This is a genomic window from Wolbachia endosymbiont (group A) of Colletes cunicularius, assembly GCF_964264715.1.
GTDB lineage: Bacteria > Pseudomonadota > Alphaproteobacteria > Rickettsiales > Anaplasmataceae > Wolbachia.
On the sequence record NZ_OZ183471.1, the window covers coordinates 917,305 to 972,468 of the forward strand.

Annotated in this window: 70 protein-coding genes, 1 tRNA gene and 9 pseudogenes (2 of these 80 cut by a window edge); 39 read left to right on the plus strand and 41 right to left on the minus strand. The window is 35.1% G+C overall.

The window, feature by feature from the left end:
* Nucleotides 1-17, plus strand: partial view of a hypothetical protein gene (locus ACFELZ_RS05335; protein WP_375315856.1) — the end only. It extends 1,021 nt beyond the left edge of the window; 17 of the gene's 1,038 nt are visible here — the last part of the coding sequence; its start codon lies beyond the left edge, outside the window; it ends in the stop codon at nucleotides 15-17.
* A 257-nt stretch (nucleotides 18-274) separates the two neighbouring features.
* Here ACFELZ_RS05335 and ACFELZ_RS05340 read toward each other — a convergent pair.
* Nucleotides 275-1,073: pseudogene (locus ACFELZ_RS05340) on the minus strand (IS982 family transposase).
* An 81-nt stretch (nucleotides 1,074-1,154) separates the two neighbouring features.
* On the opposite strand from ACFELZ_RS05340, the pseudogene ACFELZ_RS05345 reads away from it, so the two are divergent.
* The 8 genes and pseudogenes from ACFELZ_RS05345 to ACFELZ_RS05380 form a co-directional block, all read left to right on the plus strand.
* Nucleotides 1,155-1,334 (plus strand): annotated as a pseudogene (locus tag ACFELZ_RS05345) (transposase); the annotation flags it as partial.
* 551 nt (nucleotides 1,335-1,885) lie between these two features.
* Nucleotides 1,886-2,791: a DMT family transporter gene (locus tag ACFELZ_RS05350; RefSeq protein WP_375315857.1), complete on the plus strand. Its 906-nt coding sequence runs from the start codon at nucleotides 1,886-1,888 to the stop codon at nucleotides 2,789-2,791.
* Between the two features lie 47 nt (nucleotides 2,792-2,838).
* Nucleotides 2,839-4,146, plus strand: a complete 1,308-nt coding sequence (locus tag ACFELZ_RS05355; RefSeq protein ID WP_375315858.1) for a UDP-glucose dehydrogenase family protein — start codon at nucleotides 2,839-2,841, stop codon at nucleotides 4,144-4,146.
* Nucleotides 4,147-4,249: 103 nt separating this feature from the next.
* On the plus strand, nucleotides 4,250-4,447 hold the full coding sequence (locus ACFELZ_RS05360; protein WP_375315797.1) for a transposase: 198 nt from the start codon (nucleotides 4,250-4,252) through the stop codon (nucleotides 4,445-4,447).
* A gap of 3 nt (nucleotides 4,448-4,450) precedes the next feature.
* Nucleotides 4,451-4,615: a hypothetical protein gene (locus tag ACFELZ_RS05365; RefSeq protein WP_375315781.1), complete on the plus strand. Its 165-nt coding sequence runs from the start codon at nucleotides 4,451-4,453 to the stop codon at nucleotides 4,613-4,615.
* Nucleotides 4,616-4,632: 17 nt separating this feature from the next.
* Nucleotides 4,633-5,016: a transposase gene (locus tag ACFELZ_RS05370; RefSeq protein WP_375316621.1), complete on the plus strand. Its 384-nt coding sequence runs from the start codon at nucleotides 4,633-4,635 to the stop codon at nucleotides 5,014-5,016.
* Between the two features lie 46 nt (nucleotides 5,017-5,062).
* Nucleotides 5,063-5,563, plus strand: a complete 501-nt coding sequence (locus ACFELZ_RS05375; RefSeq protein WP_375315859.1) for a hypothetical protein — start codon at nucleotides 5,063-5,065, stop codon at nucleotides 5,561-5,563.
* 18 nt (nucleotides 5,564-5,581) lie between these two features.
* Nucleotides 5,582-6,820: pseudogene (locus tag ACFELZ_RS05380) on the plus strand (IS256 family transposase).
* Nucleotides 6,821-6,944: 124 nt separating this feature from the next.
* Here ACFELZ_RS05380 and ACFELZ_RS05385 read toward each other — a convergent pair.
* Nucleotides 6,945-7,298 (minus strand): Fic/DOC family N-terminal domain-containing protein, encoded by a 354-nt coding sequence (locus tag ACFELZ_RS05385; protein ID WP_375315860.1) that lies wholly within the window; start codon nucleotides 7,296-7,298, stop codon nucleotides 6,945-6,947.
* A 268-nt stretch (nucleotides 7,299-7,566) separates the two neighbouring features.
* Between ACFELZ_RS05385 and ACFELZ_RS05390 the strand changes: the two genes are divergently transcribed.
* Nucleotides 7,567-8,253: a TerC family protein gene (locus ACFELZ_RS05390; protein ID WP_375315861.1), complete on the plus strand. Its 687-nt coding sequence runs from the start codon at nucleotides 7,567-7,569 to the stop codon at nucleotides 8,251-8,253.
* A 130-nt stretch (nucleotides 8,254-8,383) separates the two neighbouring features.
* Here the strand turns inward: ACFELZ_RS05390 and ACFELZ_RS05395 are convergent, their stop codons facing one another.
* From ACFELZ_RS05395 to ACFELZ_RS05405, 3 genes are read right to left on the minus strand one after another with little or no spacing between them, the layout of a single operon-like run.
* Entirely contained in the window at nucleotides 8,384-8,842 is a 459-nt protein-coding gene (locus tag ACFELZ_RS05395) for a transposase (protein WP_375316627.1), read from the minus strand.
* Entirely contained in the window at nucleotides 8,785-8,949 is a 165-nt protein-coding gene (locus tag ACFELZ_RS05400; protein ID WP_375315781.1) for a hypothetical protein, read from the minus strand. Before ACFELZ_RS05400 ends, ACFELZ_RS05395 begins: the two co-directional genes overlap by 58 nt.
* Before the next feature lie 3 nt (nucleotides 8,950-8,952).
* Nucleotides 8,953-9,150 (minus strand): transposase, encoded by a 198-nt coding sequence (locus ACFELZ_RS05405; protein WP_375315805.1) that lies wholly within the window; start codon nucleotides 9,148-9,150, stop codon nucleotides 8,953-8,955.
* Between the two features lie 160 nt (nucleotides 9,151-9,310).
* Between ACFELZ_RS05405 and ACFELZ_RS05410 the strand changes: the two are divergent.
* Together ACFELZ_RS05410 and ACFELZ_RS05415 are read left to right on the plus strand one after the other, a co-directional pair.
* A pseudogene (locus ACFELZ_RS05410) lies at nucleotides 9,311-9,526 on the plus strand (IS66 family transposase); the annotation flags it as partial.
* Between the two features lie 149 nt (nucleotides 9,527-9,675).
* Entirely contained in the window at nucleotides 9,676-11,004 is a 1,329-nt protein-coding gene (locus ACFELZ_RS05415) for an IS4 family transposase (protein ID WP_375315862.1), read from the plus strand.
* On the opposite strand, the gene ACFELZ_RS05420 is transcribed toward ACFELZ_RS05415, so the two are convergent.
* The 5 genes from ACFELZ_RS05420 to prfB all read right to left on the minus strand — a co-directional run bounded on the left by ACFELZ_RS05420 (nucleotide 10,981) and on the right by prfB (nucleotide 13,700).
* Nucleotides 10,981-11,382 (minus strand): transposase, encoded by a 402-nt coding sequence (locus tag ACFELZ_RS05420; protein WP_375316673.1) that lies wholly within the window; start codon nucleotides 11,380-11,382, stop codon nucleotides 10,981-10,983. The two genes, ACFELZ_RS05415 and ACFELZ_RS05420, sit on opposite strands and share 24 nt — an antisense overlap.
* Entirely contained in the window at nucleotides 11,325-11,489 is a 165-nt protein-coding gene (locus tag ACFELZ_RS05425) for a hypothetical protein (protein ID WP_375315781.1), read from the minus strand. The genes ACFELZ_RS05420 and ACFELZ_RS05425 overlap by 58 nt, the downstream gene beginning before the upstream one ends.
* Nucleotides 11,490-11,492: 3 nt before the next feature.
* Entirely contained in the window at nucleotides 11,493-11,690 is a 198-nt protein-coding gene (locus ACFELZ_RS05430) for a transposase (protein ID WP_375315805.1), read from the minus strand.
* A gap of 37 nt (nucleotides 11,691-11,727) precedes the next feature.
* Nucleotides 11,728-12,525 (minus strand): ankyrin repeat domain-containing protein, encoded by a 798-nt coding sequence (locus ACFELZ_RS05435; protein WP_375315863.1) that lies wholly within the window; start codon nucleotides 12,523-12,525, stop codon nucleotides 11,728-11,730.
* A gap of 70 nt (nucleotides 12,526-12,595) precedes the next feature.
* Nucleotides 12,596-13,700 (minus strand): peptide chain release factor 2 gene (prfB, locus tag ACFELZ_RS05440; RefSeq protein WP_375315864.1). Its coding sequence is split into 2 segments (ribosomal slippage): nucleotides 12,596-13,624 and nucleotides 13,626-13,700, totalling 1,104 coding nucleotides; the frame shifts between segments, so codons are not numbered across the junction.
* A gap of 154 nt (nucleotides 13,701-13,854) precedes the next feature.
* Here prfB and mgtE point away from each other — a divergent pair.
* Nucleotides 13,855-15,225 carry a magnesium transporter gene (mgtE, locus tag ACFELZ_RS05445; RefSeq protein ID WP_375315865.1) on the plus strand — a complete coding sequence of 457 codons (1,371 nt, stop codon included), beginning with the start codon at nucleotides 13,855-13,857 and terminating at the stop codon, nucleotides 15,223-15,225.
* Nucleotides 15,226-15,252: 27 nt separating this feature from the next.
* On the opposite strand, the gene ACFELZ_RS05450 is transcribed toward mgtE, so the two are convergent.
* The gene (locus ACFELZ_RS05450) at nucleotides 15,253-16,713 is read right to left on the minus strand and encodes a TrkH family potassium uptake protein (RefSeq protein ID WP_375315866.1); all 1,461 of its coding nucleotides are present in this window, start codon (nucleotides 16,711-16,713) and stop codon (nucleotides 15,253-15,255) included.
* A gap of 146 nt (nucleotides 16,714-16,859) precedes the next feature.
* Between ACFELZ_RS05450 and ACFELZ_RS05455 the strand changes: the two genes are divergently transcribed.
* A complete protein-coding gene (locus ACFELZ_RS05455) occupies nucleotides 16,860-17,051 on the plus strand; it encodes a hypothetical protein (protein WP_375315867.1) in 192 nt (63 codons plus the stop codon).
* Here ACFELZ_RS05455 and ACFELZ_RS05460 read toward each other — a convergent pair.
* Genes ACFELZ_RS05460 through ACFELZ_RS05475 form a run of 4 tightly spaced genes read right to left on the minus strand, consistent with a single transcriptional unit; the run spans nucleotide 17,026 to nucleotide 18,709 of the window.
* Complete coding sequence (locus ACFELZ_RS05460) at nucleotides 17,026-17,481, minus strand: transposase (RefSeq protein ID WP_375316674.1); 456 nt, start codon at nucleotides 17,479-17,481, stop codon at nucleotides 17,026-17,028. The genes ACFELZ_RS05455 and ACFELZ_RS05460 overlap by 26 nt on opposite strands.
* Complete coding sequence (locus ACFELZ_RS05465; RefSeq protein ID WP_375315781.1) at nucleotides 17,424-17,588, minus strand: hypothetical protein; 165 nt, start codon at nucleotides 17,586-17,588, stop codon at nucleotides 17,424-17,426. The genes ACFELZ_RS05460 and ACFELZ_RS05465 overlap by 58 nt, the downstream gene beginning before the upstream one ends.
* A 3-nt stretch (nucleotides 17,589-17,591) precedes the next feature.
* The gene (locus tag ACFELZ_RS05470; protein WP_375315805.1) at nucleotides 17,592-17,789 is read right to left on the minus strand and encodes a transposase; all 198 of its coding nucleotides are present in this window, start codon (nucleotides 17,787-17,789) and stop codon (nucleotides 17,592-17,594) included.
* Nucleotides 17,790-17,848: 59 nt separating this feature from the next.
* Nucleotides 17,849-18,709, minus strand: coding sequence for an IS982 family transposase (locus ACFELZ_RS05475; protein ID WP_375315868.1), 861 nt, complete (start codon nucleotides 18,707-18,709; stop codon nucleotides 17,849-17,851).
* A gap of 48 nt (nucleotides 18,710-18,757) precedes the next feature.
* Here ACFELZ_RS05475 and ACFELZ_RS05480 point away from each other — a divergent pair, with 48 nt between their 5' ends.
* Complete coding sequence (locus tag ACFELZ_RS05480; RefSeq protein ID WP_375315869.1) at nucleotides 18,758-19,507, plus strand: hypothetical protein; 750 nt, start codon at nucleotides 18,758-18,760, stop codon at nucleotides 19,505-19,507.
* 63 nt (nucleotides 19,508-19,570) lie between these two features.
* Here the strand turns inward: ACFELZ_RS05480 and ACFELZ_RS05485 are convergent, their stop codons facing one another.
* A complete protein-coding gene (locus ACFELZ_RS05485) occupies nucleotides 19,571-20,587 on the minus strand; it encodes a substrate-binding domain-containing protein (protein WP_375315870.1) in 1,017 nt (338 codons plus the stop codon).
* A gap of 141 nt (nucleotides 20,588-20,728) precedes the next feature.
* Here ACFELZ_RS05485 and dcd point away from each other — a divergent pair, with 141 nt between their 5' ends.
* Nucleotides 20,729-21,286 (plus strand): dCTP deaminase, encoded by a 558-nt coding sequence (gene dcd / locus ACFELZ_RS05490; RefSeq protein ID WP_064125494.1) that lies wholly within the window; start codon nucleotides 20,729-20,731, stop codon nucleotides 21,284-21,286.
* Nucleotides 21,287-21,441: 155 nt separating this feature from the next.
* Here the strand turns inward: dcd and ACFELZ_RS05495 are convergent, their stop codons facing one another.
* The 3 genes from ACFELZ_RS05495 to ACFELZ_RS05505 form a co-directional block, all read right to left on the minus strand.
* On the minus strand, nucleotides 21,442-21,567 hold the full coding sequence (locus ACFELZ_RS05495) for a hypothetical protein (RefSeq protein ID WP_375315871.1): 126 nt from the start codon (nucleotides 21,565-21,567) through the stop codon (nucleotides 21,442-21,444).
* Between the two features lie 199 nt (nucleotides 21,568-21,766).
* Nucleotides 21,767-22,627, minus strand: coding sequence for an IS982 family transposase (locus tag ACFELZ_RS05500; protein WP_375315786.1), 861 nt, complete (start codon nucleotides 22,625-22,627; stop codon nucleotides 21,767-21,769).
* Between the two features lie 35 nt (nucleotides 22,628-22,662).
* The gene (locus ACFELZ_RS05505; protein ID WP_375315872.1) at nucleotides 22,663-23,112 is read right to left on the minus strand and encodes a hypothetical protein; all 450 of its coding nucleotides are present in this window, start codon (nucleotides 23,110-23,112) and stop codon (nucleotides 22,663-22,665) included.
* A 412-nt stretch (nucleotides 23,113-23,524) separates the two neighbouring features.
* On the opposite strand from ACFELZ_RS05505, the gene ACFELZ_RS05510 reads away from it, so the two are divergent.
* A complete protein-coding gene (locus ACFELZ_RS05510) occupies nucleotides 23,525-23,956 on the plus strand; it encodes a hypothetical protein (RefSeq protein ID WP_375315873.1) in 432 nt (143 codons plus the stop codon).
* Here the strand turns inward: ACFELZ_RS05510 and ACFELZ_RS05515 are convergent.
* From ACFELZ_RS05515 to ACFELZ_RS05530, 4 genes and pseudogenes are all read right to left on the minus strand, one after another.
* On the minus strand, nucleotides 23,947-24,405 hold the full coding sequence (locus ACFELZ_RS05515; protein ID WP_375316627.1) for a transposase: 459 nt from the start codon (nucleotides 24,403-24,405) through the stop codon (nucleotides 23,947-23,949). The two genes, ACFELZ_RS05510 and ACFELZ_RS05515, sit on opposite strands and share 10 nt — an antisense overlap.
* A complete protein-coding gene (locus ACFELZ_RS05520) occupies nucleotides 24,348-24,512 on the minus strand; it encodes a hypothetical protein (protein ID WP_375315781.1) in 165 nt (54 codons plus the stop codon). Before ACFELZ_RS05520 ends, ACFELZ_RS05515 begins: the two co-directional genes overlap by 58 nt.
* Before the next feature lie 3 nt (nucleotides 24,513-24,515).
* Entirely contained in the window at nucleotides 24,516-24,713 is a 198-nt protein-coding gene (locus ACFELZ_RS05525) for a transposase (protein ID WP_375315805.1), read from the minus strand.
* 61 nt (nucleotides 24,714-24,774) lie between these two features.
* Nucleotides 24,775-25,428 (minus strand): annotated as a pseudogene (locus ACFELZ_RS05530) (IS110 family transposase); the annotation flags it as partial.
* A 67-nt stretch (nucleotides 25,429-25,495) separates the two neighbouring features.
* On the opposite strand from ACFELZ_RS05530, the gene ACFELZ_RS05535 reads away from it, so the two are divergent.
* The 5 genes and pseudogenes from ACFELZ_RS05535 to ACFELZ_RS05555 all read left to right on the plus strand — a co-directional run bounded on the left by ACFELZ_RS05535 (nucleotide 25,496) and on the right by ACFELZ_RS05555 (nucleotide 29,759).
* Nucleotides 25,496-25,858, plus strand: coding sequence for a helix-turn-helix domain-containing protein (locus ACFELZ_RS05535; protein ID WP_375315796.1), 363 nt, complete (start codon nucleotides 25,496-25,498; stop codon nucleotides 25,856-25,858).
* A 149-nt stretch (nucleotides 25,859-26,007) separates the two neighbouring features.
* Nucleotides 26,008-26,862: pseudogene (locus tag ACFELZ_RS05540) on the plus strand (IS982 family transposase); the annotation flags it as partial.
* A gap of 549 nt (nucleotides 26,863-27,411) precedes the next feature.
* Nucleotides 27,412-28,587, plus strand: a complete 1,176-nt coding sequence (locus tag ACFELZ_RS05545; RefSeq protein ID WP_375316675.1) for a multidrug effflux MFS transporter — start codon at nucleotides 27,412-27,414, stop codon at nucleotides 28,585-28,587.
* Nucleotides 28,588-28,644: 57 nt separating this feature from the next.
* A complete protein-coding gene (locus ACFELZ_RS05550) occupies nucleotides 28,645-29,514 on the plus strand; it encodes a hypothetical protein (RefSeq protein ID WP_375315874.1) in 870 nt (289 codons plus the stop codon).
* Nucleotides 29,472-29,759 (plus strand): ankyrin repeat domain-containing protein, encoded by a 288-nt coding sequence (locus tag ACFELZ_RS05555; protein ID WP_375315875.1) that lies wholly within the window; start codon nucleotides 29,472-29,474, stop codon nucleotides 29,757-29,759. Before ACFELZ_RS05550 ends, ACFELZ_RS05555 begins: the two co-directional genes overlap by 43 nt.
* Here ACFELZ_RS05555 and ACFELZ_RS05560 read toward each other — a convergent pair.
* The 3 genes from ACFELZ_RS05560 to ACFELZ_RS05570 are packed head-to-tail and all read right to left on the minus strand — an operon-like array spanning nucleotide 29,750 to nucleotide 30,393.
* Entirely contained in the window at nucleotides 29,750-30,208 is a 459-nt protein-coding gene (locus ACFELZ_RS05560; protein ID WP_375316627.1) for a transposase, read from the minus strand. The genes ACFELZ_RS05555 and ACFELZ_RS05560 overlap by 10 nt on opposite strands.
* Nucleotides 30,151-30,315, minus strand: a complete 165-nt coding sequence (locus ACFELZ_RS05565; protein WP_375315781.1) for a hypothetical protein — start codon at nucleotides 30,313-30,315, stop codon at nucleotides 30,151-30,153. The genes ACFELZ_RS05560 and ACFELZ_RS05565 overlap by 58 nt, the downstream gene beginning before the upstream one ends.
* Nucleotides 30,316-30,318: 3 nt before the next feature.
* Complete coding sequence (locus tag ACFELZ_RS05570) at nucleotides 30,319-30,393, minus strand: transposase (RefSeq protein WP_375316676.1); 75 nt, start codon at nucleotides 30,391-30,393, stop codon at nucleotides 30,319-30,321.
* Between the two features lie 119 nt (nucleotides 30,394-30,512).
* Here ACFELZ_RS05570 and ACFELZ_RS05575 point away from each other — a divergent pair.
* The 4 genes and pseudogenes from ACFELZ_RS05575 to ACFELZ_RS05590 form a co-directional block, all read left to right on the plus strand.
* A pseudogene (locus tag ACFELZ_RS05575) lies at nucleotides 30,513-30,932 on the plus strand (transposase); the annotation flags it as partial.
* A 62-nt stretch (nucleotides 30,933-30,994) separates the two neighbouring features.
* Nucleotides 30,995-31,192 (plus strand): transposase, encoded by a 198-nt coding sequence (locus tag ACFELZ_RS05580; RefSeq protein WP_375315805.1) that lies wholly within the window; start codon nucleotides 30,995-30,997, stop codon nucleotides 31,190-31,192.
* Nucleotides 31,193-31,195: 3 nt separating this feature from the next.
* Entirely contained in the window at nucleotides 31,196-31,360 is a 165-nt protein-coding gene (locus ACFELZ_RS05585; protein WP_375315781.1) for a hypothetical protein, read from the plus strand.
* A gap of 17 nt (nucleotides 31,361-31,377) precedes the next feature.
* Entirely contained in the window at nucleotides 31,378-31,761 is a 384-nt protein-coding gene (locus tag ACFELZ_RS05590) for a transposase (protein WP_375316665.1), read from the plus strand.
* A gap of 516 nt (nucleotides 31,762-32,277) precedes the next feature.
* Here the strand turns inward: ACFELZ_RS05590 and tkt are convergent.
* Nucleotides 32,278-34,272: a transketolase gene (tkt, locus tag ACFELZ_RS05595; RefSeq protein WP_375315876.1), complete on the minus strand. Its 1,995-nt coding sequence runs from the start codon at nucleotides 34,270-34,272 to the stop codon at nucleotides 32,278-32,280.
* A 105-nt stretch (nucleotides 34,273-34,377) separates the two neighbouring features.
* Between tkt and rpsD the strand changes: the two genes are divergently transcribed.
* The 8 genes from rpsD (at nucleotide 34,378) to ACFELZ_RS05635 (ending at nucleotide 39,210) form a co-directional block, all read left to right on the plus strand.
* Complete coding sequence (rpsD, locus tag ACFELZ_RS05600) at nucleotides 34,378-34,992, plus strand: 30S ribosomal protein S4 (protein WP_375316677.1); 615 nt, start codon at nucleotides 34,378-34,380, stop codon at nucleotides 34,990-34,992.
* Nucleotides 34,993-35,002: 10 nt separating this feature from the next.
* Nucleotides 35,003-35,089, plus strand: a tRNA-Leu gene (locus ACFELZ_RS05605).
* A 30-nt stretch (nucleotides 35,090-35,119) separates the two neighbouring features.
* Nucleotides 35,120-35,320 (plus strand): Fe-S cluster assembly protein IscX, encoded by a 201-nt coding sequence (gene iscX, locus ACFELZ_RS05610; RefSeq protein WP_064125440.1) that lies wholly within the window; start codon nucleotides 35,120-35,122, stop codon nucleotides 35,318-35,320.
* 467 nt (nucleotides 35,321-35,787) lie between these two features.
* A complete protein-coding gene (locus ACFELZ_RS05615; protein ID WP_182182927.1) occupies nucleotides 35,788-36,129 on the plus strand; it encodes a DUF721 domain-containing protein in 342 nt (113 codons plus the stop codon).
* A 37-nt stretch (nucleotides 36,130-36,166) separates the two neighbouring features.
* Nucleotides 36,167-36,481 carry a 50S ribosomal protein L28 gene (rpmB, locus tag ACFELZ_RS05620; protein ID WP_006279619.1) on the plus strand — a complete coding sequence of 105 codons (315 nt, stop codon included), beginning with the start codon at nucleotides 36,167-36,169 and terminating at the stop codon, nucleotides 36,479-36,481.
* Nucleotides 36,474-37,352 (plus strand): lipoyl synthase, encoded by an 879-nt coding sequence (gene lipA / locus ACFELZ_RS05625; protein ID WP_375315877.1) that lies wholly within the window; start codon nucleotides 36,474-36,476, stop codon nucleotides 37,350-37,352. The genes rpmB and lipA overlap by 8 nt, the downstream gene beginning before the upstream one ends.
* A gap of 38 nt (nucleotides 37,353-37,390) precedes the next feature.
* Nucleotides 37,391-38,107 carry a bifunctional demethylmenaquinone methyltransferase/2-methoxy-6-polyprenyl-1,4-benzoquinol methylase UbiE gene (gene ubiE / locus ACFELZ_RS05630; RefSeq protein WP_375315878.1) on the plus strand — a complete coding sequence of 239 codons (717 nt, stop codon included), beginning with the start codon at nucleotides 37,391-37,393 and terminating at the stop codon, nucleotides 38,105-38,107.
* On the plus strand, nucleotides 38,104-39,210 hold the full coding sequence (locus tag ACFELZ_RS05635; protein WP_264732371.1) for an FtsW/RodA/SpoVE family cell cycle protein: 1,107 nt from the start codon (nucleotides 38,104-38,106) through the stop codon (nucleotides 39,208-39,210). Before ubiE ends, ACFELZ_RS05635 begins: the two co-directional genes overlap by 4 nt.
* Nucleotides 39,211-39,716: 506 nt before the next feature.
* Here the strand turns inward: ACFELZ_RS05635 and ACFELZ_RS05640 are convergent.
* The 9 genes from ACFELZ_RS05640 to ACFELZ_RS05680 form a co-directional block, all read right to left on the minus strand.
* The gene (locus ACFELZ_RS05640; protein ID WP_375315879.1) at nucleotides 39,717-40,601 is read right to left on the minus strand and encodes an IS982 family transposase; all 885 of its coding nucleotides are present in this window, start codon (nucleotides 40,599-40,601) and stop codon (nucleotides 39,717-39,719) included.
* Between the two features lie 35 nt (nucleotides 40,602-40,636).
* Nucleotides 40,637-40,942, minus strand: coding sequence for a transposase (locus ACFELZ_RS05645; protein ID WP_375315880.1), 306 nt, complete (start codon nucleotides 40,940-40,942; stop codon nucleotides 40,637-40,639).
* A 12-nt stretch (nucleotides 40,943-40,954) separates the two neighbouring features.
* Nucleotides 40,955-41,209 carry an IS630 transposase-related protein gene (locus ACFELZ_RS05650; protein ID WP_375315881.1) on the minus strand — a complete coding sequence of 85 codons (255 nt, stop codon included), beginning with the start codon at nucleotides 41,207-41,209 and terminating at the stop codon, nucleotides 40,955-40,957.
* 21 nt (nucleotides 41,210-41,230) lie between these two features.
* A complete protein-coding gene (locus ACFELZ_RS05655) occupies nucleotides 41,231-41,935 on the minus strand; it encodes an ankyrin repeat domain-containing protein (RefSeq protein WP_375315882.1) in 705 nt (234 codons plus the stop codon).
* Nucleotides 41,936-41,977: 42 nt separating this feature from the next.
* Complete coding sequence (locus ACFELZ_RS05660) at nucleotides 41,978-42,121, minus strand: hypothetical protein (RefSeq protein WP_375315883.1); 144 nt, start codon at nucleotides 42,119-42,121, stop codon at nucleotides 41,978-41,980.
* 54 nt (nucleotides 42,122-42,175) lie between these two features.
* The gene (gene argS / locus ACFELZ_RS05665; RefSeq protein WP_375315884.1) at nucleotides 42,176-43,882 is read right to left on the minus strand and encodes an arginine--tRNA ligase; all 1,707 of its coding nucleotides are present in this window, start codon (nucleotides 43,880-43,882) and stop codon (nucleotides 42,176-42,178) included.
* A 401-nt stretch (nucleotides 43,883-44,283) separates the two neighbouring features.
* Nucleotides 44,284-44,739 carry a hypothetical protein gene (locus tag ACFELZ_RS05670; RefSeq protein WP_375315885.1) on the minus strand — a complete coding sequence of 152 codons (456 nt, stop codon included), beginning with the start codon at nucleotides 44,737-44,739 and terminating at the stop codon, nucleotides 44,284-44,286.
* Nucleotides 44,702-45,271, minus strand: a complete 570-nt coding sequence (locus tag ACFELZ_RS05675) for an IS630 family transposase (protein ID WP_375316618.1) — start codon at nucleotides 45,269-45,271, stop codon at nucleotides 44,702-44,704. Before ACFELZ_RS05675 ends, ACFELZ_RS05670 begins: the two co-directional genes overlap by 38 nt.
* Nucleotides 45,231-45,545, minus strand: a complete 315-nt coding sequence (locus ACFELZ_RS05680; protein WP_375315886.1) for an IS630 transposase-related protein — start codon at nucleotides 45,543-45,545, stop codon at nucleotides 45,231-45,233. The genes ACFELZ_RS05675 and ACFELZ_RS05680 overlap by 41 nt, the downstream gene beginning before the upstream one ends.
* Nucleotides 45,546-45,721: 176 nt before the next feature.
* Here ACFELZ_RS05680 and ACFELZ_RS05685 point away from each other — a divergent pair, with 176 nt between their 5' ends.
* Nucleotides 45,722-46,582, plus strand: coding sequence for an IS982 family transposase (locus ACFELZ_RS05685; protein ID WP_375315786.1), 861 nt, complete (start codon nucleotides 45,722-45,724; stop codon nucleotides 46,580-46,582).
* Here the strand turns inward: ACFELZ_RS05685 and ACFELZ_RS05690 are convergent.
* The gene (locus ACFELZ_RS05690) at nucleotides 46,554-47,156 is read right to left on the minus strand and encodes a hypothetical protein (protein WP_375315887.1); all 603 of its coding nucleotides are present in this window, start codon (nucleotides 47,154-47,156) and stop codon (nucleotides 46,554-46,556) included. The genes ACFELZ_RS05685 and ACFELZ_RS05690 overlap by 29 nt on opposite strands.
* Before the next feature lie 234 nt (nucleotides 47,157-47,390).
* On the opposite strand from ACFELZ_RS05690, the gene ACFELZ_RS05695 reads away from it, so the two are divergent.
* Entirely contained in the window at nucleotides 47,391-47,615 is a 225-nt protein-coding gene (locus ACFELZ_RS05695) for a hypothetical protein (RefSeq protein ID WP_375315888.1), read from the plus strand.
* Nucleotides 47,616-47,638: 23 nt separating this feature from the next.
* Nucleotides 47,639-48,877 (plus strand): annotated as a pseudogene (locus ACFELZ_RS05700) (IS256 family transposase).
* Here the strand turns inward: ACFELZ_RS05700 and ACFELZ_RS05705 are convergent.
* The 4 genes and pseudogenes from ACFELZ_RS05705 to ACFELZ_RS05720 form a co-directional block, all read right to left on the minus strand.
* On the minus strand, nucleotides 48,874-49,221 hold the full coding sequence (locus tag ACFELZ_RS05705) for a transposase (protein ID WP_375316678.1): 348 nt from the start codon (nucleotides 49,219-49,221) through the stop codon (nucleotides 48,874-48,876). The pseudogene ACFELZ_RS05700 and the gene ACFELZ_RS05705 sit on opposite strands and share 4 nt — an antisense overlap.
* Nucleotides 49,164-49,328, minus strand: coding sequence for a hypothetical protein (locus ACFELZ_RS05710; protein WP_375315781.1), 165 nt, complete (start codon nucleotides 49,326-49,328; stop codon nucleotides 49,164-49,166). Before ACFELZ_RS05710 ends, ACFELZ_RS05705 begins: the two co-directional genes overlap by 58 nt.
* 3 nt (nucleotides 49,329-49,331) lie before the next feature.
* Nucleotides 49,332-49,529, minus strand: coding sequence for a transposase (locus ACFELZ_RS05715; protein WP_375315805.1), 198 nt, complete (start codon nucleotides 49,527-49,529; stop codon nucleotides 49,332-49,334).
* A gap of 55 nt (nucleotides 49,530-49,584) precedes the next feature.
* Nucleotides 49,585-50,277 (minus strand): annotated as a pseudogene (locus ACFELZ_RS05720) (IS4 family transposase); the annotation flags it as partial.
* Between the two features lie 859 nt (nucleotides 50,278-51,136).
* Here ACFELZ_RS05720 and ACFELZ_RS05725 point away from each other — a divergent pair.
* A complete protein-coding gene (locus tag ACFELZ_RS05725; RefSeq protein ID WP_375315889.1) occupies nucleotides 51,137-52,450 on the plus strand; it encodes an ankyrin repeat domain-containing protein in 1,314 nt (437 codons plus the stop codon).
* Between the two features lie 77 nt (nucleotides 52,451-52,527).
* Nucleotides 52,528-55,164 carry the 5' portion of a 2-oxoglutarate dehydrogenase E1 component gene (locus ACFELZ_RS05730; RefSeq protein WP_375315890.1) on the plus strand. The gene runs 9 nt beyond the window's last position, so 2,637 of the gene's 2,646 nt are visible here — the first part of the coding sequence; the start codon lies at nucleotides 52,528-52,530; its stop codon lies beyond the right edge, outside the window.

Consider the following 55,164-nt stretch of genomic DNA (forward strand, 5'->3'; position numbering starts at 1 on the left):
CATCACCTATAAGGTGATGGGTTAAAAACTAATCAATTTGAAATTGATCATTGTCGTGAATTGGTTCACCTTCCTGTATCGATATATATGCTTGTATCACCTCATCTGTGATAGTACCAGAACTGACAGCTAAATATCCTTGCCCATAAATGCCTTCCCCAAAACTGCTTAGAACCTGTTCATAATCCCAAGAGAAGAATAAACTAGGAGATGATGTACATAAATGAGATATATGAGAAATGTATACCCAAGTGATATAAACGCGAATTCTGGATTAAGGAAGGAAGAAAGTATAGGAAATAGAAGGCTTTGTGGATTTGATGGAATAGGAAATGAGAGTAGAAAAGATATGAACCAAAAAATTAACAGGGGATCTATGGCGAGTGTGTTCAATTTCTAGTCTATTTTTTAGGTAACCAAAAACAGTCTCCTTTTTTCACGTTGGTAACAAGTTTCAAACCTCGGTCAAACAGCTTCTGAAAAAGCTCTTTTGCAATATAACCTTTGTCACCAAACAAAAGACCGATTAATTTTTCCGTCAGATTTGGCACAGGTATCCTATCATCAACATTGCCTTTTGTTAGCGTAAGTGCATGAATTTCAACATTTTCATTGATTACCATATGTAATTTGAAACCAAAAAACCAGCCGTAAGTGCTCTTGCTTAATTTTGCAATTCCAGCAAAAACTTTGTTTTTGGATATTCTTTTTGCATGACAAACTGCAATGGGAGTTGTGTCTATATATGAAATTCCAGTGTTTTCTGACTGTCCACAAAGCCAATGCAACAACATTGCTAAATGCCACAAAACCCTAGGCTTTAGAGCAACAAACCTGGTATATGAAGGTAACTTTGGAAACTCTGATTTGTAGAGCAACGTTAGGTAATGTAGATAGAAAGTTTTACACGGAGATTGTTGATATAGCAGGATTATTGTCATGATTTCGGAGTGCTCAATTTCCGTTGTTCTTGTGGGGTTTTTACCATTTGGCAGTAGTTTATCTGCAAAATTTTTCTCTATATCTCTGCAAAAATCATCGACCAAACAAAACAGTTTTGTTATATCTTCCATGGGTAACCTCATCTATTTTTTTATCACTGCTGAGTTTACCCTGTTTTCTTGCCTCTTCTATTCTCCTTTAATCCAGAATTCACGTTGAGAAAAAGGTCTATCATTGAGACTGTTTTTGGTTACCTAAAAAATAGACTAGAAATTGAACACACTCGCCATAGATCCCCTGTTAATTTTTTGGTTCATATCTTTTCTACTCTCATTTCCTATTCCATCAAATCCAAAAAGCCTTCTATTTCCTACACTTTCTTCCTTCCTTAATCCAGAATTCGCGTTCTAAGCAAGAAAATTTTCAAGAAAATACAATAAAAAGCTTTACCAGACAAATTTTTTGGTTTCTTAGCAGGTTTAATATCGAAGAAACACAAGAGCTGAACGCCCCTGACAGCCCATCTGCAATTGAAATAGAACTATGTTTTGATAGTAAACCTGGCAAAGGAAGTTCTGTACAAAAAAATTTTCTCAACCAATCGTGGCAAGTATTATCAGTGCAGTATTGTATCGTATAGCATAGAAATGCCTGTAGTGGAAACAGCTGGATTTGCTTATGTGGATTTGCACTGTATAATTCGTCCAAGCTAAGTACTAAGCTTGAAAAAGTTGAAGTGACCTTACCTTGAACCTTACTATTACTCACAAATATAAACATTCGTTACATAGCTCTTAATATGTCTACAGAGACGAAATTTCCTGAATTATTTATACTTAACCCTCAAGATCACATTCTGGGACCATACATCAGAAAACTTTTATATTATTAGTTTTGTAGTAAAATTATATGAGTACATCGTATCTATTAAATCAGAAGCTTTATGGATTACAGACTGAGAGCTTATTTGTTTGGGGTTATCTGGTTTATACTTAGCTTATTTAGTAGTGTAGCTAATGATACTATATCAAAATATCTAAGTTTACATCTTCAGAGTTTTGAAATAATTTTTTTCCGCTTTCTGTTTACCACTATTACCCTTGTACCTTTTATGTTTTACTATGGAATAGAAGCTTTTAAAACAAGTCAAATATCTATTCAAATAACTAGAGGTGCATTGTTGTTTTGTGGAATGGTCTTATGGACCTATGGATTGAGTATTTTCCCAATAGTAACTGCAACGATTATAAGTTTTTCTATACCATTATTTGTTATACTTCTTGCAATCCATTTGCTAAACGAAAATATAATTTGGCAAAGATGGATAGTAACTATTATTGGTTTTGTTGGTATTGTTATTACTACCAAAGCTCATAGTGAAGACTTTAATCCTCAAATTCTTATTTTTATTGTATCTGCGTTAATCTTTGCTATATTAGACATACTTAATAAGAAACTTGTGATAAAAGAGTCAGTAATAAGTATGTTATTTTATTCAGCTCTAACGACAACTATTTTTTCTACTCCACCTTTGTTATTTTATTGGCATATGCCTTCCTTGTTAGAATTAATATTACTGCTGATTTTAGGAATTAATTCAAATCTAATTTTGCTCTTTATGTTAAAAGCTTTTACTCTTACTGATGCTACTGCACTTGCACCTTATAGATACATAGAGCTAATAATTTCTGCAATAGTAACATGCGTTATATTTAATGAATTACCTGATAAAAGTGCTTTATATGGTACTTTGATATTAATACCGTCAACCTTATTTATAGTTTATTCGGAAGGTAAGGCAATTAAGAAAAATAATGTAACAACAAAAGTTTATGACTCTAATTGTTAATGGTGTTTATTTTAGATGCTAAGCTACATTTTTAAGGTGATAGTAAAATGCACATAACTGTTATAGGAGTAGGGTATGTAGGCTTAATATCTGGTACAATGTTATCGGAACAGGGCCATAAAGTTGATTGCATTGACATAAATACTAAGAAGATTGAACTTTTGAAATCAGGGAAAATTCCTCTATATGAACCTGGATTAGCAGATTATTTAGAGAATAATCTAAAGTTACAAAGGATAAGATTTTTCGATTCGTATTCTCAAATAAATCCCAATACAGAAGTAGTATTTGTAACTGTAGATACTCCATCAGACTCCATAGGAAATGCAAATTTAAAGAATGTATATAATGCAGTAAGTGAAGTTTCTGAGAGAGTTAATCAAGATTGCTTAATAGTGATAAAGTCAACTGTTCCTCCTGGTACTGCAGAAAATATACATAATTATTTATCTAATAAGGGCTATAACTTTGATTTGGGGATTAATCCAGAGTTCCTCAAGCAAGGCTCTGCAGTATCAGATTTTTTGTACCCAGATAGGATAATAATAGGAGTAAAAACTAAGCTAGCTAGAGCAAAACTAGAAGTTATATATAGATCATTTATAGATAAGAATATTCCGTTAATAGTCACTGATACAGTTACTGCTGAAATGATTAAATATGCTTCTAATGCTTTTCTAGCAACAAAGGTTGCTTTTATCAATGAGATGGCAGGTTTATGTGAGCTATTAGGAGCAGACATTGACCTTTTAGCTAACAGTATGGGAATGGACCATAGAATAGGTAAGGAATTTCTAAAGGCTGGTCCAGGATTTGGAGGATCATGTTTTCCTAAAGATTTGTCAGCTTTAATAAGGCTTGCTGAAGATCACAATGTCAAGCTACAAATTTTAAATTCAGTTAAGGAATCTAACTATAATCATATAACAAACATTGCTAAAAAGGTAGAATATGTATTAAATGGAGTCCAAAATAAAAAAATAGCGATATGGGGGCTAACTTTTAAGTCTGGTACTGATGATGTGAGAAATAGCCCAGCTATAGACGTTGCAAAATTGCTAGTGAAGAACAAGGCTAAAATTACTGCATATGACCCAGTAGGGATGGATAATGCTAGGCAAGTTCTAAAGGATATAGAGTACGCGGACAATGCTATAGGGGCTGCAAGGGACGCGGAAGCCTTGTTATTGTTAACGGAGTGGAAAGAATTTAAAAGCCAAGATTTTGCAAGTTTAAAGAGTATTATGGCTGCACCTAATGTTTTTGATTTCCGTAATTTATTAGATAGCGAGCTGTTGCTAAGATATGGTTACAATGTTTATTCTCTAGGCAAAAAATCTATCTGTAAAGTTTAGTATTAAGAAATTTTTTCCACATCAACTTTACTCAGTTTTTTGAGAGCCTGTCTTCAAACTAAGTAGAAAGGAGTTAAGAAGTGTGTTATAAGATATATTTTAAATGTACCCAAGCGATATAAGTGACAAAGAATGGAAGATAATAGAGCTATATTTTGAACCTAAAAAGACCGGCAGACCAAGAAAACATAGTATTAGAACAATTATTAACGCAATTCGCTATGTGATGAGGACAGGATGTCAATGGAGACAACTGCCTAAAGATTTTCCACCATGGAAAACAGTGTATAGTTGTAATTAGCGATTGAAAAAAAGTGGAATATGGCAAGAGATTCATGATTTTCTAGTTAAAAAAGTAAGAGAGATAATTGGTAAGAATGAAACTCCATCAGTGGGAATAATAGATAGCCAATCAGTAAAAACTACTCAAAAAGGGGATCCAGAGGATATGATGCTGGCAAGAAAGTAAAGGGTAGAAAGCGCCACATCGTTGTAGATACTGTAGGTCTTGTAATTGCTGCTGAAGTACAAAGTGCAAGCATTCAGGATCTTGATGGTGCACTAAATCTTTTTGTTCAAGCCAAATGCAAAGCTCCAACATTACATAAGTTTTTTGCTGATCAAGGATACACAGGTAAATTGCAAAACCTCTGCTTATTGGAAACTGGATGTTTATTGACGATTACCAAGAAAATAGTTGATACAGGATTTCAGGTTATTCCCAAACGTTGGATTGTTGAGAGAACCTTTGCTTGGCTCTCCAATTTTAGACGTATGAGTAAGGATTATGAGCATTCTCCTCTCACTTCAAAAAATAACATCTTCTTTAATATGATCACTATTATGCTTCACAAATTAGCTCATTCTTGAGTTTGAAGACAGGCTCTCAGACAAGGGAAAAGTTAAAGATGAAGAAATGCAAAAAATAATTAACCAGACTAAAAAAGCTCTGAAGAATATACATTCATACATCATGCAGGATGAGACGTTTATTCTTAATAAGGAGTGTTATTTATTGTATAGGATGTATAATCGCATACCGTTAAGTACATTAAGTAATGATGAAAAGAATGTATCTGGAGTAGTAAAAGTATCGTCCATAGATGGAATGTCTGCTTTGTTTGAGTTAAGTCTCTTAGCTTACCAGGAAGAAGGATTTTTGATGGTGGCAAGAAATAGATACTTAAATGACGCAAAAGCATCTGTAGCATCGCTTCGCAAGAAATTATTAAGTATAAAAGGCGCAGAGTATAGCGATATTAAGCTATTAAGCGCTGAAATAGAAGGTACACGAAAAATTTTTGATGGCAATTATAACAAATACGTAGAAGAATATTATAAAGAATGGGTAAATCGCTTACAGGGGAATGTTCAAAAAAGTGTGTCAAACCGAAAAAAAAGTAATAAATTGATATAAAAAAATGGAGGTTTGACAATGAGTCAGAAAGTAGTAAACAGAACTAACGGATTGGTAGATTATAAAGAGTTGGAAACAAATATCCTGTCGTCTATACGAGAAGGAAGACCGTTGACAGGAAGGGAGGGAGCATTAACACCATTTATAAAAAAGCTGCTGGAGGCAAGTTTGGAAGGTGAAATAGAAAACCACTTATTAGCTGAAAGTGAAGAGAATAATCGAAGAAATGGGAGAAATGGAAAGACTTTACGGACAAGTGCCGGTTCATTTGAACTTTTGACGCCAAGGGATAGAGAAGGAAGTTTTGAGCCGCAAATAGTCAAAAAAAGGCAAACAAGCTTACATCCAGAGCTTGAAACGAAGATTTTGAGCACATTTGCCAGTGGTATGAGCTATAGAGATATAGCGTCACACGTTGAGGAAATTTATGATCACAAAATATCGGCGGCAGAGATATAAAGTATTACCGACAAATTACTGCCTATAATCAATGAATGGCGTAGTCGTCCACTGCAATCAGTATACCCGATAGTATTTATGGATGGGATGTTCTTTAAGGTCAAAGAGAATGGACATTGCGTAAGTAAATGTATGTACAATATATTGGGCATAGACCAAAATGGCAGAAAAGAAGTCCTGGGCTTTTATTTGGCTGAAAGTGAAGGAGCTAACTTTTGGTTGGGAGTGCTAAATGACCTCAAAGAAAGAGGAGTAGAAGATATTCTGATTGCATGTGTAGATGGGCTAAAAAGCTTTCCTGCAGCTATAAATAGTGCGTTTCCTAAAGCAGAAGTACAGCTATGTATAGTGCATCAGATAAGAAATTCACTAAAATATGTATCCAGCAAAGATGTGAAAGTTTTCATGAATGATTTGAAAAAAATATATCGTGCTACAAGTAAAGAAATTGCTGAAAATTACTTACTTGAGCTGGAAGAAAAATGGGGAGAAAAGTATCCTTTAGTTATAAAATCGTGGCAGAACAATTGGGAAAATTTATCTGGTTATTTCAAGTATTCTAGCCCAGTTAGAAGGCTAATTTACACCACAAATCCAATTGAGGGGCTGCACAGACAGATCAGAAAATTCACTAAAACCAAGGGCTCATTTACCAGCACAAATGCCTTGTATAAACAGGTATATTGTGCTATAAAGAAGGTAGAGCAAAAATGGACTATGGCTCTGCCTAATTGGGCTTTAACTATGTCTCAACTTGATATTTTCTTTCCAGATAGATTGAAAATTGAGTTGAACTAAAAATGCGGTTTGACACACTTTTTTGAACATTCCCGAGTTTGAAGACAGGCTCTTACACCTTGCATAAGTTTTCCGTGAATTTCTTTAACCAACTGAAGCGACAGTGGAAAAGATTGTAAACGTTTTAGTCCATAATCGAGCGCTGATATATAATTGCGTACTTCTTGTAATCATCGGGATTGCGATCTACATTAGCACCTGCTTCTTGAGCCAAAATTTCACCAAGAGTTGCTTGAGTTCCCTCGATTCTACTTGAAAGAACTGCTTCACGTGCTATAAAGGGTCGTATGAGAAGATGAGGGTTAGGCAATTTAGCTCCTTCCCTGGATAACATACCCAAAATATGATCTGCTCTGGAAAGACTATTAACTAAATAATTGTCCCATTCAAATTTTGGTGGCAAGGGGTTAGGTATAAATGCCTGATAACCAGCGAATGCTCTAACAACTTTGCCTGATGGTGATCCTTTAATATACATTCATTCAACCTAGCACACTATTTTTATAGTATATATTATTTTCAAATAAAGTCAAAAATGAAAATAAAGCTTTATCTTATTTGCGTGTATGAAAATAAGAAACTCTCTTATTATTGATTTTACTCAAAAACGAAAATAGAAGAAGCTGCTGAACTTTATATTAGCAGTTATCCTGTTTTTCTGGAGAGCTGCTATAAAACTTCTGAGTGAAGTCACTTAATTTTTACACATCTATTGTAGAGTAAGAAGAGCTGAATTTGGGACAAAAATGCTAGCTGATGCTTGGACTTTACTGACACTTACACTACTTGAAACTATACTTAGTGTAGACAATTTAATCTTTATTTCTCTAGCAATAGATAAGGTACCAAATGTGCTGAGAGAAAGAGTGCGCCTTATGGGCCTTGGATTAGCGCTATTAATGCGTTTTGTAATACTATTTTTTACATCATCTATATTGTCAATGCAAAAACCTATATTTCACACTGCATCGCTAAATATTTCAGCAAGGGATTTACTTATGATTGCAGGGGGATTATTCCTTATTGTTAAAAGCTCTATGGAGTTACGAGATGACATCTTCGTATGTAAGAAAAATAAAAAGAAAGCAAACGTTAAATCAAAATTTTTTTTAGTTGTGCTACAAATTATATTAATAGATTTAGTTTTTTCAGTTGATTCGATATTAACTGCTATAGCACTAACTTATAACATGATAATAATTGCCACAGCGTTTACATTTTCCATGCTAGCAATGCTGTTTTTATCAAGTTATACCGCCCAGTTAATCAAATCTAATCCAGGTTTAAAAGTAATTGCTATCTTATTTGTTTTACTTGTCGGTGTGTACCTCATACTTCATGGATTTCATATAGAATTACCAAAAGGATATTTGTATTCTTCATTTATGTTTGCACTGCTTGTGGAAGTTATAAGCAAAATAAAGAAACCGTAGTGTGTAGATATAGCCTCACTCAAGCGAGATTTTCCTGTGGATTTAGGTAATAAGAGGAAGTAGTAATGTTTTTTCGGGGTGAAAGTAACCTCTTGCATACATATTAAAATCTTAGAGCCTGTCTTCAAACTCAAGAATGAGCTAATTTGTGAAGCATAATAGTGATCATATTAAAGAAGATGTTGTTTTTTGAAGTGAGAGGAGAATGCTCATAATCCTTACTCATACGTCTAAAATTGGAGAGCCAAGCAAAGGTTCTCTCAACAATCCAACGTTTGGGAATAACCTGAAATCCTGTATCAACTATTTTCTTGGTAATCGTCAATAAACATCCAGTTTCCAATAAGCAGAGGTTTTGCAATTTACCTGTGTATCCTTGATCAGCAAAAAACTTATGTAATGTTGGAGCTTTGCATTTGGCTTGAACAAAAAGATTTAGTGCACCATCAAGATCCTGAATGCTTGCACTTTGTACTTCAGCAGCAATTACAAGACCTACAGTATCTACAACGATGTGGCGCTTTCTACCCTTTACTTTCTTGCCAGCATCATATCCTCTGGATCCCCTTTTTGAGTAGTTTTTACTGATTGGCTATCTATTATTCCCACTGATGGAGTTTCATTCTTACCAATTATCTCTCTTACTTTTTTAACTAGAAAATCATGAATCTCTTGCCATATTCCACTTTTTTTCAATCGCTAATTACAACTATACACTGTTTTCCATGGTGGAAAATCTTTAGGCAGTTGTCTCCATTGACATCCTGTTCTCATCATATAGCGGATTGCGTTAATAATTGTTCTAATACTATGTTTTCTTGGTCTGCCGGTCTTTTTAGGTTCAAAATATAGCTCTATTATCTTCCATTCTTTGTCACTTATATCGCTTGGGTACATTTAAAATATATCTTATAACACACTTCTTAACTCCTTTCTACTTAGTTTGAAGACAGGCTCTCAGGTCCTCACTATATGGCTTTGCCATCATTCTACCTTAATTAAAGCAGTATTATACCTTTTTACACTCCTTTGAGGAAACCTTATTTCGGTTAGCTATAAAGGTAAACTTGGCTGGTGCTGGGTGTTTGCTAATAATGAAGCAAGCCTTATTAAATTAGAAGACACAAGAGGAGTTAAGTTTCTAGAGAGTAGTACATTTTCTAGTTATAAGAATTTGGTTGTTGCCGATAGGTATGCGGTTTACAACTACTTCAGTGACGAAAAAAGACAGATTTGTTGGGCACACTTGCTAAGGGATTTCGAAAGGCTATCTACCCACTTTAAATGGTGCTATATTGGGCCTTAACTTGACGCGTATGGTTAAATAAACCATACGCGTCAAGTTAAGAAAATAAAGGTATGAAGAAGATAGGATAAGAAGATATAAGTTCTCTCGGATATATTTTAGTGAGAGAACTAATGATGAATAAAATAACTTGCTTATCAAATTACCTAAACAAATTTTTCAATGAAAGAGCAAATGAAGTATCAATTGAAACAGGATTTATAAAAAGGAAGAGAAAATTGAGTGGTTCATCATTCATAAAAGCTATAATTTTGGGTAATATAGGAGTTGCAAACTGCAGCATAGATACAATGTGCCAATTATTAAACGAAGCATCTGTAATAATAACAAAACAGAGTCTAGATTTGAGGTTTACTGAAGAGGCAGTGGAATTTATGAAAAGGATGTATAATGAATCTATGGCTTTATTTAAAAATACCCTGCAAATTGATTGTAGAATCTTGCAGCAATTTAAAAGCGTTAAGTTATTGGATAGTAGCTATATTAGCCTGCCTAACAGTATGGAGAATATGTATAAAGGATATGGTACCAGCTACAGCGGCTATGAAAGTAATACCAAGTCCGGGATAAAGTTGCAATTAGTTTTCGACTACTTAAATCAGACATTTGATCAATTAAATATAACGGAGGGAATAAGGTCAGATCAAGGGTATAGGAAACATTTGAGTAATATATCAAGTAACGATTTGCTAATATCTGATCTTGGTTATTTTGTGCCAAGTTCTTTTAAACAGATTAAGGAAATAGGAGCTTATTTTATTAGTCGTTATAAATCTGATACCAATATATATGATATAGAAACAAATCAAAAAATGGAGTTACTGGAATGTTTAGAGGGTAAGCTATTTTTAGAAACTGAGGTATTATTGGGAAAAGAAGCAAAGATTAGAGTAAGAATTATATGTCAAAAGCTAACTGAAGAACAGTCTATAGCCAGGAGAAGGAAGGCTAATAGATTAGCAAAATCACATGGATATACATCTTCCAAAAGGAATCAAAAGTTATTGAATTGGTCAATATTTATAACTAATGTTCCAAAAAGTAAAATTAGTGCTGAACAAGTATTAACAATTTACCGAGTAAGATGGCAAATTGAATTATTATTTAAATTATATAAGAGCCATATAGGACTTGATAAACTAAAAGGAAAACCATATAGGGTATTATGTGAATTATATGCTAAATTGTGTGCAATTCTTATATTTCATGGAATAGTTGGTTGTACAGAACTAAAAAAGGGCACAGAACTTAGTTTAACAAAGGCATTTATTGAGCTTAAAAGGCGAGTTAGAGAGCTATTCTTAACATTAAATTGTGTAGTCAGTAAAGTACAAATTTTCCTCAAAAAACTCATCTCAACCTGGTCAAAATTCTCCTTAAAAGACAAATATAGAAAAACAAGAATATCAACTTTGAGTGCACTAAATTTGCTCATTTTTCCTTAATTTGACGCGTATGCTTTTTTGAATATTCCCGAGCCAAGCAAAGGTTCTCTCAACAATCCAACGTTTGGGAATAACCTGAAATCCTGTATCAACTATTTTCTTGGTAATCGTCAATAAACATCCAGTTTCCAATAAGCAGAGGTTTTGCAATTTACCTGTGTATCCTTGATCAGCAAAAAACTTATGTAATGTTGGAGCTTTGCATTTGGCTTGAACAAAAAGATTTAGTGCACCATCAAGATCCTGAATGCTTGCACTTTGTACTTCAGCAGCAATTACAAGACCTACAGTATCTACAACGATGTGGCGCTTTCTACCCTTTACTTTCTTGCCAGCATCATATCCTCTGGATCCCCTTTTTGAGTAGTTTTTACTGATTGGCTATCTATTATTCCCACTGATGGAGTTTCATTCTTACCAATTATCTCTCTTACTTTTTTAACTAGAAAATCATGAATCTCTTGCCATATTCCACTTTTTTTCAATCGCTAATTACAACTATACACTGTTTTCCATGGTGGAAAATCTTTAGGCAGTTGTCTCCATTGACATCCTGTTCTCATCATATAGCGGATTGCGTTAATAATTGTTCTAATACTATGTTTTCTTGGTCTACCGGTCTTTTTAGGTTCAAAATATAGCTCTATTATCTTCCATTCTTTGTCACTTATATCGCTTGGGTACATTTAAAATATATCTTATAACACACTTCTTAACTCCTTTCTACTTAGTTTGAAGACAGGCTCTTAGAACTTTTATTCCCTCTCTACAGCCAAATTGAACAGCCGTGTGCAAAGGAGTCTTTCCATTTTCATCTTCTACATTAACGTCTGCTCCTACTTCTAATAGATTATTTACCACACCAATATGGCTCTTTTCAACAGCCAAATGTAAAGGAGTATGTTTATCTTTATCTATTGCATTAATGTCAATGTCTTTTGCTCTCAATAGAGCACTTATTGCCCCTTCATTGCAAAATTGAGCAGCACAATGTAAAGGGGTCTCATCATCTTGATTTTTTACATTAACATCAATGTCTTTTGCTTTTAACAGAGCATCTATTGCTTTCTCACTGCCATAGTGAGCAGCTATATGCAAAGGAGTACATTTTCTGCAACTTTCTGCACTGACATTTATTTTTTCTGCCTTCAGTAGAATATCTATTACTTTTTCGCTGTTAAACCGAGCAGCCCAGTGCAAAGGAGTCCATGCAGATGGTTCATCTATTGCATTAATATCAACTCCCTCTACTCCCAGTAGAGCTTCCGTTATATTTTCTAGGTTATTACGAGCAGCTAAATGTAATAATGTACACTTATCCTTCTCCCGAAGAAATGGATTATCGGGCTTATCAACAGCGTGAAACAGGTGATTTACATTAAAACTAGCCTCATCCCACTCTTTATATTCATCTAAATATCGTGACAATTTCTCTCTAATTTTCTCAATTATATTGTCCTTACTTAAATTCCCTTCTTCATTAACTGTACTTAATATTTCTTTCCATTGCTCATATTCCATCGCCATAACTTTACTCCTACTTTAACAATATTTTAATTATCATATATTACGACAAAAAAGTCAACCCTACCTAATTTTGATTAGTAAGCACACTAACTATGAAACAGTCTATATTACCATCAAAAACAGAATTTATATTACCCACTTCATGTCCAGTTCTTAAATCCTTCACCATTTGATACGGATGCATAACGTACGATCTGATCTGATTACCCCAGCCTATATCACATTTTTTACCATATTCTTCAGCCATCTTTTGTTCTTTCTTTTCCAGTTCAATTTGGTATAAACGTCCTTTAAGTAATTTTAACGCCTCATCTTTATTTCTGTGTTGAGAACGACCATTTTGGCATTGAACTACAACACCAGTTGGAATATGCGTAATGCGTACCGCACTTTCAGTCTTGTTCACGTGCTGACCACCTGCTCCGGAAGCATGGTAGGTGTCGATTTTTAGATCCCTTTCATCCACAGCAATATCAATTGAATCTTCTATCACTGGAGTTACTCCTACACTTGCAAAACTGGTATGACGTTTACCATTTGCATCAAACGGCGATATTCTAACCAGCCTGTGAATTCCACTTTCACTTTTTGCCCACCCGTAAGCTTTTTCTCCAACGATTTTTATCATTGCAGACTTTATACCAACCGACTCTCCTTCTAATTTTTCTACAACTTCAACTTTAAAGTTGTGATAAATTTCTGCCCATCTTGTATACATGCGCATCAGCATTTCAGCCCAATCATTGCTCTCTGTTCCACCAGCTCCTGAGTGGATTTCTAAAAAGCAGTTATTGTTATCTGCTTCACCAGTAAATAAGGATTCTGTCTCTTTAAGTTTGATTAATTTCTCTAGCTTAGCTAACTCACTTTCAACTTCAGAGAAAAATTCTTCATCATTCTCATCAATAGCAGACTTCATTAAGCTAATGGCATCATTGTAATCGCTTTCCAGCTTTAAAAACAACTCTACGTCATTCTTAATTTTAGAACGTTCTTTTAAAATTTCTTGTGCTTTTTGGTTATCTTGCCACAGATTATCATTCGACGCTTGGGAGTCCAGCTCTTCAAGACGCAACTTTAATTTTTCTATGTCAAAGACACCTCCTGATAAGAGAAATACTTTTATTTAAGCCTTGAAAGTATTCGAAAATTTCTGAATAAGTTTTCATTATACTTTAGATTTTAATATATTTACTATTACTAACAATAACAGCAAACAAAATAGAAATTTAACCATATGATAGTTAATTCAAAATAATTTCATTATACTTTAATGTTTAAGGAAATCAAGTGTGTATATTTATTAAAAAACAAGGTAAAGTAATGAATATTAAAATAAGTTCTCATTATGGTTTAGACAAAAAGGCTATTGATGACTTAATAGAGTCACTTGATAACGAGGAGCTAGAAAATGTTCGTAATATTGTAAAAACGATAGATAGCGTTCAGTTAGCTTATTTTTTATCTACTTCAATCAGTGATCACAGGGAGAAATTAGTTAATATCCTCGATCAACATTTGTTAAGTGATGCCCTAGTGCATGTAGTGCCAGATTTACAAAGAGAGATCATAGAAACATTGGGAATAGAAAATACAGCAAAGTTACTAATGCTCCTTGATGTAGAAGATATAGTAACCATAGTGAAAGATTTGGATAGAAAGTCTATAGAAAACATACTTAACTACTTACCCAATGCAACTCAAAAATTAGTAGAGGAATTGTTATCATACCCAGAAGAAAGTGCAGGAAGGTTGATACATAAAAATATGGTTATAGCTCCATATTATTGGACGATAAATCAGCTAATGGAATTCTTGCGCAACTATAAAAAAATACCAGAAAGATTTCACCAGATATTCATTATCAACTCAAAATTAGAGCCTATAGGCAGTGTTAATTTAAATAAGGTAATATCTCACTCAGGAGACACAATAATAAAAGAGATAATGGATCATGACATAAAAATCATTAAAACTGGAGTAGACCAAGAGGAAGTAGCAAGAATATTTAAAGATTACTCTCTATTATCGGCTCCGGTAGTAAATAAGAATGGTAAAATTATTGGTGTGATCTTAATTGAAGATGTGATAAAAGTTGTTCAACAAGAAACAGAAGAGGATGTACTCAAAATAAGCGGTGTATCTTCTAAAGCTGATATAAATGCCCCTATACATAAAACTATAATTAAAAGGCTACCTTGGTTACTGTTTAACCTCTTAGCTGCAACAATGTGTTCCATAGTAGTTGGCTTTTTCGATGATGTAATAAAAAGTTTTATAGTACTGCCAATAATCATGCCGATAATTGCATCAATGAGCGGAAATGCAGGATCCCAAACAGTAACGCTAACCATCCGGGCAATCGCAACAAAATATCTAACTGAGCAAAATGCAAAAAGAGTACTGATGAAAGAATTTTTAATAGGTCTTATAAACGGGGTAATTTTATCTACCATTTCACTCGTAGTATTAGCAATAAGATTTCACGATTTCAAAGTGGAGATGATTTTTGTGGTCTCCATGATTATGATGTCAATTATTGCAACGTTCATCGGAACTTTCATTCCTATAATGCTTCACCGTTTAAAGTCTGACCCTGCCGTTTCTTCTTCAATCCTAACATCGGCAACAACTGATATTCTCTCAGCTCTTATATTTCTTGGTTTAGCTACGATCTTTTTATTAAACAGTTGACAATATCAAGTTTCACAACTTTACCAACTATTTCTTTCTATTAAATAAGAATAAATTACCTATACAAAAATAGATTGGCAATATTTCAAGTCTACCAAGCAGCATCAAAAACGACAAAAATAATTTTACTTCATTACTGAAAGAAGAATAGTTACCTGAAGGGCCTATTAAATTACTAAATCCCGGGCCAGAATTTGTAAGCGTTGCAGAGACTGAGCTGATGCTAGTTATAAAGTCTGCATTGCTTAAGTAAGACATCACTATTGATGAAATGGTAAACGTTAACATGAAAATTGCAAAAAATATAAAGACAGAGTGAACTTCATCATTCTCCAGGGTTTTTCCATTGAATTTTACTCTATCGTCTGCATTAAGGTTTAATAAAAGGCGAAAGTGATTTTCTATAGACCTTAGAAAAATGATCAAACGAAAGATTTTAATGCCACCACTTGAAGAACCACTACATCCACCAACAAAGGTTAGAAAAAAAGCTAAGACTGAAATGAAGCTCCAATCTATATGATCACAGATTGCATAACCAGTTGACGTAATCAAGGAGTTGATGGTAAATGTGCTGCATCTAAATGATAATGACATTCCTAAATCAACATTTTTATACAACCAAAAACAAGCAAATAAAGATGAAACAATAGCTATCTTAACAAAGTAAGAGACCTGTTCATCATAGCAAATGTCTAACCGTCTTATAATTTTTAAATAGCTAAGAAAAGGTAGAGAACCCAAAATCATAAAAATGATCGTTATGACTTCTAACATAGGGTTATTATAGTGCCCTATAGAATCATTATAGTTAGCAAATCCACCAGTTGATACAGCGGACATTCCGTGACATATTGCATCAAACAGTGGCATACCAGCTAGATAATAGGAAAATACGCATAATAAAATTAGGCTATAATATATTGCTGTAACGTGAATCACTACGCTTCGCGTATTCGGCAACTTCCTTTTGGTGGCATCTGAATATTCAGAGTAAAGTAAATTATTTAGGCTGAGAATCTTAAGCATAGGAAAAACTGCAATTCCTAAAGTGATTACGCCAAAACCACCTATGCCATGTAGCATTGTCCTCCACAGCAGTATTCCTGGAGATTGTTTTTCAATATCATCAAATATAGTTGCCCCTGTGGTTGTAAAGCCAGATATCGCTTCAAATAATGCATCAACATAGCTCAGATTATCAAAATAGAAAGGAATAGCTGCAAACAAAGACAAGGCAATCCAGGTGCAGCTAGTAATCGCAAAAATTGCCGGCATGCCATGTAATCTACTTAATTTACCGAACAAAATAAAAGTTACGCCAGATGTGCAGGTAATTATGAATCCAGCGAGAAAATTTTTCCATTCGTAGCTGAGACATTTATTAGTAATAGCAGGAATAAGCATTGCTAAGCTAAATAACAATAGGAATATTCCCACAATAAATACAATTGAACGTAAAGTTTGTAAACGTTGATGATTTTTCATAGAGTTATTTCCTCGCTATACAAAGCCATAAAAGCTATTCTAACGTCAAGCATTTTGTTGGCCTTTATTAACAGTTATTAACAATATACTTGACTTACCCGTAAATATGTGTGACAATTAAATTGTTTATAAATTAGAGGTAAGATATGGTTGAATTAACTGATGCACAAGAAGAAATTCTAGGTTCATTAAGACAGGCAGTCTGTGATGACAAATCTCAAAAAGTCCAGGACATATTCAACAATAATGAACATAATGATATACAAGCAGTTTTGAGCCACGAGGGGACTTTGACTAGTGACAAAGGTACCATTAATGAGCTAATTTGTGAAGCATAATAGTGATCATATTAAAGAAGATGTTGTTTTTTGAAGTGAGAAGAGAATGCTCATAATCCTTACTCATACGTCTAAAATTGGAGAGCCAAGCAAAGGTTCTCTCAACAATCCAACGTTTGGGAATAACCTGAAATCCTGTATCAACTATTTTCTTGGTAATCGTCAATAAACATCCAGTTTCCAATAAGCAGAGGTTTTGCAATTTACCTGTGTATCCTTGATCAGCAAAAAACTTATGTAATGTTGGAGCTTTGCATTTGGCTTGAACAAAAAGATTTAGTGCACCATCACGATCCTGAATGCTTGCACTTTGTACTTCAGCAGCAATTACAAGACCTACAGTATCTACAACGATGTGGCGCTTTCTACCCTTTACTTTCTTGCCAGCATCATATCCTCTGGATCCCCTTTTTGAGTAGTTTTTACTGATTGGCTATCTATTATTCCCACTGATGGAGTTTCATTCTTACCAATTATCTCTCTTACTTTTTTAACTAGAAAATCATGAATCTCTTGCCATATTCCACTTTTTTTCAATCGCTAATTACAACTATACACTGTTTTCCATGGTGGAAAATCTTTAGGCAGTTGTCTCCATTGACATCCTGTTCTCATCATATAGCGGATTGCGTTAATAATTGTTCTAATACTATGTTTTCTTGGTCTGCCGGTCTTTTTAGGTTCAAAATATAGCTCTATTATCTTCCATTCTTTGTCACTTATATCGCTTGGGTACATTTAAAATATATCTTATAACACACTTCTTAACTCCTTTCTACTTAGTTTGAAGACAGGCTCTAAGGAAGGAAGAAAGTATAGGGAATAGAAGGCTTTGTGGATTTGATGGAATAGGAAATGAGAGTAGAAAAGATATGAACCAAAAAATTAACAGGGGATCTATGGCGAGTGTGTTCAATTTCTAGTCTATTTTTTAGGTAACCAAAAACAGTCTCAATGATAGACCTTTTTCTCAGTAAAATCTTCTCATTTAACGAAATCAATGTATTTTTCATACCTTTTTTCACCTTGGTAACAAGTTTCAAACCTCGGTCAAACAGCTTCTGAAAAAGCTCTTTTGCAATATAACCTTTGTCACCAAACAAAAGACCGATTAATTTTTCCGTCAGATTTGGCACAGGTATCCTATCATCAACATTGCCTTTTGTTAGCGTAAGTGCATGAATTTCAACATTTTCATTGATTACCATATGTAATTTGAAACCAAAAAACCAGCCGTAAGTGCTCTTGCTTAATTTTGCAATTCCAGCAAAAACTTTGTTTTTGGATATTCTTTTTGCATGACAAACTGCAATGGGAGTTGTGTCTATATATGAAATTCCAGTGTTTTCTGACTGTCCACAAAGCCAATGCAACAACATTGCTAAATGCCACAAAACCCTAGGCTTTAGAGCAACAAACCTGGTATATGAAGGTAACTTTGGAAACTCTGATTTGTAGAGCAACGTTAGGTAATGTAGATAGAAAGTTTTACACGGAGATTGTTGATATAGCAGGATTATTGTCATGATTTCGGAGTGCTCAATTTCCGTTGTTCTTGTGGGGTTTTTACCATTTGGCAGTAGTTTATCTGCAAAATTTTTCTCTATATCTCTGCAAAAATCATCGACCAAACAAAACAGTTTTGTTATATCTTCCATGGGTAACCTCATCTATTTTTTTATCACTGCTGAGTTTACCCTGTTTTCTTGCCTTTTCTATTCTCCTTTAATCCAGAATTCACGTTAATGGGTCTTGGTTCCAACTTACAAGAAGCAATAATAAGTCTTGATGTTAATCAAGTTAAAGCAGCATTAGAGAATTGTGGTGAAGATGCAGCAAGGGTTTTAGAGCGAGAGGTATATTGGAATAATGGAAGAGTAGATGCCTTTTTAGTTTATCCTCTGAAAGTTAAATATAGTAAAGAATTGAACCAAGAAGATGTGGAAAAGATAAAAGAGATCACTAAACTTCTTTGGGATAAAGCTTCCCCTGATGTTCGTGACTTCTGGCTTGAAAGTTGCATAACTAATGAAGAAGGTCAAGGTACAGGAGATAACTATATAATAGATTCTCTTGAAGAGCAACAAGAAGTGCATGCTGGTATGGCTGGTGAGGGATGGCTTGAAGACTTTATTCAAGAAGTTAAGGATTATAGACGGCAAAGAGACATAAAACTTAATGACCATATTCTTGAGGAAGAAGATAAACAAGCGCTTGAGCTAGCAAAGCAAGAAAGTTTGCTTACTGCTTCTATCTGGAGTAAACACAAAGGGAAGATTGCTCTAGGTGTTACTGGACTATGCGTAGCTGGTGCTGTTGCAGCCTATGTGCTAGCGTATCCTGCAGTTGCACTGGCTTTAGCAGTTTTGGCAGCAGTTATATTAATGGGTGCTGGTATTGCTAAGGTTTTAGAAGATCCAAGTGTAGAAAGAACGTTTACAGAAGTACAACGTTAATAATGTCATCCCAGCGCGCCGCGCTGGGACGCTAGAACAAAGAATATAAAAGAAGTGTTGCCGTCACGTTATATCATAAACCTTTGCTGAAGCTTTCTTTATGTCTTCACTTGAAAGTGGAATTAGACCAAGCCTAGATAGATACCCATCTTCAATGCCGATCGAATCTATAATTTCTTTTATGAATTCTCTTAATCCATCAACAGTATCCAGGTGTTCTTTCTTTATATAAAGGTATAGAGGTCTTGCTAATATATATTTTCCCGATGATATATTTTCGTAAGTTGGCTCAATTCCTGCAATTGTGCTCCCTTGTATTTTATCTTGATTCCTCATTAAAAAGTTAAAACTAAATATCCCTAAAGCGTTCTTGTTACTTTTCAATTTTTGTATTATTATGTTTTCATTAATTCCAACTTCTATATACCTTCCGTCATCCCTTATATTACCACATGCTTTCTTTCTTTCTTCCTGATCTTTATAATTCTCTTTGAAAATTCTCGAGTTCATGCATGAATATTGATTGAACATAATAGAATTAACCAAAGTTTCGTATGTGCCTGTATTTTGATGTGGACCATAAATTTCAATTTCTGTTTTTGGTAAGGCTTGATTTACATCAGACCAAAACTTCTTATTATTTTTTACTAATTTATCATTTTCTTGAGAATATGCAGATAAAGTTTCAAATAAGTCCTTCTTTGTGAAATCAAATCTATGGCTTTGATTTGAATTTGCAATGACAATTCCATCATAGCCAATGATGATCTCTATCACTTCATTAATTTTATTCCTTTTACATAGTTCTCTTTCTACTTCCTTCATAGGGCGAGATGAAGTGGTGATGTCTGGCGTGTCTTCCCCTATTCCTGAGCAAAACATTTTGAACCCTGATCCACTTCCTATCGATTCCACAACTGGAGTCTTAAAAGAGAATACACGATTGAACTCCTCGGCTACAAATGAGATAAAAGGAAAAACGGTTGAAGATCCAACAATTCTGATGTATTTCCTGGCATCAGCATTTGACAGCGGCGTGAATAATACGAATACAAAAATCAGGAAAAAGTTTCTAAGCATTATTTTTAGTTAAGAACATAAATCTAATTATTGTAATAAAAAATCAAACTGAAAAGCTTTAATTGCATGACAAAAGCTACAGTTTACATTTAAATTTTATTTTATATTATTGTAAGTATTACACAACTTTAAGGGGCAATTATGGCAGTTATGCCAGATAAATGGATAAGAGAAAAAGCTGAAAATTTTGGAATGATAGAGCCTTTTGTGGATCACAAAAGCAGCAAAGGTGTTATATCTTTCGGACTATCGTCTTATGGGTATGATGCAAGAGTGGATAATAAATTTAAAATTTTTACTAACGTTAATTCAGCCATCGTGGACCCTAAAAATTTCTCTGAGAATAGTTTCATAGATAAGGAAACAGACGTATGCATAATTCCACCAAATAGCTTTGTGCTTGCAAGCACAGTGGAATATTTTCGTATACCAAGAAATGTACTGGTCATTTGTGTTGGTAAATCAACTTACGCAAGGTGTGGAATTATAGTAAACGTTACTCCCTTAGAACCTGGATGGGAAGGTCATGTCACACTCGAATTCTCAAACACCACTCCACTTCCTGCAAAAATTTACGCTAATGAAGGCGCATGCCAATTCGTATTTTTAAGCGGCGAAAGTGAGTGTGAAAAATCATATGATGATATGAAAGGAAAATATATGAATCAGCATGGTATCACTTTGCCGCTGGTAAAGTGATTACTTTAGGTAAAGCAAGATTGTGCTATTGTACTGAAGATTACTAAGATGAGTTTTAACTAATTTGTCGGATTCTTGATCACCTAAAACTGCACGTGCAGAGTGGTCTTTAAATGACTCGACATAGTTTAAAAAGAATTCTGTAGAAGGATTACTTAAAGCTTCTGCAACTTCTTTTTTTTTTCTTTATCATTGGGAAGCTGATTAAATAGTTCTTCTCCCTTTTTTTGCAGCTCATTTACAAATTCCTGCTTTATAGTATTCTTATCTGCTTTTTGCAAGAAGGAAAACTCTTCAAAAATGTACAAGGAAGAGACAATACTGTTAAAGGTGCCAGTAAAACATGCACTTGAACTACGACCACCATGCACTCCGTATTCTGTTTGCGATTCTACTAAATGTCTAACCAGTTGATATTTTCTCTGTGATATGCGGGTATTAATAGCTATATTATTTGCTCTAGTTTACGCGAATTCTGGATTAAGGAAGGAAGAAAGTATAGGAAATAGAAGGTTTTGTGGATTTGATGGAATAGGAAATGAGAGTAGAAAAGATATGAACCAAAAAATTAACAGGGGATCTATGGCGAGTGTGTTCAATTTCTAGTCTATTTTTTAGGTAACCAAAAACAGTCTCAATGATAGACCTTTTTCTCAGTAAAATCTTCTCATTTAACGAAATCAATGTATTTTTCATACCTTTTTTCACCTTGGTAACAAGTTTCAAACCTCGGTCAAACAGCTTCTGAAAAAGCTCTTTTGCAATATAACCTTTGTCACCAAACAAAAGACCGATTAATTTTTCCGTCAGATTTGGCACAGGTATCCTATCATCAACATTGCCTTTTGTTAGCGTAAGTGCATGAATTTCAACATTTTCATTGATTACCATATGTAATTTGAAACCAAAAAACCAGCCGTAAGTGCTCTTGCTTAATTTTGCAATTCCAGCAAAAACTTTGTTTTTGGATATTCTTTTTGCATGACAAACTGCAATGGGAGTTGTGTCTATATATGAAATTCCAGTGTTTTCTGACTGTCCACAAAGCCAATGCAACAACATTGCTAAATGCCACAAAACCCTAGGCTTTAGAGCAACAAACCTGGTATATGAAGGTAACTTTGGAAACTCTGATTTGTAGAGCAACGTTAGGTAATGTAGATAGAAAGTTTTACACGGAGATTGTTGATATAGCAGGATTATTGTCATGATTTCGGAGTGCTCAATTTCCGTTGTTCTTGTGGGGTTTTTACCATTTGGCAGTAGTTTATCTGCAAAATTTTTCTCTATATCTCTGCAAAAATCATCGACCAAACAAAACAGTTTTGTTATATCTTCCATGGGTAACCTCATCTATTTTTTTATCACTGCTGAGTTTACCCTGTTTTCTTGCCTTTTCTATTCTCCTTTAATCCAGAATTCACGTTAGTTTGATCGTTGCAAGCCTTCCAAACTAAATTTAAAACTTGCTTCAATGTTAACCCGCTTCCACTATGTGTACCAGGGTTATTTTTTATACGCTTCAAGCACTCAAGTGCATGTTTTTTCTCATCTTCTGTAAGTTGATCTTTATCTGCAGCTTTTTGTGTGCCATTTGCTATGCACTCTAACTGATCAATAAATCCTTCTATTTCCTCTATAAACTTATCATCAACATCAGGCTCGCCATAGTTTCCTTTTAGCTTTTGAACGTTAATATTAATTGCATCATTTACATTAGTATCATGCGTTGTTTGTGGGATACGTGCTGCCTCCATAAATGCTTCAGTTCTTTGCTCTAACCATTCCGGCATTTTGCCTCCTGCAAAAAGATATAGCTTACTCAATACCTCGTCGATTAAGAAAAACACCAGGAGAGAAATAGCAAATATTCTATAAAGTACTACATATAAACCTATGATTAGCCACCTTACAGGAGCTAGCAGAATTTCTTTTGTTTGACGGTCTTTGTATGTTGTCTGGTGTATTTACTACTGCTGGCATAATTAGTTTAAGTTAGTATCAATATTTTTAATATACTATATTTTTTCTTATTTTGTCAACTCAAATTTCTACTTCCGCACTTTTTCATTGTTGCTTACAATAATTATAGCTACATCATGTGCTTTTCTTAATTAAAAACTTCAACTATTCATTGTAAGCTGTTGAATTTATTATCATAGCATCTGTCATCCCAGTGCTCAGACACTTGGATCTTTCTCAACAATTTCAAAAAAATCTATCAAAAGGAGGATTATCATGTCCACAATAATTTTATCATCAATTTTTGGTCAAGCAGGCAGCATTTTTGGTCCAATTGGCCGGATTATCGGCTCAGAACTCGGTGCTCTTCTTGGTGCGCAGCTTGATGGTGCGATGTTTAGCCTTGATGCTGAGCAGAAAGTAACGCATGGTGCGAGACTAAAAAATCTGCAAGTTCAAACCTCAACCTATGGAAGGACGATACCAATTATCTATGGCACTGCTCGCATTGCAGGGAACATTATTTGTTCACAGCCAATAAAAGAAGAGGCGATAACCACCAAAAGCAAAATTGGAAGAGGTATGAATGTTGAGTATAATTACTATGCAACGCTTGCAATTGCAATCTGCAAGGGGAAAGTAGAAAAATTAAACAGAATCTGGGCAGATACAACATCACTTAGAGCCTGTCTTCAAACTCAAGAATGAGCTAATTTGTGAAGCATAATAGTGATCATATTAAAGAAGATGTTATTTTTTGAAGTGAGAGGAGAATGCTCATAATCCTTACTCATACGTCTAAAATTGGAGAGCCAAGCAAAGGTTCTCTCAACAATCCAACGTTTGGGAATAACCTGAAATCCTGTATCAACTATTTTCTTGGTAATCGTCAATAAACATCCAGTTTCCAATAAGCAGAGGTTTTGCAATTTACCTGTGTATCCTTGATCAGCAAAAAACTTATGTAATGTTGGAGCTTTGCATTTGGCTTGAACAAAAAGATTTAGTGCACCATCAAGATCCTGAATGCTTGCACTTTGTACTTCAGCAGCAATTACAAGACCTACAGTATCTACAACGATGTGGCGCTTTCTACCCTTTACTTTCTTGCCAGCATCATATCCTCTGGATCCCCTTTTTGAGTAGTTTTTACTGATTGGCTATCTATTATTCCCACTGATGGAGTTTCATTCTTACCAATTATCTCTCTTACTTTTTTAACTAGAAAATCATGAATCTCTTGCCATATTCCACTTTTTTTCAATCGCTAATTACAACTATACACTGTTTTCCATGGTGGAAAATCTTTAGGCAGTTGTCTCCATTGACATCCTGTTCTCATCATATAGCGGATTGCGTTAATAATTGTTCTAATACTATGTTTTCTTGGTCTACCGGTCTTTTTAGGTTCAAAATATAGCTCTATTATCTTCCATTCTTTGTCACTTATATCGCTTGGGTACATTTAAAATATATCTTATAACACACTTCTTAACTCCTTTCTACTTAGTTTGAAGACAGGCTCTAAAATCATTAATATCACCAATTGTTGCAACGAAGACAGCTGCAGAAATTGCACCAATGCCTTTAATGCTGATGAGATTATTAAATCCAGGAAGCTGTTTAGCAAAAGCTATAATTTCCTTTTCAAGTTTTTTGAGACTTTCTCGAATGACTTCCAGATTACTGCTAATCACTTCAATCTCAACCTTTTCCAAGTAACTCCAATCATGTTTACCAAGAGAGCGTTCAAGTCCCGCTTTGGTTGTCAGTACTTCCTTTTTAATCTTTATTCCGTGGTAATTAAAAAGGCCATGCGTTTTATTGATTAAAGATACCCTTGACTTTACTAACTGATCTCTTGTTTTTAGAAGAGAAGCTAATTGTTGGCATTTTCTGCTTTTAAGTTTTGCTTCAGGCAACATATCTTTACTAAGAAAAAAAGCAATAGCTCTTGCATCATGCTTATCTGTTTTGTTTACAGAACGACGAATACCTTCAAACTGCAAGGGAGCAACTATTACAACGCGCTTAACGTAAGGTGACACTTCATCATAGAAGAAACAGCTATTACCTGTTGCCTCAAAAGCTACTTCATCTGTTTCTCGAAGATCTTTAATAAAATTATCTAAATCCTGTAAGCGAAGTTTTTTAATATACTCTGGTTTTTCCTGTTCTATAGCTAACCGAAATAAGGTTTCCTCAAAGGAGTGTAAAAAGGTATAATACTGCTTTAATTAAGGTAGAATGATGGCAAAGCCATATAGTGAGGACCTGAGGGAACGAGTTTTAAAAGTGGTTGACGAGAAAAAAATGACTATGGAAGAAGTAAGCAAGATGTTCAAAATTGATAGAAAAACTATATACTGGTGGAGGAAAAGAAGAGAAGAAACAGGAAGTATAAAACCGTCTTCAGGCTACCAAAAGGGACATAGTCATAAAATTAAATACTTAGATGGCTTTGTCAAATTTCTGGATGAAAACCGAGATATTACGGTTGAAAAAATAATTGAAAAATTTGGCAACATGTGCAAAGGCACAGTCTACAATTATCTTAAAAAAGTAAACTATACATATAAAAAAAACTTTTCTTTATCAGGAAAGGAATGAAGAGAAACGCAAGGAGTTCATAAAAAAAATAGAAGGAATAGAAAAAGAAAACTTGATATTCATAACGTGAATTCTGGATTAAAGGAGAATAGAAAAGGCAAGAAAACAGGGTAAACTCAGCAGTGATAAAAAAATAGATGAGGTTACCCATGGAAGATATAACAAAACTGTTTTGTTTGGTCGATGATTTTTGCAGAGATATAGAGAAAAATTTTGCAGATAAACTACTGCCAAATGGTAAAAACCCCACAAGAACAACGGAAATTGAGCACTCCGAAATCATGACAATAATCCTGCTATATCAACAATCTCCGTGTAAAACTTTCTATCTACATTACCTAACGTTGCTCTACAAATCAGAGTTTCCAAAGTTACCTTCATATACCAGGTTTGTTGCTCTAAAGCCTAGGGTTTTGTGGCATTTAGCAATGTTGTTGCATTGGCTTTGTGGACAGTCAGAAAACACTGGAATTTCATATATAGACACAACTCCCATTGCAGTTTGTCATGCAAAAAGAATATCCAAAAACAAAGTTTTTGCTGGAATTGCAAAATTAAGCAAGAGCACTTACGGCTGGTTTTTTGGTTTCAAATTACATATGGTAATCAATGAAAATGTTGAAATTCATGCACTTACGCTAACAAAAGGCAATGTTGATGATAGGATACCTGTGCCAAATCTGACGGAAAAATTAATCGGTCTTTTGTTTGGTGACAAAGGTTATATTGCAAAAGAGCTTTTTCAGAAGCTGTTTGACCGAGGTTTGAAACTTGTTACCAAGGTGAAAAAAGGTATGAAAAATACATTGATTTCGTTAAATGAGAAGATTTTACTGAGAAAAAGGTCTATCATTGAGACTGTTTTTGGTTACCTAAAAAATAGACTAGAAATTGAACACACTCGCCATAGATCCCCTGTTAATTTTTTGGTTCATATCTTTTCTACTCTCATTTCCTATTCCATCAAATCCACAAAGCCTTCTATTTCCTATACTTTCTTCCTCCTTAATCCAGAATTCGCGTTTGTAATAGTATTACGTTTTGGTAAGCTGTTAGGAATTATCGATTCAAATTCAGCATTAATCGGAAAAGAGATAGTGAAATTCCAGAGTGCTGAACTTATAGATAAAAATAAATATAAGCTTAGCAACCTAATTAGAGGGCAAGAGGGCACCAAAGAGTATCAGCACACCGCAGGTGAAAAATTTGTTCTACTTGATGATTCAATAATATCTTTCGAAGTGCAAAGGGGGAAAAAGTTTTTCCTTAAAGCGGTCACTTACGGTGATTCATTGGATAACACGGAAGCAAAGGTCCTGAACAATTGATGCTCAGTATTTAAACTTAAACCTGAATAATTGAAGATAAGACATTGAAATTCAGGCTTTTCATGATTTTAGCTTAAGATTCCAGTGTCCGCTACTCGAATGACATCGTTTACTATGTAACATTGTACTTATACTAATGAAAAAAATATATTATAATCAAGTATATTTAATCCAGTAAATCATTAAGTGAAAACAGCTCTTTCGCAAAATATCATCTCTCTTATTATGATATTGTCTGTAGCAATTGTCGATATGGCAACTGATTTGTACTCAGTTGCACTACCAAGCATTGCCAATTATTTTAAAGTAGAAGGCAGTATAGTGCAGCTTACAATTAGCTTGAATCTAGTTGGATTTGCGGTATCTGGATTAATTTATGGTCCATTATCGGACCATTATGGTAGGCGTCCAATGATGCTGATTGGTATGACAATTTTTACTTTGGCAAGTGTCATGTGTTATATAGCCGACAGTATTGCGCTCTTGATACTAATTCGCTTCATACAAGGGACAGGGGCTGGTGTTGCAGGTGTTGTTGGGTATGCAGCAATAAGGGATATGTACTCGGGTAGTGAATACTCGAGAGTAATTTCAAAGTTAAATATGGTAGTGGCACTCTCACCTGGAATAGCTCCAGTGGTGGGCAGTTATATAATTTCACATGGGTATAGTTGGAAATTTTTGTTTTTTATTATATCACTTGTGGCAATTGCTATGCTTATTTTTATTTACTTTAAGTTACAAGAAACACTCACTGTGAATAAAAATGAAACCAGTATAACTACTAATATCTGTAAGCAATACATATCAATATTTATAAATTATCGTTTCCTTGGGTTTTCAGCCATTCATGGATTAACTTTCATGTGGCTTTGGGCATATGTTGCTAACTACCCGTTCATATTTGAATCAATGGGCATTGAAGTACAGTATTTTGGCTACCTCATATCGATCATAGTCATATTTTACATAGTTGGAACTTTAATTAATAGAAGGTATGTACCAAAAGTAGGGGTGAGCAAAATGCTAATAATAGGTTTGGTGTTACCGATAATATCCGATAGTTTATTGGTATATTTTTATTTCGCGGACAAGTTAAATATATTAATTCTTCAAGTTGCCTGGATTCCAGCCAATATTGGGCTTGCATTAGTAATCAGCAATAACGTAACTTCTGCTTTAGAAACGATCAAAGGTATAGGGCTTGGTAGTGCAGTCCTCTCATTCTGCAATATGATGTTTGGGGCTATTGGAATATATATAGTAGGAAAATTTTTTCGCTATGGCATTTTACCAAATTTACTATTAACAATAATATGCTCTACAATTGCGATTCTTATGTACAGCCTGCTCAAATATACTGAAAAACACGGGCATTATTTGCGTGATCCAGGAACATAAAGGTCATAGATTATTAACGGCTTTGCCGTGATAATATAATTTTACAGGAGGTGTGGGATGAGTGATAATTTAATTGTAAGTATTACAGAAAAAGAAATACCCTATGATAAAAGTAAATATTTTTCTGATAGCCAAATATTAAACCATGATTACCAAGATAAACTAACTAACATTTTTATAAACTCTCATTGCTATCTAAATGGGGGTGAAAGAACGAGATTAGCTAACAATATTGATCAGGTTAGAAAAATCTTCTCGGAACACACTGACAATAATATCAGTAGTGTGTGGATCGGTGTTTTTGATATTGGAAAGCTTGATATTGACAAGTTCAAAAAAAGAGAAATAAAATCCAGTAAAGAGACGTACTGGAAGAACAGTATTCATGTAAGATTTGGAGACGTTCAAGATAAAGTATTAGTTTACTCATGGCTTGATATCAATCAGTTTAACCAAGATAAATGGAATAATCTCTTATCACAACTTGAGGGAGATTATAAAATAAATTTCATAGGAACTGGACCACTTACATTTAAATATAAAGACTTTAATTATCGTGTATACCCTCCACTCTTTGGCTCTTCGGATGATGAGAAATCTTTCCTTAACAACACTGAAGTTTTTAGCTTTTCACAAACAGAAATAAGTCAGATTATAGAAGATATCAAAGAATCTCATCAATCAATAGAAAAGAAAATTATTGATCATTACCAATCATTAGGAAAAGATTTTGCTGAAAATAACAAAGGTTATATAGAGATAAAGGCTGATATCGGTGAAAACAATGTAAAGAATTTTACTGATGTATCCTACACTAACAGATCCGACGATATTTACAATGAACCGATAAAAGAAGCATTTGTTAAAGATGATGTAGGGGGAATTTGTTACATTCATATGTTTATGAGAACAAAGAAGCTGTTATGAAATATATGTTTAACTTGCACATTTATAATGATGATAGTATTAATGCAGTAAACGCAAATGGCAAGACTCCTTTACATTTAGCTGCAAAATATGGCAGAGGAGCTATGGTGGAAATGCTATTAAATAAAGAGGCGAAGGTTGATATAGCAGATAATCGTGGTAGGACTCCTTTACATTTGGCTGCTCAAAATAACAACAAAGAAATAGTAGACGTTCTAAGAGCCTATCTTCAAACTCAAGAATGAGCTAATTTGTGAAGCATAATAGTGATCATATTAAAGAAGATGTTATTTTTTGAAGTGAGAGGAGAATGCTCATAATCCTTACTCATACGTCTAAAATTGGAGAGCCAAGCAAAGGTTCTCTCAACAATCCAACGTTTGGGAATAACCTGAAATCCTGTATCAACTATTTTCTTGGTAATCGTCAATAAACATCCAGTTTCCAATAAGCAGAGGTTTTGCAATTTACCTGTGTATCCTTGATCAGCAAAAAACTTATGTAATGTTGGAGCTTTGCATTTGGCTTGAACAAAAAGATTTAGTGCACCATCAAGATCCTGAATGCTTGCACTTTGTACTTCAGCAGCAATTACAAGACCTACAGTATCTACAACGATGTGGCGCTTTCTACCCTTTACTTTCTTGCCAGCATCATATCCTCTGGATCCCCTTTTTGAGTAGTTTTTACTGATTGGCTATCTATTATTCCCACTGATGGAGTTTCATTCTTACCAATTATCTCTCTTACTTTTTTAACTAGAAAATCATGAATCTCTTGCCATATTCCACTTTTTTTCAATCGCTAATTACAACTATACACTGTTTTCCATGGTGGAAAATCTTTAGGCAGTTGTCTCCATTGACATCCTGTTCTCATCACATAGCGGATTGCGTTAATAATTGTTCTAATAACGTGAATTCTGGATTAAAGGAGAATAGAAAAGGCAAGAAAACAGGGTAAACTCAGCAGTGATAAAAAAATAGATGAGGTTACCCATGGAAGATATAACAAAACTGTTTTGTTTGGTCGATGATTTTTGCAGAGATATAGAGAAAAATTTTGCAGATAAACTACTGCCAAATGGTAAAAACCCCACAAGAACAACGGAAATTGAGCACTCCGAAATCATGACAATAATCCTGCTATATCAACAATCTCCGTGTAAAACTTTCTATCTACATTACCTAACGTTGCTCTACAAATCAGAGTTTCCAAAGTTACCTTCATATACCAGGTTTGTTGCTCTAAAGCCTAGGGTTTTGTGGCATTTAGCAATGTTGTTGCATTGGCTTTGTGGACAGTCAGAAAACACTGGAATTTCATATATAGACACAACTCCCATTGCAGTTTGTCATGCAAAAAGAATATCCAAAAACAAAGTTTTTGCTGGAATTGCAAAATTAAGCAAGAGCACTTAGAGCCTGTCTTCAAACTAAGTAGAAAGGAGTTAAGAAGTGTGTTATAAGATATATTTTAAATGTACCCAAGCGATATAAGTGACAAAGAATGGAAGATAATAGAGCTATATTTTGAACCTAAAAAGACCGGTAGACCAAGAAAACATAGTATTAGAACAATTATTAACGCAATCCGCTATATGATGAGAACAGGATGTCAATGGAGACAACTGCCTAAAGATTTTCCACCATGGAAAACAGTGTATAGTTGTAATTAGCGATTGAAAAAAAGTGGAATATGGCAAGAGATTCATGATTTTCTAGTTAAAAAAGTAAGAGAGATAATTGGTAAGAATGAAACTCCATCAGTGGGAATAATAGATAGCCAATCAGTAAAAACTACTCAAAAAGGGGATCCAGAGGATATGATGCTGGCAAGAAAGTAAAGGGTAGAAAGCGCCACATCGTTGTAGATACTGTAGGTCTTGTAATTGCTGCTGAAGTACAAAGTGCAAGCATTCAGGATCGTGATGGTGCACCAAATCTTTTTGTTCAAGCCAAATGCAAAGCTCCAACATTACATAAGTTTTTTGCTGATCAAGGATACACAGGTAAATTGCAAAACCTCTGCTTATTGGAAACTGGATGTTTATTGACGATTACCAAGAAAATAGTTGATACAGGATTTCAGGTTATTCCCAAACGTTGGATTGTTGAGAGAACCTTTGCTTGGCTCTCCAATTTTAGACGTATGAGTAAGGATTATGAGCATTCTCCTCTCACTTCAAAAAATAACATCTTCTTTAATATGATCACTATTATGCTTCACAAATTAGCTCATTCTTGAGTTTGAAGACAGGCTCTTAGCATAGATCCCGCTAACAAGTAGCGGGATGACGATTGTCGTTTAGCCATAAATATTTAAGAAATTTACTAAATGGAAAAAAAGGCAAAAGAAGCCCCTTGGTTGGCTAGTTACTTACATTATACTTTCAAGTATGGCGTTTTTTTATTCTAAACGTTTAATAACCGCGATTCAGCTGCTTTTAAATGCAACTAATCTAAATTATAAAAATTAAGAAATTTACTAAACAGAAAAAAAGGCAAAAGAAACCCTAGGGTAGCTAGTTATTCACTATCCATTTTTTAAGTTGGCGTTTTTTTATGTTTTAAACGCTTTATAAGCGCGTTTCAGCTTATGTAGGTAGAAATTTTATAAAGACATAAGGTGCACATAGTGCAAAAAATTAAACATGATACGCCAGATACGTGAGTTTTTTTGTCATTTAACCTGCACAGATGAAGATAACTGAATACCTTCACTGTTATGGTAAGGGGGCTGGAGAAGCTTGTCAAGTAGTTTCTATTGAATATATACAGTGGAATGATAAAATTCACACACACATTTTACTACATGATCGGCGTTGATATTAAAATGCTTATAGAGTGCTTTATAAGGTGCTGATTCTCCGAAGCTTTTCATGCCAATAAATATACCGTTTGAACCTATATATTTATGCCAACCCATTTCACTTCCAGCTTCAATTGCAACTTTGATGCTGTCATTATTTAATATCGCCGCTTTATATTCATCACTTTGCTCATCAAAAAGCCTCCAGCATGGCATAGAAACAACCCTTGTACCTATACCCTTTTCCTGCAATTTCTCCCTTGCTTCAACTGCAATTTCAACCTCGGACCCCGTAGCAAATATTGTCACTTTTAATTCTTTTGAACATTCACACAAAATATATGCACCAAACTTCGATAGATTAGCAGATTGATCGATATCAAAATAGAATTTGCGCATGTAATTGACATTTTGCCTTGAGAGCGCAAACAGTGCAGGTGACTCTTTTTTTTCGAGTGCAATGCTAACACACTCTAGAGTTTCAACTGCATCGGCTGGCCTAAAAACATATAGATTTGGTATAGCACGCAAAGAAGCTAAATGCTCTATTGGTTGGTGAGTTGGGCCATCTTCTCCCACTCCAATTGAGTCATGAGTCATCACATAGATAACCTGCTGTTTCATCAGAGCTGAAAGACGTATAGCAGGACGACAGTAGTCGGAAAATACCAAAAAAGTGCCACTATAAGGAAGAATCGCGCCTTGAAGAGCCATACCATTCATACATGCTGCCATAGCGTGCTCTCTCACTCCATAGTGGACATAAGAACCACTATAATTATTACTATCTATTACCTGCATGTGCTCATATTTAGTGCAATTTGACCCAGTAAGATCAGCAGAACCGCCGATTAATTCCGGCATATGTTGTGTTAAAAGTTCCATTACCATGCCGAAAGAAGAACGTGTAGCTTCATTTGGCATTAGCTCACATATTTGTTTCTTCAGGTCAGCTAAAACACCAGCGATATTATCTGGCAAACGCTTATTGAGTCTTCTTTGAAGTTCTTTATTTCCACTAGATTCCAGTGTCAAGCACTGGAATGACAATGAATTGTAATTTTGTTTTGCTCTCTCAACAGTTTTCTTCCAGGCGTTTTTCACATCTTCTGGTACATGAAATGGTTCATAATTCCAGTTTAATTTCTCTCTCATCTGTTTGATGTCTTCCTCCGAAAAAGCACCACTGTGAGCAGAGGATGTGCCAGCACGGCTTGAAAATTTTCCGATAATGGTTTTGCAACAGATTAGTGTAGGTTTATCAGACTTTTGCGCCTGCTCTATTGCAATGGATATGGCATCAAAATCATGGCCATCAATTTTGTCAACATTCCATCCATACGCTAAGAAGCGTTTCTCTACATCATCAGAGCAGGAAAGGCAAGTAGCGCCATCTATAGAGATATCATTATCATCAAAAAGGGCTATTAATTTATTCAATTTAAGATGCCCAGCAAGTGATGCTGCTTCATGGCTTATTCCTTCCATAAGGCAGCCATCCCCTAGCATTACGTAAGTGTAGTGATTGATTCTGAATTGCTTTTTAAGGATTGATTCAGCAAGTGCCATGCCAACAGCAGCGGCAAACCCCTGACCGAGTGGGCCTGTTGTTGCCTCTACCCCGGAAGTCAAGCCAAACTCTGGATGACCTGGGGTCTTGGATCCCATTTGCCTAAAGTTTTTTAGCTCATCTATGCTAGTATAACCTGTCAAATGTAATATTGAGTATAGTAACATTGACCCATGACCGTTTGATAAAACAAAGCGATCTCTATTGAACCATTTAGAATCATCAGGATTATGATTCAGGTATTTAGCAAACAAAACAGTTGCAACATCTGCCATGCCAAGTGGCATACCTGGGTGTCCAGAGTTTGCTTTTTGTACTGCATCAATTGATAAAAAACGGATGGCGTTTGCCATAGATTCCAAAGGTAGATGATTCATAGAAAAACTTAAAAATAAAGTATAAAAGATTATACCAGCAAAAACAAGTTGACACTGAGTGCTAAAATCCTTAATAATCTAAAGTTAAATCGTGAGAGTTTTTATATGACAACTGTTATCACTAGAAAGTATAGGATTAGCCGTAGACTTGGTGTAAATTTATGGAGTAGAGCTAAAGACCCAGTAAACAAAAGGAAATACCCTCCAGGTCAGCATGGTATTCTTGGATTCAAGAAGTTATCCGACTTTGGTAAGCAGTTTGCTGCGCATAAGAAATTTAAGTTTTACTATGCGATTTCAAGTAAGCAGCTCAGACGTACATTTTTAGATGCTTATAACAGAAGGGGTTATACGGCTGATAATTTTATCGGTATTTTAGAATCAAGGCTCAGTTCTGTTTTATACCACTCTAGTCTTGTGCCAACAATTTATGCAGCGAAGCAGCTCATATCTCATAAGCACGTTACAGTTAATGATAAGGTGGTCAACATATCGAGTTATCGAGTGAAACCAGGTGATATAATAAAAATAAGAGAAAGGGCAGCAAAAATCCCTGTAGTAGTAGAGGCTGAACAAAAACAAGAGCGCAAGGCTCCGGATTATTTAGAGACAGATAGTAAAGAGCATTCAGTGAAATATTTGAGGTCACCTCAATATTCTGAGGTTCCTTATTCAGCAGACATGGAAGTCAATTTAGTAGTAGAGTTTTACTCTAGATAGATAAAAAAAAGCCCGTGTGGCGGAATCGGTAGACGCAGCGGACTTAAAATCCGTGGGTTTTGCGACCTTGGGAGTTCAAGTCTCCCCATGGGCACCAATTTAACTTAGCAGATAAATACAAAAAAGTATGAAATGGCTTGATATAGAAGATATTGTAGAAGCTCTAGAGGAAAAATTTCCAGATGAGAATATAATTAATATCAGATTCACTGAGCTTAAAAAAAAGGTTTTGAGTTTAGAGGAATTTGATGATGATGAAAAACGCTGTAATGAAAAAATACTCGAAGCTATTCAAGCAGCTTGGATTGAGGAAAGATTGACCACATAGCAATAAACCATACGCAAATGTGATTTCTATTGCAGTTTGCATATTGATTATGCTATTTTTTGGATCTAGCCTGGCAAGTTAATAATAATTTAACCAATTACAATTAAAACAGCTATAAGGTTAATTATGAGGCAAAGATGGCAGCACAAAAATTTTTGGATGGAACGTGATTACGACTTGCCTGACAAGTGCTACGTTGAGATAAATTTTACATAAAAATACTGCTTTTTACGGTGTGAGGCCAGAGGGTAGAGTCTTTGTAAAGCAGTTAGAAGGTTGTCATCTAAGTAGCGTGACATGGCCGCGAACACGCCGCGGAATGACGACTATGCGGTATGCGTTGCGGAGTGACGATTATGTATTTGTCGTCATACCGTCACGGTATCTCACAAACATGTAGCAGTAACGACAAAATCTCAAGTTAATGTATACTTTTATATTATCTACCTACTAAAAAAAACAGAAAAATGCTCAAACGTAGCGGTCCAAAAAAATTAAAGTCTATAATTGAAAATTACGCATTAAAATGCATGAAAAATAAGATTAGCAAAAATGAAATACGTCTGATTTTAAACTGGCGAAATATAGTAGGGAAAGAAATAGCAGAGTGTACAAAACCGAAAAAGATCTCATATGCACAGAATGTAAATTCTGGTGTATTGCATCTAGTAGTAACAAATGGCAGTAAAGCATTAGAAATTCAGCATATGATTTCTCTTATAATAGAAAAAATTACGATATTTTTTGGCTACAAAGCAGTATATGGTATAAAAATTAAGCAAGAGAGTATTGACTATTTGACTATATAAGGTAATCTAAGTACATAGAATAATTTGGTATATTGAAGTGAGTAGAGTTTGTGAATTAACAAATAGAAAAAAATCTTTTGGTAATAAGGTATCACATTCGAATCGTAAAACAAAGCGTACCTTTCTTTTAAATTTACATAAGGTTACGTTGACAAGTGATATATTGAATAAAAAGTTTAGATTTCGTGTGGCAACAAGAACTTTGAGAACTATAGATTACAAAGGTGATTTAGATGCTTTTTTGCTCAACACAAGAACGATTAAACTAAGTGAAAAAGCGCAGAAGATAAAAAGAAGGTTGAAAAAAGTTTTAGTAAAGCAAGAGGTAGAGTTAGCCGTTTCAGATGCATAGCAAACCTCAATGGCTCAGAGCAAAAGCTCCTACCGGTGAAGTATTCAATGAAACTTTAAACATCGTTAAACTGCATAACTTACATACGGTATGTGAAGAAGCTGCATGTCCAAATATTGGTGAATGTTGGAATAAACGTCATGCTACTGTGATGATTCTTGGTTCTGTTTGCACTCGTGCTTGTGCATTTTGCAACGTTGCAACTGGCATTCCTGATAAACTAGACCCTCATGAGCCAGAAAATTTAGCAAAAGCGATAAAAAAGTTAAACTTAAAACATGTTGTCATTACTTCTGTTGATCGTGATGATTTACCAGATGGTGGCGCAAATCAGTTTATACAGTGCATAGAAGAAATTAGAAAGATAACTTCAGAAACAACAATAGAGATTTTAACTCCTGATTTTTTAAATAAGAAAGGAGCATTTGAAGCAATTGCTGTTGCATCACCTGATGTCTATAACCACAATGTTGAAACAGTGCCGAGATTGTATGCAAAAATAAGACCACGAGCTCGCTATTTTCATTCACTATATTTGTTGAAGATGGTAAAGCAGATTAATCCTAAAGTTTTCACAAAGTCAGGGCTTATGGTTGGTCTTGGAGAAACAAAAGAGGAAATACTTCAGGTTATGGACGATTTGCGCAGTGCTGAGGTTGATTTTATTACAATTGGTCAATATCTACAACCAACTCCAAAACATGCAAAACTTGATAGGTATGTTACCCCAGAGGAATTTGAGCATTATAAATACGTTGCTTACTCCAAAGGTTTCTTAGTGGTTGCATCAAGCCCACTAACTCGGTCATCATACCACGCTGAAGAAGATTTTAACAGGCTCAAGGCCTGTCGTTATGTTAATTCAAATTAATTTTTACTAATTATAAAGGAGTTGAGCGACTTTACGTAATGTCTACTATAAAAATCGAGAAGAAATCACAATTAGTTAAAGAGGTATTCGATTCCGTGGCAAGTCGCTACGACACCATGAATGATATAATGAGCCTCGGAATACACAGATTATGGAAAGATAAGATGGTAAATAGTGTGCATTTTACAAAAAACTCTAAGATTTTAGATGTTGCTGGAGGAACTGGAGATATAGCAATAAGAATAGTAAGAAAAGAGCCAAGTGCTAAGGTTACAGTATGTGACATAAATCAAAATATGCTAAGCAGAGGACGTGATAAAGCTATAAATTCAAACCAAATTAATTTTGATTGGGTATGTGCGAATGCAGAAAGTTTACCATTTGAAGACTCCGAATTTGATTATTGCACAATAGCTTTTGGCATTCGAAACGTTTCTGACCGCAAGAAGGCTTTAAATGAGGCGCACAGGGTATTAAAACCACATGGGAAATTTATCTGCTTAGAATTTGCCCCTATGCACTATCAAAATGAGATATTTACCAAACTTTATGACTTATATTCATTTAAAGTAATTCCTAAAATTGGCAGCATAGTTGCTAAAGACAGGAGTTCTTATGAATATTTAGTGAAGAGCATTAGAGAGTTTCCAACTCAGGCTGATTTTAAAATGGAAATTGAAGAGGTAGGCTTTAAGAATGTTGAGTTTCATAATATGAGCTATGGAATAGTGGCATTACACATTGGAACAAAATGAATATTAAATTCTGGTATAGAACGCTGGATTATTATCTCATCCTTCCAGTGTTTTTTTTGCTCACTATAAGCTTCATTCTTGTTTATTCAGCAAGCCCTGTAATTGCGCAGCGTCTTTCTTTACCACAAGATTATTTTATACGGCGCCATACAATTTATATAGTCCTGTCACTAATTACCCTGGTGACATTTTCTTTTCTCAACACAAGAACTATACTTAACCTCTCATTCGCAGGTTTCATTTTATTTACTATTTTAGTGGCAGCTGCGATAATACTTGGTATAGAGGTAAAAGGTGCGAAACGATGGTTACATATTGTCAAAATTTCAGTTCAACCATCTGAGTTCGTAAGGCCATTTTTTTCTGTTGTTATAGCTAGTATCTTAGCCAGCGGAATGAAGTTTAAAATGCACATATCAATCATAATATTTCTGTTAGTTTTTGTGTTGTTACTTTTGCAACCTGATTTCAGTATGTCCATGCTTTTAACATATTCTTTTATTGGTCAAATGTTTATTGCATGTATACCACTTTTATACTTTCTATGCATAATAGGAATGGCCACAACTGGAACTACAATAGCTTACTTATGCCTCCCACATATAAAGCAAAGGATTTACAATTTTGTCTTTTTTACGCAACGCGATAACTTTCAAGTCACAAAATCATTAGAAGCATTCAAAAGAGGTCAATTAACTGGAGTTGGACCTGGTGAAGGTAGCGTAAAAACCTCTCTTCCTGATTGTCATACAGATTTTGTGTTTTCTGTTTTAGCAGAAGAATTTGGTTTGATTACGTGCTTAGCCACATTGATGTTATTTGGCATCATTTCCGCCCGCTTGCTTTACGTTGCATATAGAGAAAATGAATTATTCAATCTATTGGTGATTCTTGGTATCTCAATTCAATTCATCACACAATTCATAATAAACACAGGGGTAACATTGAGTGTTTTTCCCACCACCGGCATAACCCTGCCACTACTTAGCTATGGTGGTTCTTCTCTTTTATCTTCGAGCATCGCACTTGGCATAATGCTGTCTTTCAGTAGAAATCAAGCTATCGCATTAAAGTTTCGTGAGCGTGTTATGCTTGTGGACTAGTGGTCACCCGCTCACAACTATTATTGGTATACCTCCAAATGGTTATCTGTTCAGATGAGTGGCAAGAGATATTATGAAATCTGAAAGAGTTATGTGGAAATTGTGTGCCGTAGAAGCATAAAGGATGTTCAGACAAAGAGCAAACTAAGTGCAAAAGCTACATAATAGATGAGGGTGGGCCCCTCAAAGCCGGTTTACAAGAGCAGGCTTTAAACAACCGTAAGCTGCTTTGATAAAGAGTCAAGGTAGTGAGAGTTACGGAAAAGGCACAATTATGTGTCATGTGTTAAATAGAGAGACGAACGCAAGTGAACCACTGATGAAGTGTCGAAACATCAAAGGTGACGTCAAAACCAGGGGGTAATTTCTAACTTGGGATAAACCTATCGGAAACTTGTTTACTGGGTAGGTGGCGTCCGGCATAAAGGTGGCGTGAATCTATTTTGGGCTATTGTGTAGAACTACGGGAACCTGTCGTTTCAATGACAAGGGAGAAATCCAAGAAGCTAAACTTCAAACGCGAATTCTGGATTAAGGAGGAAGAAAGTATAGGAAATAGAAGGCTTTGTGGATTTGATGGAATAGGAAATGAGAGTAGAAAAGATATGAACCAAAAAATTAACAGGGGATCTATGGCGAGTGTGTTCAATTTCTAGTCTATTTTTTAGGTAACCAAAAACAGTCTCAATGATAGACCTTTTTCTCAGTAAAATCTTCTCATTTAACGAAATCAATGTATTTTTCATACCTTTTTTCACCTTGGTAACAAGTTTCAAACCTCGGTCAAACAGCTTCTGAAAAAGCTCTTTTGCAATATAACCTTTGTCACCAAACAAAAGACCGATTAATTTTTCCGTCAGATTTGGCACAGGTATCCTATCATCAACATTGCCTTTTGTTAGCGTAAGTGCATGAATTTCAACATTTTCATTGATTACCATATGTAATTTGAAACCAAAAAACCAGCCGTAAGTGCTCTTGCTTAATTTTGCAATTCCAGCAAAAACTTTGTTTTTGGATATTCTTTTTGCATGACAAACTGCAATGGGAGTTGTGTCTATATATGAAATTCCAGTGTTTTCTGACTGTCCACAAAGCCAATGCAACAACATTGCTAAATGCCACAAAACCCTAGGCTTTAGAGCAACAAACCTGGTATATGAAGGTAACTTTGGAAACTCTGATTTGTAGAGCAACGTTAGGTAATGTAGATAGAAAGTTTTACACGGAGATTGTTGATATAGCAGGATTATTGTCATGATTTCGGAGTGCTCAATTTCCGTTGTTCTTGTGGGGTTTTTACCATTTGGCAGTAGTTTATCTGCAAAATTTTTCTCTATATCTCTGCAAAAATCATCGACCAAACAAAACAGTTTTGTTATATCTTCCATGGGTAACCTCATCTATTTTTTTATCACTGCTGAGTTTACCCTGTTTTCTTGCCTTTTCTATTCTCCTTTAATCCAGAATTCACGTTTATACGTCTAAAATTGGAGAGCCAAGCAAAGGTTCTCTCAACAATCCAACGTTTGGGAATAACCTGAAATCCTGTATCAACTATTTTCTTGGTAATCGTCAATAAACATCCAGTTTCCAATAAGCAGAGGTTTTGCAATTTACCTGTGTATCCTTGATCAGCAAAAAACTTATGTAATGTTGGAGCTTTGCATTTGGCTTGAACAAATAGCTCTATTATCTTCCATTCTTTGTCACTTATATCGCTTGGGTACATTTAAAATATATCTTATAACACACTTCTTAACTCCTTTCTACTTAGTTTGAAGACAGGCTCTAAGTATTTAATTTTATGACTATGTCCCTTTTGGTAGCCTGAAGACGGTTTTATACTTCCTGTTTCTTCTCTTCTTTTCCTCCACCAGTATATAGTTTTTCTATCAATTTTGAACATCTTGCTTACTTCTTCCATAGTCATTTTTTTCTCGTCAACCACTTTTAAAACTCGTTCCCTCAGGTCCTCACTATATGGCTTTGCCATCATTCTACCTTAATTAAAGCAGTATTATACCTTTTTACACTCCTTTGAGGAAACCTTATTTCGGTTAGCTATATCATCTTTAGCTAAATCTCTCGGAGTTTTACCATCTTTATTCTTTAGTAAAGGAGTCCACCCACCTTTATCTGCTATATTAATGTTTGCCCCTTTCTCTATTAGAGTGTTTACTATATTTGTATGACCATAGAATGCAGCATCATATAAAGGGGTACTTCCATCTTCAGCTACTGCATTAACATCAGCCCCTTTTTCTATTAGAAAATCTACCACATTTTTACAGTCTCTTTCGGCTGCAGAATGTAAAGGGGTCTGTCCACTTGTGTCTACTGCATTAACATCAGCTCCTTTTTCTATTAGAAAATCTACCACATTTTTACAGCCTCCTTCAGCTGCCGAGTGTAAAGGAGTCCTGCTAAAGCTATCTTTTACATCAACAGTTGCCCCCTTTTCTATTAGATAATTTACTACCCCTATATTACCGCGTAAAGAAGCCACATGTAAGAGAGTACATCCATATTTATCTACTATGTTGATATTGATTCCCTCTACTTCCAACAGAGCATTTATTGTATTTCCTAGATTATTGTAGACGGCTAAGTATAATAATGTGAGACCATTATCTTTAGGTTGAGTGAATGCATTATCTTCGAAATCCTCATCTTCAAAATCTTCAAATCGAATGAGAGAACCATCTTCACATTGAATGAACACATTACTTTCAACCTCAAACAGGTAATTTACATCAAAACCAGCCTATTCCCACTTTTTATACTCATCTTCTCCATTTTCTGCTTTTAATTTCTCTTTTATTTTTTCAATTACGTTATCCTTACTTAAGCCTTCCTCCTTATCAACTGCGCTTAACATTCTTTTCCACTGCTCATAGTTCATTGTCATAATTTTACCCCTACTTCAATAATATTTTAATTATCATGTATTATGGCAAAAAAATCAACTCATCTCTTCCAAAGGTTCTATATTAAAGATGGAAAGTCCAGAAGCGATGACGTGCGCTAAGGCTTGGACGAGAAACATTCTTGCAGCGGTGAGGTTTAAGTTGTCTTCCAGTATGAACCGCATGTTTAAATCACTCTTGCCATATCCCCATAAAACGTGAAACGCTTCTGCAACTTCAAGTAAGTAGAAAGTAATTCTGTGTGGCTCATAAAGCCTTGCTGCAGTTTCTACCACATCTAGCCACTTTGCTAAGGTTTTTATGAGGAAGAGCTCCCCATCGGTCTTTAAAAGTGAAGGATCTGCTGTTGGGAGCTCTTTTGGAGCATTACGCATTAATGAGTGAGCACGAGCATGCGCATATTGCACGTAAAAAATAGGGTTGTCTTTTGACTGTTCTTTAACTTTAGCAAAATCAAAGTCCAAGACCATATCATTCTTGCGTGTTAACATTATAAAACGAGTTATGTCCCTGCCAACTTCTTCCACTACATCTCTTGCTGTGAGGAAGTTTCCTGATCTTTTGGACATCTTAACAGGTTTGCCATTCTCGAAAAAATTCACAATATTATGCAGTTTTACCTCTATTTTTGCTTGATCATCACTTAGTGCAGAGACGACTGCTTTGAGCCTTTTGACATAACCGCCGTGGTCACTACCAAGCTCTACGATCATATTGTTAAAACCACGTGATATCTTATCAAAATGGTAAGCGATATCCGAGGCAAAATAAGTCCAACTGCCGTCCTCTTTCTTCAATGCGCGATCAACGTCATCACCAAATTTTGTAGAGCGAAATAACATTTCTTTTCTGGAAGTCCAATTTTCACTTTCTTTGCCTTTTGGTTTCTCCAGGTACCCTTCATACACTAGACCCTTGTCAGACAATATCTTTATACTCTCTTCGATTTTGCCACTTTTTTGTAGCTCATACTCTGAAGTAAAAACATCATGACTTACCCCAAGTAAGTTCATGTCTCCCTTTATGAATTCTAAGATAGAACTTAAAGTATATTCCCTAATCACCTGATTATCTTGCTTTTCTAGAATCTCCTTGCCATATTTTTTGGCCAGCCCATTCCCTATCGGTTTTAAATATTCACCTGGGTATAAACCTTTTTCGATGCTGATTTTTTCTCCCAGAGCTTCCTTATACCGCAAATATACTGACTTTATTAGTGTATCTATCTGCGCTCCAGCATCATTAATATAGTATTCCTTAGTAACTTTATAACCAACTTTTTTCAATAAATTTGCCAGAACGTCACCAAATACTGCCCCTCTTGCATGACCAATATGCAGTGGACCAGTTGGATTTGCAGATACAAACTCAACATTGATGGCCTGATTGTTCCCTATATCTAGGGTGCCAAACTCTGTTTTCAGCTCATTTATTTGTTTTAAAATTCCATGCCATACTTCTATTTTTAAGTGCATGTTGATGAAACCAGGGCCTGCTATTTCCACTTTTGCAACTTCATCAAAAGGTTTAAATTCTCTTGCTAACATCCCTGCAATCTCGACTGAATTCTTCTTTTCATGCTTTGCAAGCACCATAGCAACATTTGTATAGATATCACCATGTGCTCTATTGCTTGGAGGTTCTACAATAAAATTTACCGCACTTGTATTTATGACACCCCTTTGCTTCAACTCATTTAATTTGCTGGAAATTAGAGAGGAAACCTGTTTGAAAATGTTCATCAACTAGAAAAACTACGAAAACCTAGAGCAGTATAGCGAATAAGTGGTGCTAGTTGAAGGTTTATCTGATGTAATCTATAGCTAAAGTGATTAGGTTTACCGACAATTTGAAGAACTGTCATTCCGCTACTCGTTAGCGGCCGCGGTGGTATGACGTGTTGCTCCGTGTCAGCTACTTGGATGACACCTATAGCCCTGTCATTCCAACGCGTAACGCTGGAATGACAAAGAAGAATGGGCTATTGGTTTTTCATATGGTTATGCAAGATCTTGATTCCCTTTACCTTTATGTACTAGGTCTTATGTTGTGCAGCAGACCCAACAGTCTTTTCTTTTATGGCATATATTATGTGAAGCCGCATAAGCCTATAACATTACTGACACCTGATTCAAAATATCACTTATATGAAAAACGCTGGTACTACATCCTGAAAATCCCAAATTGTTTCTTTGCAAACTTCACAATCTCCTTTTTCTTCTGCACAACTAGTTATTCTTTTATCACTATCAAAAAATTCTTTGCATTCATCAAGTGTTTTATCACTTATTGTCCCATCTTTTTTTACAAGTTTATGCGTTTTCTTGTCAGCAATAATCAGTGGTTGATTTTGAGAAAGCACTACCTCTGGATTATTTTTGTCGATGCTTCCACCTTTGTAATATACTTTTGCGCTTACTACATGAGCGTCATCATCAAAAATAAGACTTTTACAATCCTCATACCAATCACCTTCAACATCTTGCCGTATATCATAAGATTCTTTGCAAAGATCACTTGGAGGAATAGTAACGCACCATGGATCCATACTTCCTCTATAGCTAACCGAAGTAAGATTTCCCCGAGAGCTGAAAGACAAAATCAATAGCCGAATTAATATTGGGCCAAAAGCTTGGCAGCACTTTTCTTATGGCATGCTTAATGGCAAACCAGAACTTCTCAATCGGATTTAAATCCGGTGAGTATGGCGGCAAGAACAAAATTTTACACCCAACATTTTCTATCAAATTTTTCGTTCTTGCAGATTTATGAAAGCTTGCATTATCGAGAACAATAGTCTGTCCAGGTTTTAATATAGGAACAAGTATATTTTCTACATAAGCATCAAAAATCTCGCTGTTGCAGTAGCCCTCAATTACCCAGGAAGCTTTAACTTTTCCCTCATTTAGTGCTCCTATTATGCTTACCCTCTTTCTTTTAAACCCTGGTTTATCGGCAAATAACCTCTTGCCTTTTTGAGACCACCCATATTCATAAAATCTGTTGTCTTCTACTCCAGAGTCATCTATGAATATCAAGTTTTCTTTTTCTATTCCTTCTATTTTTTTTATGAACTCCTTGCGTTTCTCTTCATTCCTTTCCTGATAAAGAAAAGTTTTTTTTATATGTATAGTTTACTTTTTTAAGATAATTGTAGACTGTGCCTTTGCACATGTTGCCAAATTTTTCAATTATTTTTTCAACCGTAATATCTCGGTTTTCATCCAGAAATTTGACAAAGCCATCTAAGTACTTAATTTTATGACTATGTCCCTTTTGGTAGCCTGAAGACGGTTTTATACTTCCTGTTTCTTCTCTTCTTTTCCTCCACCAGTATATAGTTTTTCTATCAATTTTGAACATCTTGCTTACTTTTTCCATAGTCATTTTTTTCTCGTCAACCACTTTAAAACTCGTTCCCTCAGGTCCTCACTATATGGCTTGCCATCATTCTACCTTAATTAAAGCAGTATTATACCTTTTTACACTCCTTTGAACGTGAATTCTGGATTAAAGGAGAATAGAAAAGGCAAGAAAACAGGGTAAACTCAGCAGTGATAAAAAAATAGATGAGGTTACCCATGGAAGATATAACAAAACTGTTTTGTTTGGTCGATGATTTTTGCAGAGATATAGAGAAAAATTTTGCAGATAAACTACTGCCAAATGGTAAAAACCCCACAAGAACAACGGAAATTGAGCACTCCGAAATCATGACAATAATCCTGCTATATCAACAATCTCCGTGTAAAACTTTCTATCTACATTACCTAACGTTGCTCTACAAATCAGAGTTTCCAAAGTTACCTTCATATACCAGGTTTGTTGCTCTAAAGCCTAGGGTTTTGTGGCATTTAGCAATGTTGTTGCATTGGCTTTGTGGACAGTCAGAAAACACTGGAATTTCATATATAGACACAACTCCCATTGCAGTTTGTCATGCAAAAAGAATATCCAAAAACAAAGTTTTTGCTGGAATTGCAAAATTAAGCAAGAGCACTTACGGCTGGTTTTTTGGTTTCAAATTACATATGGTAATCAATGAAAATGTTGAAATTCATGCACTTACGCTAACAAAAGGCAATGTTGATGATAGGATACCTGTGCCAAATCTGACGGAAAAATTAATCGGTCTTTTGTTTGGTGACAAAGGTTATATTGCAAAAGAGCTTTTTCAGAAGCTGTTTGACCGAGGTTTGAAACTTGTTACCAAGGTGAAAAAAGGTATGAAAAATACATTGATTTCGCTAAATGAGAAGATTTTACTGAGAAAAAGGTCTATCATTGAGACTGTTTTTGGTTACCTAAAAAATAGACTAGAAATTGAACACACTCGCCATAGATCCCCTGTTAATTTTTTGGTTCATATCTTTTCTACTCTCATTTCCTATTCCATCAAATCCACAAAACCTTCTATTTCCTATACTTTCTTCCTTCCTTAATCCAGAATTCGCGTTTTGAGGAAACCTTATTTCGGTTAGCTATAGTAGTGATATAACTGGAGTCTGTGCCATTCTTATCACAGTTAGTTACTTTTATACCAAATTGTTCTACATAATAATCCCCAGCTTTAATTTTGTCAATAATTTCTGCGCTTAAGTCAGGATAAAATTTATCCAATGCTTTTCTTATGTAAAGCTTAGCATCACTACCTACATTAACATATTCACCATCTTCTCTAGCATTCTCACATCCCCTTCGATTACACCCACTCTTGTCAACTTCTTTAGTAATTTTCTCAGTAATTTCTTCTTCAATACATTTACACTTAAGATCTTTTTCTAGTTCACCCTTAATATTTTTCTTCAATTCATTCTTAGTCTCATCATCAATTTCGCACTTAAGATCTTTACCACATTTATTATAGGTCACCTTACTCCTATTGGCAGTATCATCACATGGATCTATAATAAAATTAATTCCTAATGTATCACTGGTACAGCACGTATTAAATGGCAACCGATACATATAATTTGTATTTTCCTGATTCGGACAAGAAAGATTTTTTACTAGCATAAAGTACCTCCATTAGTAAATGAGATTATTAAAAAATTAACTATAAAGTGAAAGTGTGTACTGACAATGTACACACTTCATCACTTTGATATAATATCAACAGCACCCTCTGGTACTGATGGACAGAAAAATAGGTTTTAACCTCTTTTAAATCTAACACAGAAGAGTTTATTACTTCTACACATGCATCACACATGAAGAATTGTTTTCACAGCTGCCCATAAGTTTACCGTTATGCAAGCTGTATCTACAGGAGTGCATGAAGATGAAAAAATTATGGGTCATAATAATCCTTTAAAAAATACTATGAACGCGAATTCTGGATTAAGGAAGGAAGAAAGTATAGGAAATAGAAGGCTTTGTGGATTTGATGGAGTAGGAAATGAGAGTAGAAAAGATATGAACAAAAAGGGAATGTTCAAAAAAGTGTGTCAAACCGAAAAAAAAGTAATAAATTGATATAAAAAAATGGAGGTTTGACAATGAGTCAGAAAGTAGTAAACAGAACTAACGGATTGGTAGATTATAAAGAGTTGGAAACAAATATCCTGTCGTCTATACGAGAAGGAAGACCGTTGACAGGAAGGGAGGGAGCATTAACACCATTTATAAAAAAGCTGCTGGAGGCAAGTTTGGAAGGTGAAATAGAAAACCACTTATTAGCTGAAAGTGAAGAGAATAATCGAAGAAATGGGAGAAATGGAAAGACTTTACGGACAAGTGCCGGTTCATTTGAACTTTTGACGCCAAGGGATAGAGAAGGAAGTTTTGAGCCGCAAATAGTCAAAAAAAGGCAAACAAGCTTACATCCAGAGCTTGAAACGAAGATTTTGAGCACATTTGCCAGTGGTATGAGCTATAGAGATATAGCGTCACACGTTGAGGAAATTTATGATCACAAAATATCGGCGGCAGAGATATAAAGTATTACCGACAAATTACTGCCTATAATCAATGAATGGCGTAGTCGTCCACTGCAATCAGTATACCCGATAGTATTTATGGATGGGATGTTCTTTAAGGTCAAAGAGAATGGACATTGCGTAAGTAAATGTATGTACAATATATTGGGCATAGACCAAAATGGCAGAAAAGAAGTCCTGGGCTTTTATTTGGCTGAAAGTGAAGGAGCTAACTTTTGGTTGGGAGTGCTAAATGACCTCAAAGAAAGAGGAGTAGAAGATATTCTGATTGCATGTGTAGATGGGCTAAAAAGCTTTCCTGCAGCTATAAATAGTGCGTTTCCTAAAGCAGAAGTACAGCTATGTATAGTGCATCAGATAAGAAATTCACTAAAATATGTATCCAGCAAAGATGTGAAAGTTTTCATGAATGATTTGAAAAAAATATATCGTGCTACAAGTAAAGAAATTGCTGAAAATTACTTACTTGAGCTGGAAGAAAAATGGGGAGAAAAGTATCCTTTAGTTATAAAATCGTGGCAGAACAATTGGGAAAATTTATCTGGTTATTTCAAGTATTCTAGCCCAGTTAGAAGGCTAATTTACACCACAAATCCAATTGAGGGGCTGCACAGACAGATCAGAAAATTCACTAAAACCAAGGGCTCATTTACCAGCACAAATGCCTTGTATAAACAGGTATATTGTGCTATAAAGAAGGTAGAGCAAAAATGGACTATGGCTCTGCCTAATTGGGCTTTAACTATGTCTCAACTTGATATTTTCTTTCCAGATAGATTGAAAATTGAGTTGAACTAAAAATGCGGTTTGACACACTTTTTTGAACATTCCCGAATAACCTGAAATCCTGTATCAACTATTTTCTTGGTAATCGTCAATAAACATCCAGTTTCCAATAAGCAGAGGTTTTGCAATTTACCTGTGTATCCTTGATCAGCAAAAAACTTATGTAATGTTGGAGCTTTGCATTTGGCTTGAACAAAAAGATTTAGTGCACCATCAAGATCCTGAATGCTTGCACTTTGTACTTCAGCAGCAATTACAAGACCTACAGTATCTACAACGATGTGGCGCTTTCTACCCTTTACTTTCTTGCCAGCATCATATCCTCTGGATCCCCTTTTTGAGTAGTTTTTACTGATTGGCTATCTATTATTCCCACTGATGGAGTTTCATTCTTACCAATTATCTCTCTTACTTTTTTAACTAGAAAATCATGAATCTCTTGCCATATTCCACTTTTTTTCAATCGCTAATTACAACTATACACTGTTTTCCATGGTGGAAAATCTTTAGGCAGTTGTCTCCATTGACATCCTGTTCTCATCATATAGCGGATTGCGTTAATAATTGTTCTAATACTATGTTTTCTTGGTCTACCGGTCTTTTTAGGTTCAAAATATAGCTCTATTATCTTCCATTCTTTGTCACTTATATCGCTTGGGTACATTTAAAATATATCTTATAACACACTTCTTAACTCCTTTCTACTTAGTTTGAAGACAGGCTCTTACTACAAAAAGAGATTGATTAGTGGAAGCAACTTCAAATAAATCATAAATATCTGCTTCTCTATCACAAACGGTAACTACCTTAACATCCTTTAATCCAGGATGTTTAGTAGAGTCTTTAAGTGATGCTATCCACCGTATGCTTTCTTTCTCTTCTATGGGAAGAGCAGTATTATGGCTTCTTCTTTTCAACTCCTTTAGGTCTTCAGCTAAGGGAGGTCTAGTACTAATTTTTTGATCCAATAATCCTATAGGTAGTCCTTCTGTTGTAACTGCAAACGTTGTATGCATCACTAATCCATGGGTTTTAAAATTAGTTGTTTTAGATGTTAATCTTGCTGCTATAATCCCTAATCCTTCGGTCTTTTTATGATTTTTATATGAAATATAACTCGTGTCCTGGATAGCTAAGATAGTTGAGTATTCTTTAGCTCTTTCAACATTTTTAATTATATGACTGTCTAATATCTTTCTTTCAGAAATGGCATCTTTTTGGAAAAATCTATAAGCTGCTTTACTTTGATGCCAATCTTCACAAGCTTGATTTATTGAACACTCAGGCGATTCAGCAAAACTATTAACTATTTTTAGAAGCCTTTTACTTAATCTTATATCACCAAAATTAACAATTCCAAATTCACTTTCTGCCCATTCGCCAGTTGAGGTATTTATAGTTCTTTTCATCATATATTCCATTTTTAGACCATAGATCTATTTATAATAGAAAGTTGAATTAGTAAGATAGCAGCTTTTTCTCCTTTTAGATTTATGGGTAATAGTAAGCTTATCATGACAGTGAAGCTATTGTATTTGCTTTTGCCAATCTGCAGATTAAAAGGTAAGGATTACTTAATGTATCGGCGTCTTATGTTCAATTTTTTGCAGTATATAGATACTGTATGTCTTTACAAAACTTCATCTACATCTAGGTTTTTATCTAAATAAGCTGAACGCGCTTACAAAGCGTTACAAGACATCAAAAAATGCCAATACTCGACAAAGATAGTAAAAGACTAGCTAACTCGGGGATTCTTTGTCTTTTTTTCTGCTTGGTAAACTTCTTAAACATTTGCAGCGTAGGTTAGTTGCAATTAAAAGCAGCTTAATCTCGCTTGTCAAGCGTTTAAAACATAAAAAACGCCAATATTTTAAAGCGGATAATAACCACGGGGCTTCTTTGCCTTTTTTTCATTTGGTAAATTTCTTAATGTTTATAGCTAAAAGAGTCCAAGAGAGGTCAGTGCTCCTTTTTTTGTCATCCCAGTACCCCTGTGATAGCGCTCCTTTTTTTGTCATCCAACTTCTCTTGTCATCCCAGTGCGTGACACTGGGATCTAGTCTTTATTATGCAGCCACTTATTTAAAGTTAAGTTTTCTGGATCCAAGTAGTCAAGGCACTGGGATGACACCCTTTCCTAGATGGAGATAAATCACAATATTTGTACAGTTATGGAATTGCTCAACAGGCACAGTTTGACATAAAAAGCTTTGCTTTTTAAAATTTTGGGTTATACTTAGCTTAAGATATTCCAGTAGGAGGTTTATTGTGAATAGAAAGGAAGCTTTAAAAATATTAAGCTTTAGTCCAAGTGATAATCCAAGTGAATACGAAATTAGAAAAGCATATAGAAAATTAGCTCTTGAATATCATCCTGATAAACATTCAAGTGCAAGTGAGGGTGTGAAAAAACAAAATGAGGAGAAATTTAAAGAATTAGGTGTTGCATATAACCTTTTCACTGGAAAAGATACGGAAGAAGTTACAAAGTTAACTGACGAAAATTTAGATGAAATTAATTCTCCTGAAGATTTAAAGTTTTACTTATATACAGCTCTCCTTAAGCAGGATATAGCATTCCTCAAAAAGCTCTTTTCTAAGTTCAAGAGCAATAAAGATGGAAAATTTGGTGACTATGTTAACGAAATGTATCTTGAAAGTTATTCACCATTATCTATCGCTTTATCTAACGCTAGAGATTTGGAGGATTTTAGGCTTTTGAATCTGCTTTTAACAAATGGTGCTAACCCTGACATAAAAATATTCCGTGAGTATACTTCATTACATTTTATTGGAATTCTTGAACGTAGTGAAATTGTAGAGCTACTGTTAAAACATGGTGCTAACCCTGATATAAAGAATAAGCAATCCGAGACTCCATTAATTAGAGCTTCCAATCGTGGATATTATGAAACTGTAGAAATACTTTTAAAATATAGTGCTAGTCTTAGTGTACAAAATAAATATGGTGAAGTTCCATTACATAAAGCGTCTTCTAGAGGGCATTATAAAATCGTAGAACTGCTTTTGAAGCGTGGTGCTGGTAAAGAAAGCGAATGTGTCAATGATGCACTGCTTGCGGCAGTGGAATATCATGAACATGGTTATGAAAAAGAAAAAACTGTAGAGCTACTTCTGAAATATGGTGCAAATCCTAATGAAAAGAATTATCACATGAGGTTCATAGAATGTACTCCATATTTCGCTAATAATGATATAATAAATTGCATTAAGACACTTGTTTTGCCATATGGTAGCAATGATAAAGTTAAAAAGTTAATGGCTGAATATGGTGGTGTCGATAGGCGCTATCTACGTGATCAAACAATATTAGCTTGTTCGTGTTTAATAGCAACAGGTCTCTCTATTTTATACGTTGCATCTCCTTGGTGCTATGTACCAACAGCAGTGTTTGCACTTGCTGCATGTTTTTTCATTAAAAATGCTGTGCATGCCGCATTTTTCGCAAAAACAAAAGAGCCTTCTCCTGAATTTGCTGAAGTTATTACTGAAAAAGTAGTAAATAATGTTGGGCTAAATGCCGAGGACAATTCTCAAGAAACCGGTAATGCATTAGCTTAATCTACAGAGATCAAAAAAGTTCTTTTTTAAAAAACTTAAGTTATACTTATAAGTGTTTGATATCTTATATAGTAATTATGTCGAGTTTAAGCTGCCTTTATGGTGATAATGCAGAATTTGTAGAAGAAATGTATAGCCGTTATCTGCAGGGCGATAAATCAATCGGGGAAGATTGGTATAGAATTTTTTCAAGCAATTTAGAAATTAACAAAGCGGAGCCCTGCAATGCAACTAAGGTGGATGATTCAGTTTCTAGTTTGGCAAATTTTTTCAGGTCTTACGGTCATTTTTTTGCAGACCTTGATCCATTATCGCCAAATGAGAATCAATTAATAGATTATCAGAAATATTTGAGTATCTCTCCTACGGGTGACACTAGAATCTACAGAGATATTTACTGCAAGAATATCGGTTTTGAATTTATGCATATCTCCTCTTATGAGGAGAGAATATGGCTGCAGGAAAAGATCGAAAATCAAACCTATACGCTGAGTTCACAAGATAAAAAGGAAATCCTGAGGCACTTGATTGAATCTGAGATGTTCGAGCAATTTCTCCATATGAAATTTCCTGGATATAAGCGTTTCTCTATCGAAGGTGGAGAGTCAGCTATTGTTGCAATTGAGAGAATTATTAGTGATTCCGCGACTTTTAGTATTGAAGAGATAGTTCTTGGCATGGCTCACCGCGGACGACTTAATGTTCTAACCAAAGTTATGGGGAAAGAATATGCGGCAATGCTGTCTGAATTTCAAGGCAATCTTGCATACCCAAGTGGTCTTGAGGTGTCTGGTGATGTTAAATATCACCTTGGTTATTCTTCTGATCGAGCACTTACAGGTGGCAAAAAAATACATTTAAGTTTATGCCCTAACCCATCTCACCTTGAAGCAGTAAACCCAGTGTTAGCTGGAAGGGTAAAAGCAAAGCAAAGTATGAGATCTGCGCTTGGAATATCAATTCATGGTGATGCGGCTTTCATTGGTCAAGGAGTGGTTGCTGAAACTTTAACCTTAAGCAATATTGAAGGCTATAAGGTAGATGGTACCGTGCATATTGTCATTAATAACCAAGTTGGTTTTACTGCAAGCCCATGCTGCGCACGATCCTCTTTTTATTGCACTGACATAGCAAAATCGATAGAAGCCCCAGTGTTTCACGTTAATGGAGATAACCCAGAAGCTGTGAGTTTTGCTACAAGTCTGGCGATGAAATATAGGCAGAAATTTAAAAAGGACGTAGTGATTGATATAATATGCTACCGTAAATACGGCCATAATGAAGGCGATGAACCGAATTTCACTCAGCCACTTATGTATAAGGCGATATCAAAGCATAAAACTCCAGGAACACTGTATGAAGAGAAGTTGATCGCAGAGAAAGTATTAAGTGGTGATGAGGTAAATAAATTGCGCAGTGAGTTCAGGGCAAAATTAGATAAAAGTCTTGCTGAATCAGTGACTTACACTCCAAAAAAAGCTGACTGGTTTTGTGGAGTGTGGTCAAAATTAAGAAGAGCAAAGCTGAACGATTTGAGCGAATACTACACGGATTCTGGTGTTCCGCCAGATGAGTTGAAAAAATTAGGTGTGCATATAAATAGCAACATCCCAAGTCACTTTAACATTAACAATAAGGTTAGAAAAATACTCGATGGAAGAATAGACAGCATAAATTCTGGTAGCAATATAGACTGGGCAACTGCCGAAAGTCTTGCATTTGCATCACTGCTTGCAGAAGGAATAGGAGTGCGTTTATCAGGACAAGATTCTGGTCGTGGAACTTTTTCGCACCGTCATTCAAGGCTTGTTGATCAGGCAACAGAAGAAGCGTTTATTCCGCTAAACAATATAAATGAAAAGCAAGCTCACTTTGAGGTCATAGATAGCGCTTTATCAGAGTATGCTGTAATGGGCTTTGAATATGGATATAGTCTTGATTCTCCGTATTCACTGGTGCTCTGGGAAGGACAATTTGGTGATTTTGCAAATGGTGCACAAATTATGATCGACCAGTTTATCGCATCTGCAGAAACAAAGTGGTTGCGATCAAGCGGTCTAGTTTTATTGTTGCCCCACGGTTATGAAGGGCAAGGACCTGAGCATAGCTCCGCACGTATAGAGAGATTTTTGCAACTCTGCGCAGAGGATAATATGCAGGTAGTTAATTGTTCCACTCCGGCAAATTACTTCCATGTCTTACGCAGACAAATGCATAGAGACTTTCGTAAGCCTCTGGTAGTGTTTACACCTAAATCACTATTGCGTCATAAAAGAGCAGTTTCTAACCTATCTGACTTTGAAGGAAAATTCCTCACGGTAATTCCAGAATGTAGAACAGGTTTAGTTTCAAATAATGAAATACGTAAAGTTGTAATATGCAGTGGTAAAGTTTATTACGATATAATTGAAATGCTTGAAACACAAAAAATAAACGATATAGCAGTGATACGTTTAGAACAATTCTATCCGTTTCCGGCCGATAAATTAAGCAGCGAACTTGAAAAGTACAAGAACGCTGAAATTATATGGTGTCAAGAAGAACCAAAAAATATGGGGGGGTGGTTTTTTGTCAACCCATTGATAGAAGAAGTGTTGTCCAATCTCGATATTCAAGCAAAAAGATCTAAGTATATCGCAAGACCTGCTGCTGCATCTCCTGCATGTGGTTATGCTAGTGTTCACACTCAGCAACAGGAGGAAATTTTAAAGCAG

Bases quoted from the DNA above. Each gene is read 5' to 3' on its own strand.
- ACFELZ_RS05535 (WP_375315796.1), top strand. From the start codon at position 25,496: ATGATGGCAAAGCCATATAGTGAGGACCTGAGGGAACGAGTTTTAAAA.
- ACFELZ_RS05640 (WP_375315879.1), bottom strand. From the start codon at position 40,601: ATGGAAGATATAACAAAACTGTTTTGTTTGGTCGATGATTTTTGCAGA.
- ACFELZ_RS05430 (WP_375315805.1), bottom strand. From the start codon at position 11,690: ATGTACCCAAGCGATATAAGTGACAAAGAATGGAAGATAATAGAGCTA.
- ACFELZ_RS05715 (WP_375315805.1), bottom strand. From the start codon at position 49,529: ATGTACCCAAGCGATATAAGTGACAAAGAATGGAAGATAATAGAGCTA.
- ACFELZ_RS05695 (WP_375315888.1), top strand. From the start codon at position 47,391: ATGCAAGCTGTATCTACAGGAGTGCATGAAGATGAAAAAATTATGGGT.
- ACFELZ_RS05500 (WP_375315786.1), bottom strand. From the start codon at position 22,627: ATGGAAGATATAACAAAACTGTTTTGTTTGGTCGATGATTTTTGCAGA.
- ACFELZ_RS05455 (WP_375315867.1), top strand. From the start codon at position 16,860: ATGGTTGAATTAACTGATGCACAAGAAGAAATTCTAGGTTCATTAAGA.
- rpsD (WP_375316677.1), top strand. From the start codon at position 34,378: ATGACAACTGTTATCACTAGAAAGTATAGGATTAGCCGTAGACTTGGT.
- mgtE (WP_375315865.1), top strand. From the start codon at position 13,855: ATGAATATTAAAATAAGTTCTCATTATGGTTTAGACAAAAAGGCTATT.
- ACFELZ_RS05510 (WP_375315873.1), top strand. From the start codon at position 23,525: ATGTCCACAATAATTTTATCATCAATTTTTGGTCAAGCAGGCAGCATT.
- tkt (WP_375315876.1), bottom strand. From the start codon at position 34,272: ATGAATCATCTACCTTTGGAATCTATGGCAAACGCCATCCGTTTTTTA.
- ACFELZ_RS05450 (WP_375315866.1), bottom strand. From the start codon at position 16,713: ATGAAAAATCATCAACGTTTACAAACTTTACGTTCAATTGTATTTATT.
- ACFELZ_RS05350 (WP_375315857.1), top strand. From the start codon at position 1,886: ATGGATTACAGACTGAGAGCTTATTTGTTTGGGGTTATCTGGTTTATA.
- ACFELZ_RS05690 (WP_375315887.1), bottom strand. From the start codon at position 47,156: ATGCTAGTAAAAAATCTTTCTTGTCCGAATCAGGAAAATACAAATTAT.
- ACFELZ_RS05355 (WP_375315858.1), top strand. From the start codon at position 2,839: ATGCACATAACTGTTATAGGAGTAGGGTATGTAGGCTTAATATCTGGT.
- ACFELZ_RS05580 (WP_375315805.1), top strand. From the start codon at position 30,995: ATGTACCCAAGCGATATAAGTGACAAAGAATGGAAGATAATAGAGCTA.
- ACFELZ_RS05545 (WP_375316675.1), top strand. From the start codon at position 27,412: ATGATATTGTCTGTAGCAATTGTCGATATGGCAACTGATTTGTACTCA.
- ACFELZ_RS05635 (WP_264732371.1), top strand. From the start codon at position 38,104: ATGAATATTAAATTCTGGTATAGAACGCTGGATTATTATCTCATCCTT.
- ACFELZ_RS05475 (WP_375315868.1), bottom strand. From the start codon at position 18,709: ATGGAAGATATAACAAAACTGTTTTGTTTGGTCGATGATTTTTGCAGA.
- dcd (WP_064125494.1), top strand. From the start codon at position 20,729: ATGGCAGTTATGCCAGATAAATGGATAAGAGAAAAAGCTGAAAATTTT.
- ACFELZ_RS05385 (WP_375315860.1), bottom strand. From the start codon at position 7,298: ATGTATATTAAAGGATCACCATCAGGCAAAGTTGTTAGAGCATTCGCT.
- ACFELZ_RS05650 (WP_375315881.1), bottom strand. From the start codon at position 41,209: ATGATGGCAAAGCCATATAGTGAGGACCTGAGGGAACGAGTTTTAAAA.
- ACFELZ_RS05550 (WP_375315874.1), top strand. From the start codon at position 28,645: ATGAGTGATAATTTAATTGTAAGTATTACAGAAAAAGAAATACCCTAT.
- ACFELZ_RS05660 (WP_375315883.1), bottom strand. From the start codon at position 42,121: ATGACAATGAACTATGAGCAGTGGAAAAGAATGTTAAGCGCAGTTGAT.
- ACFELZ_RS05615 (WP_182182927.1), top strand. From the start codon at position 35,788: ATGCTCAAACGTAGCGGTCCAAAAAAATTAAAGTCTATAATTGAAAAT.
- ACFELZ_RS05360 (WP_375315797.1), top strand. From the start codon at position 4,250: ATGTACCCAAGCGATATAAGTGACAAAGAATGGAAGATAATAGAGCTA.
- ACFELZ_RS05405 (WP_375315805.1), bottom strand. From the start codon at position 9,150: ATGTACCCAAGCGATATAAGTGACAAAGAATGGAAGATAATAGAGCTA.
- ACFELZ_RS05485 (WP_375315870.1), bottom strand. From the start codon at position 20,587: ATGCTTAGAAACTTTTTCCTGATTTTTGTATTCGTATTATTCACGCCG.
- ACFELZ_RS05390 (WP_375315861.1), top strand. From the start codon at position 7,567: ATGCTAGCTGATGCTTGGACTTTACTGACACTTACACTACTTGAAACT.
- ACFELZ_RS05685 (WP_375315786.1), top strand. From the start codon at position 45,722: ATGGAAGATATAACAAAACTGTTTTGTTTGGTCGATGATTTTTGCAGA.
- ubiE (WP_375315878.1), top strand. From the start codon at position 37,391: ATGTCTACTATAAAAATCGAGAAGAAATCACAATTAGTTAAAGAGGTA.
- lipA (WP_375315877.1), top strand. From the start codon at position 36,474: ATGCATAGCAAACCTCAATGGCTCAGAGCAAAAGCTCCTACCGGTGAA.
- iscX (WP_064125440.1), top strand. From the start codon at position 35,120: ATGAAATGGCTTGATATAGAAGATATTGTAGAAGCTCTAGAGGAAAAA.
- ACFELZ_RS05375 (WP_375315859.1), top strand. From the start codon at position 5,063: ATGCAAAAAATAATTAACCAGACTAAAAAAGCTCTGAAGAATATACAT.
- ACFELZ_RS05525 (WP_375315805.1), bottom strand. From the start codon at position 24,713: ATGTACCCAAGCGATATAAGTGACAAAGAATGGAAGATAATAGAGCTA.
- ACFELZ_RS05645 (WP_375315880.1), bottom strand. From the start codon at position 40,942: ATGTACCCAAGCGATATAAGTGACAAAGAATGGAAGATAATAGAGCTA.
- ACFELZ_RS05415 (WP_375315862.1), top strand. From the start codon at position 9,676: ATGAATAAAATAACTTGCTTATCAAATTACCTAAACAAATTTTTCAAT.
- argS (WP_375315884.1), bottom strand. From the start codon at position 43,882: ATGAACATTTTCAAACAGGTTTCCTCTCTAATTTCCAGCAAATTAAAT.
- ACFELZ_RS05435 (WP_375315863.1), bottom strand. From the start codon at position 12,525: ATGGAATATGAGCAATGGAAAGAAATATTAAGTACAGTTAATGAAGAA.
- ACFELZ_RS05470 (WP_375315805.1), bottom strand. From the start codon at position 17,789: ATGTACCCAAGCGATATAAGTGACAAAGAATGGAAGATAATAGAGCTA.